The sequence below is a fragment of the Stenotrophomonas sp. AR029 genome, assembly GCF_047520695.2.
GTDB lineage: Bacteria > Pseudomonadota > Gammaproteobacteria > Xanthomonadales > Xanthomonadaceae > Stenotrophomonas > Stenotrophomonas sepilia.
In genome coordinates, this window is sequence record NZ_JAXBQQ020000001.1 from 853,353 (window position 1) to 908,573 (window position 55,221).

General features: G+C 63.9%; 50 protein-coding genes, 1 tRNA gene and 4 pseudogenes (2 of these 55 running past the window's edge). 27 read left to right on the forward strand and 28 right to left on the reverse strand.

What is annotated here, in order from left to right; translation table 11 throughout:
- Positions 1-210 carry the 3' end of a hypothetical protein gene (locus ACM0PB_RS04025; RefSeq protein ID WP_414604367.1) on the forward strand. Its footprint begins 1,077 nt before the window's first position, so only the last 210 of its 1,287 coding nucleotides appear in the window; the start codon falls outside the window, past its left edge; it ends in the stop codon at positions 208-210.
- A 928-nt stretch (positions 211-1,138) separates the two neighbouring features.
- Here ACM0PB_RS04025 and ACM0PB_RS04030 read toward each other — a convergent pair.
- Both ACM0PB_RS04030 and ACM0PB_RS04035 read right to left on the reverse strand, forming a co-directional pair.
- Positions 1,139-1,231: transfer RNA gene (locus ACM0PB_RS04030), tRNA-Ile, on the reverse strand.
- A gap of 51 nt (positions 1,232-1,282) precedes the next feature.
- A complete protein-coding gene (locus ACM0PB_RS04035) occupies positions 1,283-1,522 on the reverse strand; it encodes a hypothetical protein (protein ID WP_248858416.1) in 240 nt (79 codons plus the stop codon).
- Positions 1,523-1,679: 157 nt separating this feature from the next.
- On the opposite strand from ACM0PB_RS04035, the gene ACM0PB_RS04040 reads away from it, so the two are divergent.
- On the forward strand, positions 1,680-1,934 hold the full coding sequence (locus ACM0PB_RS04040) for a helix-turn-helix transcriptional regulator (RefSeq protein ID WP_414604368.1): 255 nt from the start codon (positions 1,680-1,682) through the stop codon (positions 1,932-1,934).
- A gap of 259 nt (positions 1,935-2,193) precedes the next feature.
- Here ACM0PB_RS04040 and ACM0PB_RS04045 read toward each other — a convergent pair whose 3' ends face one another.
- Entirely contained in the window at positions 2,194-2,334 is a 141-nt protein-coding gene (locus ACM0PB_RS04045) for a hypothetical protein (protein ID WP_414604369.1), read from the reverse strand.
- Between the two features lie 23 nt (positions 2,335-2,357).
- Between ACM0PB_RS04045 and ACM0PB_RS04050 the strand changes: the two are divergent.
- Positions 2,358-2,549, forward strand: a pseudogene (locus ACM0PB_RS04050) (hypothetical protein); the annotation flags it as partial.
- 157 nt (positions 2,550-2,706) lie between these two features.
- Positions 2,707-4,260, forward strand: coding sequence for an HNH endonuclease (locus tag ACM0PB_RS04055; RefSeq protein WP_414604370.1), 1,554 nt, complete (start codon positions 2,707-2,709; stop codon positions 4,258-4,260).
- A 166-nt stretch (positions 4,261-4,426) separates the two neighbouring features.
- On the opposite strand, the gene ACM0PB_RS04060 is transcribed toward ACM0PB_RS04055, so the two are convergent.
- Positions 4,427-5,431 carry a hypothetical protein gene (locus tag ACM0PB_RS04060; RefSeq protein ID WP_414604371.1) on the reverse strand — a complete coding sequence of 335 codons (1,005 nt, stop codon included), beginning with the start codon at positions 5,429-5,431 and terminating at the stop codon, positions 4,427-4,429.
- Between the two features lie 723 nt (positions 5,432-6,154).
- Here ACM0PB_RS04060 and ACM0PB_RS04065 point away from each other — a divergent pair.
- A complete protein-coding gene (locus ACM0PB_RS04065; protein WP_414604372.1) occupies positions 6,155-7,168 on the forward strand; it encodes a hypothetical protein in 1,014 nt (337 codons plus the stop codon).
- A gap of 69 nt (positions 7,169-7,237) precedes the next feature.
- On the opposite strand, the gene ACM0PB_RS04070 is transcribed toward ACM0PB_RS04065, so the two are convergent.
- Together ACM0PB_RS04070 and ACM0PB_RS04075 are read right to left on the reverse strand one after the other, a co-directional pair.
- Positions 7,238-7,633: an MbcA/ParS/Xre antitoxin family protein gene (locus tag ACM0PB_RS04070; RefSeq protein WP_414604373.1), complete on the reverse strand. Its 396-nt coding sequence runs from the start codon at positions 7,631-7,633 to the stop codon at positions 7,238-7,240.
- 260 nt (positions 7,634-7,893) lie between these two features.
- Positions 7,894-8,646, reverse strand: a complete 753-nt coding sequence (locus tag ACM0PB_RS04075) for a hypothetical protein (RefSeq protein WP_414604374.1) — start codon at positions 8,644-8,646, stop codon at positions 7,894-7,896.
- Positions 8,647-9,434: 788 nt separating this feature from the next.
- On the opposite strand from ACM0PB_RS04075, the gene ACM0PB_RS04080 reads away from it, so the two are divergent.
- The 3 genes from ACM0PB_RS04080 (at position 9,435) to ACM0PB_RS04090 (ending at position 13,635) form a co-directional block, all read left to right on the forward strand.
- The gene (locus ACM0PB_RS04080) at positions 9,435-10,736 is read left to right on the forward strand and encodes an RES family NAD+ phosphorylase (RefSeq protein ID WP_414604375.1); all 1,302 of its coding nucleotides are present in this window, start codon (positions 9,435-9,437) and stop codon (positions 10,734-10,736) included.
- Between the two features lie 619 nt (positions 10,737-11,355).
- The gene (locus tag ACM0PB_RS04085; RefSeq protein ID WP_414604376.1) at positions 11,356-12,531 is read left to right on the forward strand and encodes a Shedu immune nuclease family protein; all 1,176 of its coding nucleotides are present in this window, start codon (positions 11,356-11,358) and stop codon (positions 12,529-12,531) included.
- 324 nt (positions 12,532-12,855) lie between these two features.
- Positions 12,856-13,635 carry a hypothetical protein gene (locus ACM0PB_RS04090; protein WP_414604377.1) on the forward strand — a complete coding sequence of 260 codons (780 nt, stop codon included), beginning with the start codon at positions 12,856-12,858 and terminating at the stop codon, positions 13,633-13,635.
- 261 nt (positions 13,636-13,896) lie between these two features.
- Here ACM0PB_RS04090 and ACM0PB_RS04095 read toward each other — a convergent pair.
- Positions 13,897-14,802 (reverse strand): annotated as a pseudogene (locus ACM0PB_RS04095) (YifB family Mg chelatase-like AAA ATPase); the annotation flags it as partial.
- Between the two features lie 400 nt (positions 14,803-15,202).
- On the opposite strand from ACM0PB_RS04095, the gene ACM0PB_RS04100 reads away from it, so the two are divergent.
- A complete protein-coding gene (locus ACM0PB_RS04100) occupies positions 15,203-16,153 on the forward strand; it encodes an Abi family protein (RefSeq protein WP_414604378.1) in 951 nt (316 codons plus the stop codon).
- Positions 16,154-16,229: 76 nt separating this feature from the next.
- Here ACM0PB_RS04100 and ACM0PB_RS04105 read toward each other — a convergent pair whose 3' ends face one another.
- Both ACM0PB_RS04105 and ACM0PB_RS04110 read right to left on the reverse strand, forming a co-directional pair.
- Entirely contained in the window at positions 16,230-16,718 is a 489-nt protein-coding gene (locus tag ACM0PB_RS04105) for a cold-shock protein (RefSeq protein ID WP_414604379.1), read from the reverse strand.
- 45 nt (positions 16,719-16,763) lie between these two features.
- The gene (locus ACM0PB_RS04110; RefSeq protein ID WP_134955258.1) at positions 16,764-17,120 is read right to left on the reverse strand and encodes a hypothetical protein; all 357 of its coding nucleotides are present in this window, start codon (positions 17,118-17,120) and stop codon (positions 16,764-16,766) included.
- Between the two features lie 646 nt (positions 17,121-17,766).
- On the opposite strand from ACM0PB_RS04110, the pseudogene ACM0PB_RS04115 reads away from it, so the two are divergent.
- A pseudogene (locus ACM0PB_RS04115) lies at positions 17,767-17,949 on the forward strand (DUF998 domain-containing protein); the annotation flags it as partial.
- Positions 17,950-18,852: 903 nt separating this feature from the next.
- Here ACM0PB_RS04115 and arr read toward each other — a convergent pair.
- Together arr and ubiK are read right to left on the reverse strand one after the other, a co-directional pair.
- Positions 18,853-19,287 (reverse strand): NAD(+)--rifampin ADP-ribosyltransferase, encoded by a 435-nt coding sequence (gene arr, locus ACM0PB_RS04120; RefSeq protein ID WP_414604380.1) that lies wholly within the window; start codon positions 19,285-19,287, stop codon positions 18,853-18,855.
- 125 nt (positions 19,288-19,412) lie between these two features.
- Positions 19,413-19,664, reverse strand: coding sequence for a ubiquinone biosynthesis accessory factor UbiK (ubiK, locus tag ACM0PB_RS04125; protein ID WP_005419983.1), 252 nt, complete (start codon positions 19,662-19,664; stop codon positions 19,413-19,415).
- A gap of 155 nt (positions 19,665-19,819) precedes the next feature.
- Between ubiK and ACM0PB_RS04130 the strand changes: the two genes are divergently transcribed.
- Positions 19,820-20,158 carry a P-II family nitrogen regulator gene (locus ACM0PB_RS04130; RefSeq protein ID WP_005411374.1) on the forward strand — a complete coding sequence of 113 codons (339 nt, stop codon included), beginning with the start codon at positions 19,820-19,822 and terminating at the stop codon, positions 20,156-20,158.
- A gap of 168 nt (positions 20,159-20,326) precedes the next feature.
- Here ACM0PB_RS04130 and ACM0PB_RS04135 read toward each other — a convergent pair whose 3' ends face one another.
- Both ACM0PB_RS04135 and ACM0PB_RS04140 read right to left on the reverse strand, forming a co-directional pair.
- Entirely contained in the window at positions 20,327-20,974 is a 648-nt protein-coding gene (locus ACM0PB_RS04135; protein ID WP_242441370.1) for a VOC family protein, read from the reverse strand.
- Positions 20,975-21,091: 117 nt separating this feature from the next.
- Positions 21,092-21,751: an RIO1 family regulatory kinase/ATPase domain-containing protein gene (locus ACM0PB_RS04140; RefSeq protein ID WP_005419978.1), complete on the reverse strand. Its 660-nt coding sequence runs from the start codon at positions 21,749-21,751 to the stop codon at positions 21,092-21,094.
- A 437-nt stretch (positions 21,752-22,188) separates the two neighbouring features.
- Between ACM0PB_RS04140 and ACM0PB_RS04145 the strand changes: the two genes are divergently transcribed.
- Positions 22,189-23,094, forward strand: coding sequence for an aspartyl/asparaginyl beta-hydroxylase domain-containing protein (locus ACM0PB_RS04145; RefSeq protein ID WP_032954620.1), 906 nt, complete (start codon positions 22,189-22,191; stop codon positions 23,092-23,094).
- A 118-nt stretch (positions 23,095-23,212) separates the two neighbouring features.
- On the opposite strand, the gene speE is transcribed toward ACM0PB_RS04145, so the two are convergent.
- Complete coding sequence (speE, locus tag ACM0PB_RS04150) at positions 23,213-24,064, reverse strand: polyamine aminopropyltransferase (RefSeq protein WP_005419974.1); 852 nt, start codon at positions 24,062-24,064, stop codon at positions 23,213-23,215.
- A gap of 191 nt (positions 24,065-24,255) precedes the next feature.
- Between speE and speA the strand changes: the two genes are divergently transcribed.
- Entirely contained in the window at positions 24,256-26,145 is a 1,890-nt protein-coding gene (gene speA / locus ACM0PB_RS04155) for an arginine decarboxylase (RefSeq protein WP_061480252.1), read from the forward strand.
- Between the two features lie 44 nt (positions 26,146-26,189).
- Positions 26,190-26,510, forward strand: a complete 321-nt coding sequence (locus ACM0PB_RS04160) for a DUF6122 family protein (protein ID WP_005411369.1) — start codon at positions 26,190-26,192, stop codon at positions 26,508-26,510.
- Between the two features lie 162 nt (positions 26,511-26,672).
- On the opposite strand, the gene ACM0PB_RS04165 is transcribed toward ACM0PB_RS04160, so the two are convergent.
- The 3 genes from ACM0PB_RS04165 to ACM0PB_RS04175 are packed head-to-tail and all read right to left on the reverse strand — an operon-like array spanning position 26,673 to position 28,938.
- Positions 26,673-27,992, reverse strand: coding sequence for a sensor histidine kinase (locus tag ACM0PB_RS04165; protein ID WP_414604381.1), 1,320 nt, complete (start codon positions 27,990-27,992; stop codon positions 26,673-26,675).
- The gene (locus ACM0PB_RS04170) at positions 27,989-28,648 is read right to left on the reverse strand and encodes a response regulator transcription factor (protein WP_262090105.1); all 660 of its coding nucleotides are present in this window, start codon (positions 28,646-28,648) and stop codon (positions 27,989-27,991) included. Before ACM0PB_RS04170 ends, ACM0PB_RS04165 begins: the two co-directional genes overlap by 4 nt.
- The gene (locus ACM0PB_RS04175) at positions 28,648-28,938 is read right to left on the reverse strand and encodes a PepSY domain-containing protein (protein WP_049415131.1); all 291 of its coding nucleotides are present in this window, start codon (positions 28,936-28,938) and stop codon (positions 28,648-28,650) included. The genes ACM0PB_RS04170 and ACM0PB_RS04175 overlap by 1 nt, the downstream gene beginning before the upstream one ends.
- A gap of 145 nt (positions 28,939-29,083) precedes the next feature.
- Here ACM0PB_RS04175 and ACM0PB_RS04180 point away from each other — a divergent pair, with 145 nt between their 5' ends.
- Positions 29,084-29,518: a PepSY domain-containing protein gene (locus ACM0PB_RS04180; protein ID WP_065178854.1), complete on the forward strand. Its 435-nt coding sequence runs from the start codon at positions 29,084-29,086 to the stop codon at positions 29,516-29,518.
- Between the two features lie 204 nt (positions 29,519-29,722).
- On the opposite strand, the gene ACM0PB_RS04185 is transcribed toward ACM0PB_RS04180, so the two are convergent.
- From ACM0PB_RS04185 to ACM0PB_RS04195, 3 genes are all read right to left on the reverse strand, one after another.
- Positions 29,723-30,205, reverse strand: coding sequence for a hypothetical protein (locus ACM0PB_RS04185; RefSeq protein WP_019661543.1), 483 nt, complete (start codon positions 30,203-30,205; stop codon positions 29,723-29,725).
- 125 nt (positions 30,206-30,330) lie between these two features.
- The gene (locus ACM0PB_RS04190; RefSeq protein WP_139727875.1) at positions 30,331-31,539 is read right to left on the reverse strand and encodes an NAD(P)/FAD-dependent oxidoreductase; all 1,209 of its coding nucleotides are present in this window, start codon (positions 31,537-31,539) and stop codon (positions 30,331-30,333) included.
- Between the two features lie 12 nt (positions 31,540-31,551).
- A complete protein-coding gene (locus tag ACM0PB_RS04195; RefSeq protein ID WP_005419954.1) occupies positions 31,552-32,046 on the reverse strand; it encodes a lipocalin family protein in 495 nt (164 codons plus the stop codon).
- Positions 32,047-32,228: 182 nt separating this feature from the next.
- Between ACM0PB_RS04195 and ACM0PB_RS04200 the strand changes: the two genes are divergently transcribed.
- Both ACM0PB_RS04200 and ACM0PB_RS04205 read left to right on the forward strand, forming a co-directional pair.
- Complete coding sequence (locus tag ACM0PB_RS04200; RefSeq protein ID WP_005419952.1) at positions 32,229-32,477, forward strand: hypothetical protein; 249 nt, start codon at positions 32,229-32,231, stop codon at positions 32,475-32,477.
- 89 nt (positions 32,478-32,566) lie between these two features.
- Entirely contained in the window at positions 32,567-34,987 is a 2,421-nt protein-coding gene (locus ACM0PB_RS04205; protein ID WP_065186534.1) for a DUF3772 domain-containing protein, read from the forward strand.
- A 598-nt stretch (positions 34,988-35,585) separates the two neighbouring features.
- On the opposite strand, the gene ACM0PB_RS04210 is transcribed toward ACM0PB_RS04205, so the two are convergent.
- Both ACM0PB_RS04210 and ACM0PB_RS04215 read right to left on the reverse strand, forming a co-directional pair.
- Positions 35,586-37,691 (reverse strand): phosphoglycerol transferase I, encoded by a 2,106-nt coding sequence (locus tag ACM0PB_RS04210; RefSeq protein WP_065186533.1) that lies wholly within the window; start codon positions 37,689-37,691, stop codon positions 35,586-35,588.
- 244 nt (positions 37,692-37,935) lie between these two features.
- Positions 37,936-39,582: pseudogene (locus ACM0PB_RS04215) on the reverse strand (ABC1 kinase family protein); the annotation flags it as partial.
- A 207-nt stretch (positions 39,583-39,789) separates the two neighbouring features.
- Between ACM0PB_RS04215 and ACM0PB_RS04220 the strand changes: the two are divergent.
- Positions 39,790-40,716 (forward strand): DUF808 domain-containing protein, encoded by a 927-nt coding sequence (locus tag ACM0PB_RS04220; protein WP_138952235.1) that lies wholly within the window; start codon positions 39,790-39,792, stop codon positions 40,714-40,716.
- 65 nt (positions 40,717-40,781) lie between these two features.
- Here ACM0PB_RS04220 and ACM0PB_RS04225 read toward each other — a convergent pair whose 3' ends face one another.
- Positions 40,782-42,320, reverse strand: a complete 1,539-nt coding sequence (locus ACM0PB_RS04225; RefSeq protein WP_005419936.1) for a GGDEF domain-containing protein — start codon at positions 42,318-42,320, stop codon at positions 40,782-40,784.
- Between the two features lie 105 nt (positions 42,321-42,425).
- Here ACM0PB_RS04225 and ACM0PB_RS04230 point away from each other — a divergent pair, with 105 nt between their 5' ends.
- The 3 genes from ACM0PB_RS04230 to ACM0PB_RS04240 all read left to right on the forward strand — a co-directional run bounded on the left by ACM0PB_RS04230 (position 42,426) and on the right by ACM0PB_RS04240 (position 44,272).
- Positions 42,426-43,061 (forward strand): Rossmann-fold NAD(P)-binding domain-containing protein, encoded by a 636-nt coding sequence (locus ACM0PB_RS04230; protein ID WP_065186555.1) that lies wholly within the window; start codon positions 42,426-42,428, stop codon positions 43,059-43,061.
- Positions 43,061-43,768, forward strand: a complete 708-nt coding sequence (locus ACM0PB_RS04235) for a helix-turn-helix transcriptional regulator (protein ID WP_164230221.1) — start codon at positions 43,061-43,063, stop codon at positions 43,766-43,768. Before ACM0PB_RS04230 ends, ACM0PB_RS04235 begins: the two co-directional genes overlap by 1 nt.
- 117 nt (positions 43,769-43,885) lie before the next feature.
- Positions 43,886-44,272, forward strand: a complete 387-nt coding sequence (locus ACM0PB_RS04240) for a VOC family protein (protein WP_164230223.1) — start codon at positions 43,886-43,888, stop codon at positions 44,270-44,272.
- A gap of 169 nt (positions 44,273-44,441) precedes the next feature.
- Here the strand turns inward: ACM0PB_RS04240 and ACM0PB_RS04245 are convergent, their stop codons facing one another.
- From ACM0PB_RS04245 to pdhA, 4 genes are read right to left on the reverse strand one after another with little or no spacing between them, the layout of a single operon-like run.
- Complete coding sequence (locus ACM0PB_RS04245; protein ID WP_414604780.1) at positions 44,442-45,836, reverse strand: dihydrolipoamide acetyltransferase family protein; 1,395 nt, start codon at positions 45,834-45,836, stop codon at positions 44,442-44,444.
- A complete protein-coding gene (locus ACM0PB_RS04250) occupies positions 45,833-46,186 on the reverse strand; it encodes an SH3 domain-containing protein (RefSeq protein WP_005411349.1) in 354 nt (117 codons plus the stop codon). The genes ACM0PB_RS04245 and ACM0PB_RS04250 overlap by 4 nt, the downstream gene beginning before the upstream one ends.
- 1 nt (position 46,187) lies before the next feature.
- Positions 46,188-47,255, reverse strand: coding sequence for an alpha-ketoacid dehydrogenase subunit beta (locus ACM0PB_RS04255; RefSeq protein WP_005419896.1), 1,068 nt, complete (start codon positions 47,253-47,255; stop codon positions 46,188-46,190).
- Positions 47,248-48,330 carry a pyruvate dehydrogenase (acetyl-transferring) E1 component subunit alpha gene (gene pdhA, locus ACM0PB_RS04260; protein ID WP_065186527.1) on the reverse strand — a complete coding sequence of 361 codons (1,083 nt, stop codon included), beginning with the start codon at positions 48,328-48,330 and terminating at the stop codon, positions 47,248-47,250. The genes ACM0PB_RS04255 and pdhA overlap by 8 nt, the downstream gene beginning before the upstream one ends.
- Before the next feature lie 335 nt (positions 48,331-48,665).
- Here pdhA and ACM0PB_RS04265 point away from each other — a divergent pair, with 335 nt between their 5' ends.
- The 4 genes from ACM0PB_RS04265 (at position 48,666) to ACM0PB_RS04280 (ending at position 53,178) form a co-directional block, all read left to right on the forward strand.
- A complete protein-coding gene (locus tag ACM0PB_RS04265) occupies positions 48,666-49,541 on the forward strand; it encodes a tryptophan 2,3-dioxygenase (protein ID WP_005419892.1) in 876 nt (291 codons plus the stop codon).
- Positions 49,542-49,722: 181 nt separating this feature from the next.
- Positions 49,723-51,222 (forward strand): peptide MFS transporter, encoded by a 1,500-nt coding sequence (locus tag ACM0PB_RS04270; RefSeq protein WP_065178867.1) that lies wholly within the window; start codon positions 49,723-49,725, stop codon positions 51,220-51,222.
- Between the two features lie 19 nt (positions 51,223-51,241).
- On the forward strand, positions 51,242-51,841 hold the full coding sequence (locus ACM0PB_RS04275; protein ID WP_005419888.1) for a thioredoxin family protein: 600 nt from the start codon (positions 51,242-51,244) through the stop codon (positions 51,839-51,841).
- A gap of 197 nt (positions 51,842-52,038) precedes the next feature.
- Positions 52,039-53,178: a hypothetical protein gene (locus ACM0PB_RS04280; protein WP_164093396.1), complete on the forward strand. Its 1,140-nt coding sequence runs from the start codon at positions 52,039-52,041 to the stop codon at positions 53,176-53,178.
- A gap of 81 nt (positions 53,179-53,259) precedes the next feature.
- Here the strand turns inward: ACM0PB_RS04280 and ACM0PB_RS04285 are convergent, their stop codons facing one another.
- On the reverse strand, positions 53,260-53,751 hold the full coding sequence (locus tag ACM0PB_RS04285; RefSeq protein ID WP_005419884.1) for a MarR family winged helix-turn-helix transcriptional regulator: 492 nt from the start codon (positions 53,749-53,751) through the stop codon (positions 53,260-53,262).
- Between the two features lie 129 nt (positions 53,752-53,880).
- On the opposite strand from ACM0PB_RS04285, the gene hppD reads away from it, so the two are divergent.
- Together hppD and hmgA are read left to right on the forward strand one after the other, a co-directional pair.
- Complete coding sequence (gene hppD, locus ACM0PB_RS04290) at positions 53,881-54,993, forward strand: 4-hydroxyphenylpyruvate dioxygenase (RefSeq protein ID WP_196768686.1); 1,113 nt, start codon at positions 53,881-53,883, stop codon at positions 54,991-54,993.
- Between the two features lie 85 nt (positions 54,994-55,078).
- Positions 55,079-55,221: the start of a homogentisate 1,2-dioxygenase gene (gene hmgA, locus ACM0PB_RS04295; RefSeq protein ID WP_065186524.1), read on the forward strand. It continues 1,156 nt past the right edge of the window; 143 of the gene's 1,299 nt are visible here — the first part of the coding sequence; it begins with the start codon at positions 55,079-55,081; its stop codon lies beyond the right edge, outside the window.

Genomic DNA, 55,221 nt, shown 5'->3' on the forward strand with positions numbered 1-55,221 from the left:
AAGGCGAATAGAACTCCAACTACCTGTGCGAGCTGCTTGAACTTCGCAGCGACGCCTCGGCATGCCGAGTGGTGGAGGCGGCGCGTTGCTGACTTGGAGGAGTTCGCCAGGTTTCGAGGAACTCCGGCGCAGTCCAGGAGGATCGCCGCTGAGAGATTGGCACAGGCAGTGAAGATTCTCTCTGCTATTGGGGGAAGTGATGAACCGTGAGCGTCTTTTGACCGAGTTCGAGCTGCAGTTGGCGGCTTGGAGGGCGGGTGGCAGAAGGCCATCAGTTAGATCGGTCGCAGAAGGCTGTGGGATCTCGAGGCAGTCCGTCTATCGGTCCCATCAATGCGTGGTTGCAAAGATTGCTGAGCTCTCAGACCCGCAAAAGCGCGATAGGGACGTGGCCTTGAAGATCGATCTTCTTCGAGAGCGACTCAGGCGCGAAGTTGAGAAGGTCGGGATTCTTACCACGTTGTGTGGTGAGCTGGCAGCGGCCCTGCACGATGCCCGTGAGGAGCTGGCCTTTGCGCAGTCAACGGTTGAACGACTCCGAATGAAGAAGGGGCGAGGATGAGGTTCGGCAAGCCTGTAGCCACATTCTGAGGAGCGTTGTGCCGATGCCTGGTCAGTTCTCTGACTGGAATTCAGTAAGCGCAGCGCTCAAGACTTGGTGGGGCATTGTTGCGAGCAGCTCTGCGGGCGATCGCCCATCCAGAAGGGCATGGCCGGAGAGAAACCATTCAATCTCTGCCCAGCCAGTGGTTCGTCCATTGGCGTCGAGAAAATGGCCGGTGTGCCGAATCGATTCAAGGATCTCTGCGAGGTATTGGACCGGCTTGCCATCGCAACCGAACTGCCAAGGTGGAAAGTGCCAGCTGCCGCCCGAGCCAGGTAGATAGGCTGCCAGAAGTCTTCCTTCACGAAACCACCGAATAGCGGATGGTGCTTGGCCGCCTCGCTCGTTGCTAAGAGCTTGCTCGACCTGGGTTGCGGTCGGCCATTGGGTGGCGAGGACCGTTCGCCGCGCGATTGCGAGATGTTCCAGTGGGATCGGCCTACCAATGCGTCGCATAAAGGCTAGCTCCGGCTGAGTGACGGGCGCTCAAGGGGATTGGCACAGGTTGTTGAGACGACAAGTCCGTGCGATGGATGGTGCCCCCGGTCGGGCTCGAACCGACACAAGCCGCTTATCTGGCGCTGACGGGTTATAAAACCGCTGCTCTACCTATTGAGCTACAGGGGCATGTCAACGGACGATGCCTCCGTATTCGGTGGTGTGAAGAGAAGATCTCATTCATAGGGCACCTTCGCTGGCGAGAAGATCCTGGTTGAGCTCTGCAACCCGGACGACATCCAGGAACACGGTTTCGGCCAGATAGATCGACAACTGTCGGAGGAGGCTATCCCTAAATGCCTCAGCGCCTGAGTCGCGCTCCGCCACGCCCAGTCGGAAGTCGGTCACGGCCTGAACCTCCGGGCCGAATACTCCATCCCGGACCTCACGAACGGACCAACTCAAGATCACTTCGATCATCTTGTCTCCTAATCCGGCGGGATGCGCCCAATACCCCAGCGCAAAGCCGGCCAAGCATACGCGGTTAGCTCGACCGACCGGCCTGATACTACATGATTTTCGTGTAATCGGTAGGTGAGTCATACCGTACCTATCGCCCAAGCTTGGCGATGGTTCGATGGCCCGAAAAACGATCTACCAGGCCGAGTACAGAAGCCTGATCGAAGCCCTACGTCGACGACGTGAGGCACTTGCAAGAAGCCAGACGGAGGTCGCGAAGGCACTGGGCTGGTCCCAGCAGGCCCTGTCGGCGGTAGAAGCAGGAGCGCGCCGCCTCGACATCATTGAATTTGTTCAGCTATGCCGGGCGCTCGAAATCTCTAAGGAAGACGCATTTGCCCTCCTAACCGATCTCCAGTCCGATTCGGTCTGATGATCGCGGAATTTTGCCCCTGATCTGTTGCATCCGAGGATAGATAGGGGCACATCTGACGTCATCGTCGCACTCTCGGCGCCGGCCAGACCGAGCGGCTGACTTCAGCGCCAGATCCTCGGCCTCAGAGGGATCCAGTGACAGTTTCTTTCTCATCCAGTCGATCCACTGGGAGGCTGATGCTTGTTCAAGATCAAGGTGAATGAGTAGAGCTGACAGCATGGCCACATCGTGCCGTCTGCAGCCTTCGACCACGGGTTCAACGTAGGCATCGGTAAAGGCCCCGTACCAGGAGACCGTTGGTACGCATTCTCCGCTCCACATCCAGGTTGAAACCTGGGAGCCAGCTGGCGAAGGTAGCGTCGATGAGGTCCTGCTTGCTGTAGAAATGATGAAACAATGCGCCGCGGCTGACACCTGAGCCAGTTCGGGTACACCAAGGTCCGCTATCGCGGCTTGGCGAAGAACACCGCTCAGTTGCTGACCCGACCTGTGTGCTCTCGCGTCACTGGTCGGTATCTGCGCGCTCTACAGAACCCAGGTATCAGCCGACCCAGGATGCTTGCTAGCGCGACCACGACTTCTAGCGTCGGCTCTCGACCAAAGCTGGGATAATCTGTCTCGATCCGGCCGGCCGAAAGCTCCTCCAGGGATACGCACCGAATGAAACGGCTCTTTCATATCGCGTAAGCGGGGGTGAGAGTCGATGCCTGCTGTAGCATTGACTAACAAATTACCTGCGTACACCACTAGATAGCGAGGCCGAAAGAAGGTGACGACGAAAGATGACGATATTGAAGAGTTCGCAGCCGCCGCCTTGGTTCAAATGTCTCCTGAGCTGTTGCAATCATTCACCAAAAGTGCGGCTAAAAAGGGAGAGACCAAGAAGCTGCCCGTGAAGAAGGTGGGTAATCACCTCACCTACTCGCGTAAGGAACTCCTCGAGTTTGATGAGTACTTGCGCAAGCCATGGCCTTCTGACCCTGGAAAGCGCCCGCACATCCCTAAAGCGATTAAGGATGAGGTGAAAAGAGAGACCTTCCTCCAGTGCGCGGTCTGTCACTCTCACCAGGACACTTGCGAGATCGCGCACATTGAACCTGTGGCATTAGGCAAGTGCAACCATCCCCATAACCTTATTAATCTGTGCGCAAACCACCATACCAAGTTTGATAAGACGGGTGTCCTAGGGCCTGCTGCAGGTGTGCGGGAGTTCGTCGCTGGCTTTAAGAAGACGCTGCTGTATATCTCTCGTACGAAGTGGGGGTCACATGCGGACTCAATCTCGGAGTGCTTCGCCCTCGCGCAGCTGTGTCAGCGCTTGAAGAAGGAGATTGAAGCGATTGATGGCAAAGCGACCGAAGGTCAGTTGGACTCCTACAATAAACTCGCAGACGATGCGGTAGAGAGGTTGAGGGCGAGCACCGCTGAGGGCCAGCGGAAGCGCGGCAGTCAGAAAGACACCAGCACTCCTGAAGAACTTTGGGAGAAGCTCGAGCGATCTGTTCGGAGTTCCACGTTGAATGCTCGATTGACCTCTGCTGCGGCATTGGCGGATGACGAGGAATTCCGTGCGGCTGCAGGGTTTGTTGATTGCCCGCTCTGTGGGGGGCGCGGCACTCATGGCGAGTCAGATTGCCCAGTTTGCTACGGGGAACAGCAAGTCGATTCCGCATGGGCTGACAACATTGACCTTGAGCCTTACACGCTTGTCAAATGTCCGCTCTGCAAGGGAAAGGGTCTGTACGAGGGAGAAGACTGCCCGGTTTGCCATGGTGACCGGAAGATGGAGAGGCGCTTCGCGGACCCTGTGGACTTAGCAGATTTCGACGAAGTTGACTGTCCTTTGTGCAAAGGCAAAGGACAATGGAAGGGGGATGATTGTCCCGAGTGTCGCGGCGATTGCAGGATGCCTAAGCGCGTGGCGGATCGGGTTGATGTGAGTGCGCATGAAGAAGTTGAATGTCATGTCTGCAATGGCGATGGGCAATTGGGAAGTAATGATTGCCCTGCGTGCCGCGGCGAATGCAAGATGCCTAGACACATCGCTGATCGGATTGATCTGAGGGAGTATGACTGGGTTGACTGTCCGCTGTGCAAAGGCAAAGGGCGATGGCGGTCGGAAGAGTGCCTGGCGTGTCAAGGCGAATGCCAGATGCCGAGAGGCGATGCTGACCGGATCGAATTGAGGCGGTATGACGACGTGGATTGCCCCTCGTGCGACGGTAGTGGTCAAATCGACTACAGCGACGAGTACAGCGGCGATTGCGGGACCTGCGAAGGCAATGGCACTGTCCTCCGATATAGAGCGGAGGAGTTTGATTGAAAGTCTAGGTGACGGGCGAGCGTCAGTTCCACTTGCTGCGTAGCGAGTGTCAGATGTCGGCCGGAAGCGGACGTTGTGCTGGTAATGGATTGGCGCAACGTCCGTTGGTCGGCGCTTGGGGCTGTCACTAGCGGGTTTCAGCCTGGATCAGTCGCCGTAGCAAAGATCAATCATCGTGCCAGACGGGGGATATCAAGCGAACATAGACGATGCCAAAGCCAGGATGCATCTCTTCTGAGAGATCCGGTGTTCCGCCGCGATCAGGCGGGGCGCTGTTCACAAAATCTAGGAATTCATATCCTGTACAAGCCTTGTGCTCAAAAAAATGTCGTGCGTCGTATAAAGCGATGGAGGATTTAGACAAATGAGACAATTTATTCCCAGCGGCTGAAGCCTTGACGTCCGGCGGGGACTTGCCCAAATGGTCTCGCTTCGTCGCAACGTCCAACAAATGTTGTACAAGGCGCTCCCACTCGCTGCTTGGTGTAAGCTCGGCGCCAAGACTCCCTGTCAACATCTCATAGAGTGCTTGGCCCAGAGGGATTTCGGCGTCGTATTTGCCTGCGTAGTCAGACATCGCCTTGGGATTTGCTGGTGCAGTAGGTTGTGTTTTCTCAAGCCACCAGCCTGAGTTTGGCGCAGAGGAGCCTACTTTGATGCCGGCGTACCTGCTTCCCAAGCAGGTTCCATCAGTCGATGGCTTGATATCGAAAGAACCAGGAATCGGATTTAGACCAGTTAGCGTGAAGGGTGGTAGATGGACGTACAGATAGCGCTGAACATCTTCACCATCTTTCGCGATGATGAACCCCCCTAGTTCCATTTTGGGGTCCGCGACCTTAGCTTGAATCATCAAGGCCCGTTTAGTGCGAGATCCACCATCCTCGATATCAAATACTAGGAGTAAATCGCAAAGTTCGGGTTGATACGTTTTTTGATCCAGCTTGCCGGTCCATGAAGTCTTCGGTGCCTTATGCGAGAACACCCCAATCACATCCAGCTCGCCCGTACTCAGATGCTTCGACCACTCGCGCGTGAGCTCCTGGGGTAGCTGTAGTACCAGCCGCGCTACTTCGGCTACTTCCCCCGAGCCGTGCACTGGACTTGTAGCGCCACGACAGGCGCGGATGGCATTCTCAGCTGCAGCGGCAAGTTTGACTAGGGCTGTCATTGGTATCCGTTCCTTCGGATGTTTGGCCGGATGATATCAGCGACCGAGCGTACTACCAATGGAGTCGGTGCGAGGGGGGAGTGGCACCTATACGTGTGGTGCCGTGAATGCATGCCGCGTTCTGTCCAGCTGCTGTAGATATGATTTCACTCACAGCTCTATTGGCATCGTCGTTGGCTGTGCCGGCCCACAGTCATTGATGCATGTCCTCCCTTGGCCGTGTGCAGATATAGGGCACGTGTGAGCGGTCTGCGTACAACGGGTCACATGGAGATGGACCGCATTGGCAGCTTTGGCGAAGCGCTTGCTACGTAGAGAGCGCTACCTGGCGACGCTTCTGCTCTTGTCGATCTGACCGGACTGGATGTGCAAGACTTGTCCATTGCTACCGTAGTGGCGCAAGGCGTGTTAGCAGCTTGACCTACAGGCAACACAAGACTTGATCGAGAGTGGGGAGCAGGGTCAGGCTGGTCACTACAGGTCCGCTCCTTTCCGAGAGCGGCCTTCAGGCATGCATTGAGGAAATCCTGGTCGTCCCGCCACTTGTGTCGGAGACGTATCAGCTCACTTGTTAGGCGATTGAAACGGTTCTAAGCTCCAGTAAGATCGTCGGGAGCGGTCTGCAAGGCATTCGGTCCATTGCGGAGGCCTAATGCTCCCACTTCCCGGGCATCAGGCATTCGTTGTTTTACCGAGCAGGGGGCATTGATGGGCGGCGGCGGCATGGAACTCTTCGACTTGAAGGTTGAGCCATCTGATCTGCATCCGGTCTTCAAGCGCTTGCTTGATCCCAACTTGGCCGCTGAGCGTGCGGTACTCTCGGCCTGGGCCAGCGGGTTTCACGATCGAGATAAGAAGTTCGTAAAGGAGTTTCAGACCACCTTCGAGTCTAGCTTGTGGGAACTGTACCTACACGCTGTCTTGAAGGAGCTCCGGCTGGGGATAGACTTTACTCACCACGCACCGGACTTCCTCGTCACAAACCCTAGCTGCTTCACCATGGAGGCCACGATCGCAGCGCCTCCACTGGGTGGTGCGCCAGCCAGTGGCACCGGTGTCCCCGAGATCCCAGCCGACTTGAACGAGTTCAATCGGGAAGCAACGCTGCGAGCATGCAATGCCATCAGCTCCAAGCTAAAGCGCTACCGTCAGCATTACTCTACGCTGGACCACGTGAAAGATCGCCCTTTTGTTCTGGCGCTCGCTCCGTTTGATCGCCCTCTTGCCTTTTTGGAGTACGACCGGCCTATCCAGGCTGCTCTTTATGGACGTCACATTGATGAAGAGCGGACTATGGCGGAGGGCTTGTCAACGGTGATCGAGCGGGAGATTGTCGCTGTATCGAAGCGACCTGGCGTCGATGTTCCCGTTGGGCTCTTCTGCTCGGATGTCTGCAAAGAAATCTCGGCAGTTGTCTATAGCGCTGTCGCTGGCTTGGGAAAGGTGCGGGCTCTGGCCGACTCCCCGGGCCAGCTCTCTGTCTACACAACGCTTCATGCATCGACAAGCTCGTCGATGCCCGAAGTACGACGCGCGCGAAAGCGGGACTATAGCGAGCATCTGTTAGATGGATTGCACGTGTTGCACAATCCCTTTGCAACACATCCGCTGTCAGTTGACGCGTTCAAGCATCCAAGCGTGTCGCAAGACCGGAGAGAGCGCGACGGCAGCCTTCATCGAACTAGGGAGGAAGGTTTCCTGATGACTCGACAGATATTATCCATCCTAACTGTCTGACTTATGCGGCAGTCGTTTCGTGCAGTGGCTGACTGCCGAACATCGTAAGAACGTCGCGTCAGGCTCGATCTATGACGGCTGATACATCCCTTGGCCGTCCAGATACTCACGAACGATCTCCAAGTCGCCGAGCTCGCCGGTGCACATGAGCGCCAACGCTGGCTCACCCTTGAAGGGTGCCCCTGCATTTGGGCGGCGTATCCAGCCGTCTGCTTGCTGCTGGTCGGGAAAAAGCGTTTGTAGTGCGGCATAGATGCCGAGAACGAAGCTGATTCTCTGGAGCGTCTCAGGCCAGTCGCTGTCCGTCGCCCCTGCCTCCAGTTGGGAGCAAGCTACGTCGACGGGCCTTCCCAGGATTGCCGACTGCTCGTGGGCGGTCAGAGACCAAGCGCTGGCAATGCGTGTGAATGCGCGCAGAGCTGGCGCCGCAAGGCGGAGATCATCATTACCGAGCGACTTGCTCATGGCATCGGGCAACGGGGGCATAACAAGCATGCTACTCCCGTTCTGGACAGGATGACCGGGGCGGCCTCTGTATGGTCGGAAGGAGGGTGGCCGGCGAGTGACGGTCCCTTGGCCGGGCGCACTCAACCGTCTACCTATGGCCGATCAGTAAGTAGGCCCACTACAGCGGCGTGGCCTGGCATGGGAATGCGGATCCACTCAAAAAAAGGCCCCGAAATCGATGGATTTCGGGGCCCGGCCTTCTTGTGCGATGACTATGGCTATCTCCTTTGCGACATGGCCTGAATCATTTCTGCCACGACCGACTCATTTTCATCAAACAGCTTCTCGTACTCATCCGTGCCGGGCTTTGCCTCCCGAAGGCGTTTACGCACGCCTTCTGCCCTTTGCTTCAAGTCCGAAATGTCGGGGTTGTTCAGATGCGTTTCCAGTGACCTTCTTGTTATCCACCGGCGCATGTGCATTTCCTCGGTGTCACCGGCTTCAGCCATTCTTCGCTGTTCCCACCGCTCCAGAATGACGGGCGCATGCGGGTTGGCAGCCAATAAGAACTCTTGCCGGTGCAGACCGTGTTCGCCATTGCGGTCCACTATGTACGAAGCCACCATCGCACGTTTGCGGTCCGCTGCGATAGCAAAGCCAGCAAAGTTGTTGTAGGAAACGACGTCGATCAAGGTAAAGCCATCACTGGCGTTGATGATCACTAAGCCACCGGAGTCCGGGCCATAGCGGAGCTCTTGGGCAACTTCGAGCAAGAACAGCCGCCAGCGGCTCTCCGGCACCATACCTCCACTCTCATCGCTACTGAGAGTTCGTGTCGTAATAGACAGACGGCGAGCTGTGTCGGCAGAACTCCAGCCCAACAATGTTCGCCACCTCCGCATGGTGTCACCACGCGCTTCCTGCTTAACGCAGGTGTTCATAAATTTCCTTTTTGTCATGGCCGGGGATTCCGGTAGTGAGATAATTTCACTATAGGAAATTATTGTCAATGGGTGTTCTAGCATCTTCATACGAAATGCGTCCTGTCGACTGGAGCCTAGCCCGGCCCCAGGGGGGGGGGGGCGCTTGCCAAAGGCCTCCCGCTTGGGATCCCGGGGGGGCATAGACGCATCATCAAGGGCGCGCATGAGGCGCTATCGCAAGGCTGATTTGCCCCGGCTCCCGGGGGCGATCTGCGTAGGCTCTTCGCGGCGCCGCTGAGCTTCTCGGCGCTGCGGGATCGAATCCCGAGTATCGTGCAGGACCTTCCGCAGGTGATGGCCACTCGCCTGTCACCACGGCGAAGGACTGGAGTGCCGCGCTGGTGCGGCGTGGACAGGGTGGGCGATTGACCGGCCTTGCCGCTGGTGATGCTCGTTGCCCCCTCGGAGAACAACGCGCATCCGTAGCTCAGCTTGGCAACTGTCAACGGAGAGGCCAGGGATGCAGTGTTCGTTAGCCTCATCCCCGCCCAGCGTCATGGATCCGAAGCAAGGTCTGGTGGTCGCTTAAGGTCATGGGCCCAAGGAGTTCACCATGCGCTACAAGGCAAACGTCCCGCATGCCAACCTGCTTGGCACCAACCCTTGGATCGACTTCAAAGCTGATATGCCGGTAGCGCTAGACAAGGTGAAGTTACCCCTTAAGCCGCGTCAACTGTCGTCCTTTTGCAGCAGGATCGCATCTTGGCATGCGTTCACCGGAGACAGTTGGCGCGCGATGGTGATCCGTGCCACAGCTAGGGGCCGAAGATGCAATCACCGACGATCTCTATGCACTCCGGGCGGAGTTAGAATTACCTCAGTATCCAGGAGGGTCTATGCGCCAGTTGTCTTTCCAAGATCGTGGCCAGCCTTTGCTGGACATCATGACCTCAGCACCCGACTGGGCATGCTCATCTTGTCTGAAGGATGAATTCATAAGAGAGATCTGTACGTCCAATAGCCTGCAGTTTCGCTGCTGTGGATGCGGCATGCACGGGCAGAGTGGGGCCTCGATTTATGAGATCGCAGAGCGCATTCGTGGCGCCCTTCAGCAGCACTACGAGCTGGACATCGGGCTCTATCCAGGCTACGAGCTAAGCTTGTCGCAGATCGTCTCACGCGCTATCGGTTGTGAAAGTCAGGCTGTGAATGAAGCGGTTTCTTCTGTTCTAGAGGATGAGGAGTCTGGCGAAGAGTCCGGCGACTCGCTCGACGAAGAGTCCTTTTACTTTCCGGGGCAGAGCTACAGGAGGATGCAGAGTCCTTTCGACTCGGAGGATCATGAGCGCTGGTATGTGGTGAGTGATTGGGACCACGTTGCTCGCGATCTGGTTCACGGTCGTCGGTTCTTCAACGACAAAGCACGTGAATTCTTCACTCGTCTTCTGAATGAGGCTATGACGGCTACCACGCTCGAGGCGCCGGACGTCGCAGCTGTCATGCAAATCCTGCCGGAAGGAACGCCAATCTATCGTTCTCGGGTATCCCGCGATGAAAATCAGACGAGTCTGTTCCGAGATTGTCCTGCGAAGGAACTGGGTGCCGCCCCGCGAAGTATTGCGGCAAATAACCGAATGAGCGCTGCTGGGGTGCCGGTCTTCTACGGGTCTGCCGAGGTTGAGACCTGCATTGCCGAGGTACGACCGTCAATTGGCGATACTGTTGTTGCTGGCCAGTTCCGTACGTCTAGAACGCTGAAGCTGTTTGACTTCACGAAGCTAGACTATCGGCTTAGGCACGAGCCGCTTAGCCTATTGGATCCCAAGCACGAGCAGCGCTCTATGGACAGGACGTTGCTGTCATATTTGCATGAAGAGATTGCAAAGCCCATGCGCTCTAACGACACAGGGTACGTAGTGACTCAGGCCCTGACCGAGTTCATTCGATACGGAGGGATCGAGAACTTCGACGGAGTCGTTTTCCAGTCTGTCCAGCGACAGAACGGTTTGAATTACGCATTGTTTGATGAAGATGATCCGTCTGCTCTCCAGTCGCTGGATGGCCGATCGCGCTTCCCTGTTGACATCCTTGCAGGGGCTGTGACCGAGCACGTAGTGGACTCTCTGAGCTATTTGACGACGAATCCTGCATGTGGAGTTCAGTCTCCAAATGTGAAGTCTGCTTTTAGCTGGAAGTGACACATAACCAGGAAGACAGGATGGAATTGTCGCCTGCAGGTCAAATGGACCCTGCGCGTCCAAATACTGTCTCACTGAGGCCAAGTCGCAGACTCGTCCTGTGTACATTAGCGCCAGCGCCGGCAGGCAGCCAAAGGGGGAAGCCTGGTTAGCTCGACGAATCCGTCTGTCAGCCTGATCGTCATTGGGGAAAATTGCGTGTAGCGCACGATATATCCCAATTAGGTAGCTGACTCTCTCCAGTGTCTCGGTCTGTATGTCGCCGGAGACGTCGTCGATCTGAAAGGCCACTCCAACAGGTTGACCAAGTATGGCTGCTTGCTCCTCCTCGTCTAGAGACGTCCGCGATTCGGGCGAAAACACGCCGAGCAGGACCGCTAACCGAAAACTCATTGCTCATGATCCTATCCGTCACCGCATCTCTGGGGGGCTGCTGCAATAGTGCCTCGTCGGCGCGAAACTCATTGTTTCATAAGAGGAATTCGGGATGAAGATAAACTGGCTTCAGTCGCATGTATTTGATCGAGTTGCGCCGACTCAGAAATTTGTCAAGGGCTCGCAAGCTTAAATTAACGTCCGAGTATCGGTATGCTCGGATAACGCCGCCCCGGGGGAGCTTATGAGTGACGAAGAGTACGTAGCTAAAAAGCGCAGTGACAGGGTATATGTTTCCCGGCCATTCAAGATTGGGGTTAGCAAGGATACGGATGCTCGCTATGTTACTAGGGTCTTTGATGATGGACAGAGATCCTGCTTCGACTCGGTAGACGATGAGATCGTAATCAGGGCGACTCATGACGACAAGGTGCAGATCAAGGCTGTTGTTACAAGTGACGAGGAGGGGCTAAGGCATCTGACGTTGCAGAGCTTCCGCATCTATAAGGACGGCATACGGCCGAACGAGCAGTACGGCATTAATCTGCGCGGCCAGGAGATTGCTGAGTTTGTCGAGTTCGCACAGCTCGTCAGCTCCGTCCAGCTAAATAACACCGGAAAGCTGCGCTTGGATCGAGCGTCGCTCGCGCACGTCGATGTGGACATGGATTCAGCGGCAAGGGCTTGGATTGCTAGGCACCCAGATGCCCTGCGTGAGCTTGTAGCGAATGAGGCCACATCGCGAGACGTAGTGGCGGTCGCATACCGGCGCAAGCAGTTGGCGAAATTCGAGCGTCTTCTGCACGAGGACGCCTACTTCGATAAGGTGACCGCTGATCGCTTCAACGGACGCAAGGAGGCGACTTGGCAGGCCTTTTTCGAGCGTAATCGGTGGATCTTCGGGTACGGCCTTTTTCATCTGTCCGCTGATGGATTCAGCAATGAGAAGTTGGAGCAGGTGGTAGCAGGTTCGACCGTTGCTACTCCTGGAAAACGTATCGATGGTCTTCTGAGGACGCGAGGGCGGATTAGCGCTGCATGCCTGGTCGAGATCAAGCATCACCGGACTCCGCTGCTTGCCAAGGGCAGCTATCGGGCAGGGACGTGGCAACCGTCGCAAGAGCTCACGGGAGCCGTCTCTCAGATCCTGATGTCCGTAGATGGAATGGAGCGCCAGTTCCAGCGCTTGCTAGTGATGAAGGATGACGACGGAAACCCCACCGGAGAAGAGGCGGTTGTGGCGCGTCCTCGTTCGGTAATCGTGTGTGGCTCTTTATCGGAGTTCGTCAGAGAATTTGGTGTGAACGAGGATCAATTCCGTAGCTTTGAACTGTATAGACGTCATTTGTTCTCTCCCGACATTTTGACCTTCGACGAACTCTACGAACGCGCGAGGCTCATCGTGGAATCGGCGGACTAGGCGCTTAAGAGCTGCCAAGGCGAAGAAACGCAGTCTCGCCCGCCGTTGCGAGTCTGAGAGTAGGTGCCGTCGTTCGTGGTCGAACAGATCGGACCCTCTTCTGGCCGAAATCAAATAGAGGATCTCTCGACTGATCGAAACTCGAAAACGTTAGAAGTTCGAAGATGAGGCGCTTGTTGGTCGGCTGCCGCCGCCGTAACATGAATAGGAATTGAAGTGGCCCGGCCATTCGGCAAGTATGCAGAAAGTCGTGGGGTCACCGGTCCGCCACGTCAACTGAGAAGCCGGGGTGGCTTCAGCCGTCCGTAACAGAGGGAGGATAGCGTGGCTCATAGTGATTTGACGCTTGAGAAGAAGATTACTGCACTAAGGGAGGAGCGTTCTGACCTTCATCCGGACAAGAACGGTGGGGAATTTGTCTCTGCTGCCGCACAAAAGCGCTACCTGGAGATCGACGAGGAATTGGAGCAGCTTCGATCTCAAGGTCGAACCTCCGGCCAAGAGCTCATTGCGCTCTCGCAGTTGCCTGCGTTGATAGAGGCGCTGAATGGCTCAGTCCTAACTCACCGGACGTCAGCGAAAGACTTGGAGCGCGAATTCAAGCGCACCGCAGCACAGGAGATTTCGCGAAGGTACCGGACGCCAAAGATCAGCTCAGGTGTCGCTGCGACAATTGTCGCTTTCCTCTTTACACAAGCCCCTACGCTCGCGGAGCACCCCTTTTTGGGGCAGTTCTTCGCTTCACCCTGGGGAATGATTGTTCTTACCTATGTGTTCGCGACATCTCTTGCTTTGCTTGCATGGTCGTGGATTCGCGAACGCGCGGAAGCCGCGTTGATTGCGCGATTGGGTAGCAGGAGCATGCTCGCCGAAGTGGGTAGTCGCTTAGATGTGTTTCCAGCGGGACATCTGATTGATGAGATGGACCTTCGCTATATGTTCGATGGCCTAGTAAGAGGGCGTAGGTCAGTGCTTTCTCCAGTTTTGGATGAGGAAATGCTCGATGGCGCATTCGAGATGCAGCTCCAGCGATTGGTTGAGCGAAAGGTTCTTAAGGAGTCGGAAAAAAGGAGTGGTGTTGACCGAGTGTTTGAGAAGCTATAGGAGATTCGTTGGCTCCGGTAATTTCGGAGGCAAACTACGGCGTGCTCGATTGGACTGAGGAGTGTTATCAAACGCGAGGTGCTCGCGGTCGCGTTCAGGAAGGTGTAACAGAATCATCGGATTCCGGGGCAAATTCCAACTGCTGAGACTCTTTCGGGGTCTTGGCGTGTACTGCACTCTTGGTTCGTAGGCCGCACCTTTGCGTGCCTTACTCTGCGGTTACACCTATCAAGTTTACAGACAGCTTGACAACCTAACTTTCAGCTCATCCAGGAACAGCACGCCGTGATGGGCCAGCGAGATCTCGCCGGGGCAGGGCGGATTGCCCCCACCCACCAGCGCCGCCGCACTCGCGCTGTGGTGCGGCGCCCGGAACGGACGCTGTCGCCAGCGCCGCGGATCCAGCCCCTCACCGCTCACTGAGGCAATCGCGGCCAGCTGCAACGCCTCGGCTTCCTCGGTGTCCGGCAACAGGCTGGGCAGGCGTGAGGCCAACAGTGTCTTGCCGCAGCCAGGGCTACCGATCAGCAATAGATGGTGCCCACCGGCGGCCGCCACTTCCAACGCGCGCCGCGCATGCGCTTGCCCGCGCACGTCGGCCAGATCGGGCAGTGGCAACGGTGTCGTGTCCACGCGCTCCACGGACGGCAACAGGCGCGGATTGCCCAACCCGGCGCAGCACTCCAGCAGCGTGCGCGCCACACGTACATCGGCGTGCTCGGCCAACGCGGCCTCTGCGGCATTGCCCGGCGGCACCACCAGGATGCGCCCAGCGTCAGCCGCTGCAATCGCAGCGGGCAGCGCGCCCGCCACCGGCCGCAGCTCGCCGGTCAGGCCAAGCTCACCCAGGAACTCGTATTGCAGCAGCGACTGCGGATCGATCTGGCCACTGGCTGCCAGAATGCCCAACGCGATGGCCAGGTCGTAACGCCCGCCTTCCTTGGGCAGGTCAGCGGGCGCGAGGTTGAGCGTGATGCGTCGCTGCGGAAAGTCGAAGCGCGCGCAAAGAAGGGCGGCACGCACGCGCTCACGGGATTCACGCACGCTGGTCTCGGCCAGGCCGACAATCTGGGTGGCAGGCAGGCCACCGGAGAGATGCACTTCCACCCGCACCAGCGGGGCATCGACCCCGGCGCGGGCACGGCTGTGGACCAGCGCCAGGCTCATGTGTGGATTCCTACAGAAAGACGCTTGATGGTGCGGCAGGTGTTCCGCATGGGATATCGGGAATTGCTGGTGAAGCGGCTAGGGGGATTCCTGCAGACCGTTGGAGTGCGCCTGCGCGCTTCGTAGCGGCCGGTGTTCGCGATCGAGTGTCGGAACTCAACCGGTATGACGTGGAACAACGCCGGGGAATAGGCCGTTGCCGCTCGCCCGGGCCGGCCTTTCACCTCACTGGATCCGCGCCCGCGAGACTGCGGAAATCCAAGAAAATTCCCTATGAAGTGCTTTTCGTACAGGCATTTACATTTCACCGGAACTACACACATTTACTTGAAGGTGAGCAAAAGGGGCGCTAAAATTCACCCAACACACCCGCCAAGCCTCTGACGCGCTAGTTCGCGACATGCTCAAATTGGCGGGTTTTTTTTGCCTGCTGATTGGAGTCAGGATGACTCACTACCGCAAACCACCCCTGTCGATTCAGGAGCAGTTGGATCTCCTCCAGCAGCGCGGGCTGGCCATCGGCGACGCCGCCAATGCCAAACGCTATCTGCAGCGTGTTGGCTACTACCGCCTCATGGGCTATCTCTACACACAGCGTGTGCCCGGTAGCGACAGCTTCCGAGCTCAAGCGACATTCGAAGAAGCGGTCAGTCTCTATGAATTCGATAGGGCCCTTCGAGACCTGGTAATGGAGGCCGTTGGCCATATCGAGGTCGCAACGCGGACCGTGCTCACGTACAACTTTGCCCATGCCTATGGCGCCTTCGGCCACTTGGAGCCGCGCAATCTGGCATTCACCGGGCAGGAGTATGCGGATTGGTTCGGCGGCGTCGAAAGCGAAGTGACGCGCTCCAAGGAGGCGTTTATTCGGCACTACAAGGACAAGTACGCCTCACCCGCATTCCCCAGAGTACCGATCTGGATGGCGACAGAAGTCATGTCGCTCGGCTCGCTTTCTCGCTTCTACAAAGCGCTGCACTCCAGAGAACAGAAGGCTGTTGCGGGTGAGATGCTGCTGGCCGCGCCAGTCTTCGCAAACTGGCTGCATGTCACCAGCGTGGCGCGAAACGTCGTTGCACACCACAGTAGGTTATGGAACAAGGAGCTCGGTGTTTCGGCAGTTCGCCCACGGTCGGCAGGATGGTCTGAGCGCGAGGCGCCATACGCACCGAATCGTTGCTTCTTTCTGTTGCTCCTGCTTCGCAGACTTCTGGAAGCGACGACCGCTGATTTCAGGGATTGGCGTGAACGTGTCGATACCCATCTCTCGGCTGGCCTGACGACCGAAGTTCGAGTGAAGAGCCTCGGGGCTGCGGCAGGATGGCAGGGGCACCGCCTGTGGCGCGGGTGAGACCAGGAGTCGCCTTGGCTGTCGGGAGAGCTTTCGGTGGCTTCGTGTTATGGATGGCCGGTCGGGGGGATTCTCGTCAATCGCGGTGCGGCGCCCCAGGTAGACACCGCTGCTCATCAGGCATCGCCCCATTGAAGCGCCCAAACCGCGCCTCAACCCACGAAGGCCCCGCACTTTCCACCAACAACCTTCCCCGGCTCTGGTGCAGATCCAGCCACCGCTCGAAGCTGATGCGCAGACGTTCGATGTCCGGCGCCCGCCAGCGTGCATCGGCGGGCATGCGGATCAGCACGCGCGAGGGCGCGTTCTTCACCTCCATCACCAGCACGCCCTTGCATCGGATCTCGAAGGATGTCGCCCCGGCATGGCGCGTGTGCAGTTCAAAGCCCTCGAGTGCCTTCGCGGTCACGAAGCCGAGTGCATCACTGTGCAGCAGGCGGTAATCGGCCGGCTGCAGCTTCTGGTAGGCCCACACCTGATCGCCCGCGGGCTCGGGCCACTCCACCCACATCGCGCCGATCACCGCGATGCACGCCGCTGCAGCGGCAAGGCCGTGCTTCTTCATTCGTCACCCCGCACACAGGCAGAAAGGTCAGCGCCATAAGCGCGCTCAGTCCTTGGGGCGCATCCGCTCGTGGATGAAGGCGGTCAGCGCCAGATCGGCCATCACCAGTCCCTCCATCACCCGGTCGCCGACGTACTGCTCCGGCTCGCCGTTCTGGCGCGTGCGCTCGGCCGCCAGCAGGATCTCCTGCACGATGCGTTGGCCGGTGAGTGCGCAGTCGGCGTCGGACAACTGCATCTGCCGGCTGCGCAGGTGATGCCGCTCGGGCCAGGGCTGGCCGTCGGCCGCAGCGCCCGCACCGATGGCGTGCAGGATGGCGATAAGGCTGTTGGGGTCCTGAGCAGGCGCGGGTGACGGCGCTTCCTGGATCGGGCGCGGGGGAGGGGAGTGCGGTGTGGTCATGGCGGGCTCCGTGCAAGCAGGCAGAAGCCGCCACCGATAAAGGTGGCGGGCAGAGCGTGGCTCGAAAACCGGTTGCTAGACAAAGCCGGCGGGCACGAGGCCCCCACGCCCCGCCCGCCATAGCCGGCAGACGGATTGCCAGCCGGCACCACGCGCGGTGGTGCCGGCTGGCAAGCGCAAACTTACGTCTAGCAATCCGGGTTTTCGAGTCCCGACCACCGATGCACGGTGGCGCAGTAACGATTACCTGCTGTTGTTCGGAATGCCAACGGGTAGGGGTCAATGCCGCCAAAACCCGAGACGTTTTCGGCATTGTCGCATAGCGCGGAAAGGGGCGAGAGCCTTGGCGGGCTAGGCGTACAGGCACTTCTGGAACGGAGTCTTCAAATTCTTCCGCCAGAGCAGCCAAGCGCGGCAAATGCGACAGCACTCGCCCTTCGGGCATGCGTGATCGCTCATGCAACCGAACCGTTGCGACACCGGCTAGATGGTTTAAATGACTTCCTGCCTATTGAACCTACCGAGTGCCGCGCGCAATCTGACTACCGCTGTAGTCAATCAAGGCCGTCCTGCCCACAGCAGCAAGGTTCTGCAGCGTTCGAATGGATTCCAACCACTGGCGCAGGCCAAACAAGGACCACCGTACGTGTCACGCCGCAGCCGACTGCTTCTCTGCGCGGGTCTGGTCCCGCTTCCGTGGTTCCTGTTCTGGACCAGCGTTGCCGCCCTGTTCGCGCCGGGCTACAACCCGCTTGTACAGCACGCCAGCGAGCTGCTGCAGACCGAGCACTGGGGTGCTGTACTCGCTGGCCTTGAGATCGGAGTTGGCGCGGAGCTTGTCGGCTGCTGACCACAGGTCATTTTCGAGTTTTTTGAGCTGGTCGCGATTCATTCTATTGATCGTAAAGGGGTTTGACCTGTTCCTGTCTTGCCGCCAATTAATATGTTCTGACGCGCAGACTCAGTCATGGCGCCCCATGGAGTTTCGATAGGCGACTTGACGTTCGTAAACAAATCTTGAGTTGACAATCAAAGATGATACTAGCCGGAAGGCTGCTTGTGGCCGTCGGGCGTCCTACGACCCAGGGCGGCCATTGGTGCGGCCGCTGATCCTGCCACTGGGTCCATTTGTACGCTGCCCTGTTAGCCGGACCCTGCCGCCCTAAGATCGAGTTGTATCAAGGCGAAGCGCGCAGATCGGTGCTTTGTGGGCGAGTCGCATAACCGGACCCACGGGTCCGTCTACTTGGTAGTTGGGCGCCACTACAGCTATGACTGATCTTTGGGGTCCCATTTCGGCAACCGATTGGCATGCCTCACCCTGCATGGTCGGCCGCGCAGCGACCGAGGCTGATGTTGCGGCCGGCTCGGCCATCTTCTATGTACAGGGTGGTTCCACTCCAGCTCCAATGAGCCTTCCATGCTGCGCAGTTCAGATACTGGACGATGGCTCTGAGCAGCCTATCGTCATTGTCCAGGCAGAGCTCGCGCAGCAGGGCACCATCTTGGGTGTACGGCCATTTTCCGGGGGTAATGGCATTTGCATGTCTAAGGACGTTCGGTTGCTTCCTGCCGGCTTCGGGTCGCAGGTTGGCGCCTAACAGTTCAGTCAAGCCGAGCTTGCTTCGCGAGTCGGACTAATTCCAGAGTTGAACGTCCGCTTCTGTCCGAAAGCGGACATCGTTCGACGACATTGATCTTCCGTGAGCCAAGGCATGGGTCTCTCCTTCCATCAATTGATGATCTCCCCACTCCCCGAAGCAACAAACGCCCTCAATTGCCGAACGAACTCCGCGTCATAGGCTTCCCACTCCGTAACCTCCCCAACCACCCGCAAGGGCTGCGCACTCCGATACGACCGCGTCGGGTTCCCGGGAAACTTCTTGTTGGTCACATTCGGATCGTCTTCAAACGGCCCGGTCGGCGCCACCACATACACACGCGGTCGCCCTTCACCCTTGGCCATCTCCGCAGCCAGCCCGGCGCCCTTGGCAATCGTGGTGAAGTAGATGTGGTTCATCACCACGCTGTCGCGATAGTTGGAGCGGAAGCCCGCGCTCAGCAGCTCGCCCACCGCGAGGTCAGCGCGGTTGCCGTGATAGAACGGCCCGGCGACCTGGTGGCAGGTGTCATGCGAAACGGGTGTCCATTCGGTGTCCTGCGCCATCGGCACTGCCCCTGCGTGTCCTGCCGGATCGACAGGCCGGCGAGTCTAGGGCGCCCGGTGGGCCTTGCTGCAAGGCCCCATCCGGGAAATACTCTGTAGTGGGAGGCGCGGTGCGCCTCCTTTTTTCATTCTGCGGCGCCGCGCCCTTCCAGCTCGCGCACGGCGGTTTCCAGCGCGTCCAGCTTCTGGCGCGTCTTCAGCAGCACGGCGCGCTGCACTTCGAACTCCTCGCGGGTGACCAGGTCGAGCTTGGCCAGGCCGGCCTGCAGCGCGCTCTTGAAGGTGGCCTGCAGTTCCTCGCGCGATTCGCGCAGACCCGGCGGCACCAGGTCGCTGAGGCGACGGGCGAGGTCATCGATTTGATTCAGGTCGATCATGGGGTGCTCCGTGGGGGTGGGCCCGTGCATCCGGCGCGGGCAGGCCATTCGGGCACAAGGATACTGCTGGCACCCACTGCCCGGACAGGCCGCAGCGGCTTCGCACGGGCAGCGTTCAGGCGCTATCCTCCACGCCGGAAGACAGGAGATAGACGATGAAGATGGTCATGGCGGTGATCAAGCCGTTCAAGCTCGACGACGTGCGCGAAGCGCTGGCCGAGCGTGGGGTTACCGGGATCACGGTGACGGAAGTGAAGGGCTTTGGTCGCCAGAAGGGCCATACCGAGCTGTACCGCGGCGCGGAGTATGTGGTCGATTTCCTGCCGAAGGTGAAGCTGGAAGTGGCGGTGACCGATGACCAGGTGGAGGCGGTGGTTGAGGCGATCGTGAAGGCCGCCGGCACCGGCAAGATCGGTGACGGCAAGGTGTTCGTGTACGACTTGGGCAGCGTGGTGCGTATTCGTACCGGTGAACTGGACGCGGACGCGTTGTAAGTAGGGGTGGGGGCGGCCGACTGCAGCGCGGGGGGGGGGCTGGACCGCTGCGGAGTCTGGGCGACGGGATGCTTGACCCCTTTGTTGTTGAGTCGAGCAAGCTCGAGTCTACAGCCGGGATCGGGCGGCGCGAACACCCGTATGCGATGAAGAGCCCTCCCGGTGTGATCAGCCCGGCGGAATGAGGGGTGACGACCGCCACTCCGGCAGACCGAGCGCACGGCGGGTGCGCGTCACGGTGGCGGCGATCTCTGCCTCGAAGCCGCCATCAGGTTGCAGCAGCGGCATGAGTTCGGCACAGCGTTGCTTCAGCACATCGACCCATGGCGCTGGGTGGGTTTCCGTAGCGGCTAGTGCCAAGTGCCTGCGACCCTCGTCGTAAGCGCCCGCGAGCCCGGCAGTGATGCCCGCATAGATGTGTTCGCGGATGCCCGGATTGGGGTGACGGCTCATCAATGTACGCACGTGCCCCGGGGTGGGAAAGCGGTCACGCAGGGCCAGCACCTCGGCTGCGGCCTGCTTGGCCAGTGCCTGCGCGACCGAGGCAAAGCTCACGGCATCGGTGAAGCGCTCGAATCCGGCGACGCGGCCGCCCTCATCGAAGGACAGGTAATCCTGCTCGTCCCAGAGCCAGCAGGCGCCGACATTGAGATAGCTGCCTCTGTCCCATGCTGAAGGCTGGAATTCGACCACGCCGACCCACCAGCCCTGGTCGTCAAGCCAGGTGCGTGAACGGCCTTTCTGCACGCAGCCCAAGGGGCGCAGTATGGATCTTGCGGCTGCAGTCAGCAGGCGGGTGTGTTCAGGTGTCGGCATCCCCAGCGTCCTTGCGAGTGGCGTGCCGACGAGTATCGCAGAGCACATCGGGCGTGTGGTCCGGGGCAAATGCAGGGGCAAACAGCAGTCGCGCAAGCAATGCAGGGCGAACAGCGCTTACCGGCGCTTCGCCCACTTGTAGAACCGCTTCCAGCCCTGCCGCACCGCGGCCACCCAGCCCGGGTCGGCCACCAGTGCAGCCTGCGCGGCACTCGGGGCCTGGCCGGTTACGCGCTGGCGGATCTTCAGCAGGTTCTTCATGTCGCTGCGGCGCATCTGCCGGCTCAGTGGATTGCGGCGCAGCCAGCGCGGGGCGCGCCAGGCCGAGGTGAAATCCAGCAGCACCGGCACGCCGCCGCTGACCACCACGTTGGTGCCATGCAGGTCGTTGTGGGTGATGCCGGCGGCGTGCAGGCGGCTGAGCGCGTGCTGCAGCTGCTCGAACACTTCATTGCCCACGGCCTGCGCGGTGCTCAGGGTCTGGCCCGGGATGAACTCCATGCCCAGTGCCAGGCCACCGAGGGTGCCGAGCAGCGCGGGGGCATGCTTCCAGCCGCCGAGGCGCTGCAGCATGCGGGCTTCCCGGCGCACCATCAGTCGCGCGATCAGCGAAACGGGAGTGCCGCGGTAGCGGGAGTAGTCCTTGATGACCGCCTCGCGCCCGTCCAGGCAGGTGCGGTAGACGTCGGGGGCCAGGAAACGTTCGCCGCGCTTGAGCAGCAGCGGGGAGGCGGCGTCATCGCCGCAGGAGGAGGGGGGCAGGGCAGGAAGATGCATGTCGGGGTCTCGGACGACCCGGTGGGTGGCGCAAAGCGTCAAGCGAACCGGTGTTACAGGGAGTTACTAAGTTTTCGTTAATTTTAGTACTCGCCAGTTCGCTATTCCACGATTTGTCGGAGAAATGTCGGGGCCGTGGCTGGAACAGTTCGTCGCGCAGAATCGGACAATTCTGTCTCACTTATTCCAGTTGGCCTTTAGTATCAATCGCTTGCGCGCTCAGCCCTGCGCCTCGTCCACAACCGGCTGAACGCGGCGCACGGGCAACTTGACCCCGGCGCACGGCCTGCCGACCATAAGCTGTTAACCCGCGACATCGGCGGCCGCCCCCCCTCCGGCACGTCCCCGTCCCCTGCCGCGTTCCCCATCGGTGCTGGCCGCCTGGCCGTGCATCGCCCCGTTTCCCGTTCCGGCCGCGGCTGGAGGAAAGTGCTTTGATCATCAAAATCGTCATTGCAGCGCTGTTCGTAGCCTGCGTGCTGTACATCCACTTCCGTGGCAAGGTCCGCGCGCGCTGGTCGCGCCAGCTGCTGGACCACTCCAGTTTCATGGCCCCGATCAACGTGGTCATGTACATGTTCTCGAAGGTGCCGACCACGCCGTTCCTGGACCCGGGCAAGGAGTTCCCGCAGCTGGAGCCGCTGCGCCAGAACTGGCAGATGATCCGCGACGAGGCGCTGGCGCTGCGCGACGCGCAGAAGATCGCCGCCTCCAGCACGTTCAACGATGCCGGCTTCAATTCGTTCTTCCGCCGAGGCTGGAAGCGCTTCTACCTGAAGTGGTACGGCCCGTCGCACCCGTCGGCGAAGACGCTGTGCCCGAAGACCACGGCGCTGATCGAGTCGATCCCGGATGTGCGTGCGGCGATGTTCGCGCAGCTGCCGCCGGGCAGCGAGCTGCGCCCGCACCGCGACCCGTTCGCCGGCTCGCTGCGCCTGCACCTGGGCCTGAGCACGCCCAACGACGATGCCTGCTACATCGAAGTGGACGGCATCAAGAAGAGCTGGCGCGACGGCGAGTGGATGATGTTCGACGAGACCTACATCCACCATGCACACAACGAGACGCAGCAGGACCGCGTGATCCTGTTCTGCGACATCGCCCGCCCGCTGCGCTTCGGCCTGCCCGGGCTGTTCAACCGCGCGGTGGCGGCCACGCTGCTGGCCGGCGGCGCCTCGCCGAACCTGCCGGGCGACCCGACCGGTGGCGTCAACAAGGCATTCGGCAGCGTCTACAAGGTGCGCCTGAAGGCCAAGGCACTGCGCGAGCGCAGCGTGGTGGCCTACCAGCTGATCAAGTGGGGCCTGGTGGTGGCGGTGATCGCCGGTATCTGGGCGCTTTGATCGTTACATGAGGTTGCCGGCCAGCGGCCGGCACTACCGGAACATGAAAAAACCCGCGCTGTCGCCAGCGCGGGTTTTTCTTTTGCCTTGGTGGGTGCCGACCGTTGGTCGGCACGCCTTACTTCAATGCAGCCTGCACGAACGGCGGGGTCACCAGCACGCCGGTGTGCAGCGCGGCGGTGTAGTACAGGGTGTTGAAGGTCTTGGCGGCCGAGTCGGCCTGGCGGAAGTCGAAGCTGCTGTCGCCCTTGCGCGCCATGGTCACGCTCCACCAGCCGGTGGGGTAGCACGGCTGCGGGAACGGCAGGGTCTTGAACGAACCGAAGCCGGCCTTGCCCATCTCGGTGCGCATTTCGTTGATCAGCTCCAGCTGCATCAGCGGCGACTCGGACTGCTGCACCAGGATGCCGTCGTCCTTCAGGGCCTTGAAGCAGCTCTCGTAGAAGGCCTTGTTGAACAGGCCTTCGCCCGGGCCGACCGGGTCGGTCGAGTCCACGATCACCACGTCCACGCTGCCCGCCGGGCAGTTGGCCATGTAGGCCACGCCGTCGTCGAACAGCAGCTCGGCGCGGGCGTCGTCGTTGGAGTCGCACAGTTCCGGGAAGTGCTTGCGCGCCATCACGGTGACCTGCTCGTCGATATCGCACTGGGTCACGCTCTCAACGCTGGTGTGCTTGAGCACTTCGCGCAGGGTGCCGCAGTCGCCGCCACCGATGATCACCACGCGCTTGGGCGCGGCGTGGGTGAACAGCACCGGGTGGCTGATCATCTCGTGGTAGAAGAAGTTGTCCTTGCTGGTCAGCATGATGGCCCCGTCGATGGTCATCAGGTTGCCCCAGTCGGTGGTCTGGAAGATCTCGATCTTCTGGAACGGCGACTGCACCTCGTCCAGCTTGCCGGTGATGCGGTAGCCGATGGCCGAGCCGGTGCGCTCGAAGTGTTCGATGTACCAGTTGTTGCTGTCAGTCATTGGAAAACGGTCCTGTTCGGAGGGGTGGAGCCGGGCTGGCGGGCGGGGCCGCGTGGCACAGATGCCACATCCGGACGGATCGGCCCGTTCAGGTTGGAACCTGTCACGGGCGCGGGCGCGCATGATAACGAACCTGTGGGCACATAGGCGTTATCATGCCCCCCCTTTTATTGCCAACAAGGCCGACTGAAATGACCGATTGGTCCCTCGACCAAGCCCGCAAGACCTACTCGATCCCGCATTGGGCGGACGGTTACTTCGACGTGGATCAGGCCGGGCACATGGTGGTGAGACCGACCGGGGCGGACGGCCCGGTGGTGTCGCTGCCCAAGGTGGTCGATGCGGCGCGCGCGGCGGGCGCCAAGCTGCCGCTGCTGGTGCGCTTCCCGGACATCCTCGGCCAGCGGCTGGGCAAGCTGCAGGCGGCCTTCGCCCAGGCCCAGCAGGACTGGGAGTACAGCGGCGGCTACACCGCCGTGTACCCGATCAAGGTCAACCAGACCCGCGGCGTGGCCGGCACCCTGGCCAGCCACCACGGCGAGGGCTTCGGCCTGGAAGCGGGCAGCAAGCCCGAGCTGATGGCCGTGCTGGCGCTGTCGCGCCCGGGCGGGCTGATCGTCTGCAACGGCTACAAGGACCGCGAGTACATCCGCCTGGCCCTGATCGGCCGCAAGCTGGGCCTGCAGACCTTCATAGTCATCGAGAAGCCGTCCGAGCTGAAGCTGGTGCTGGAAGAGTCCAAGGCGCTGGACGTGAAGCCGGGCCTGGGCGTGCGCATGCGCCTGGCCTCGCTGGGCGCCGGCAAGTGGCAGAACAGCGGTGGCGACAAGGCCAAGTTCGGCCTGTCGCCGCGCCAGCTGCTGGACCTGTGGAAGTCGCTGCGTGACACCGAGTACGCCGACTGCCTGAACCTGCTGCACTTCCACATGGGCTCGCAGATCTCCAACGTGCGCGACATCGCCAACGGCATGCGCGAAGCCACCCGCTACTTCGTGGAGCTGTCGCGCCTGGGCGCGAAGATCACCCACGTCGACGTGGGCGGTGGCCTGGGCGTGGATTATGAAGGCACCCGTTCGCGCAGCTTCTGCTCGATCAACTACGGCCTGCATTCCTACGCCAGCAACATCGTGCAGCCGCTGGCCAATGCCTGCGAAGAGTTCGGCCTGACCCCACCGCGCATCGTCACCGAGTGCGGCCGTGCGATGACCGCACACCACGCGGTGCTGATCGCCAATGTGTCGGAAGTGGAAGAGGCGCAGGAAGGCCGCGTGCCGGACCAGCACGACGACGAGCCGGCGGCGATCCGCCACCTGCGCGAGATCCATGACGAGCTGGACGTGCGCCCGGCGGTGGAACTGTTCCAGGAAGCCCAGCATTTCCATGCCGAAGGCCTGGCCAGCTACGCGCTGGGCCAGATCGACCTGCCGCAGCGTGCGCGCATCGACGATCTGTTCTACGCCATCGCCCACGGCGTGCGTGCGCGCCTGAGCTATGACGAGAAGAGCCATCGCCCGGTGCTGGACGAACTGAACGAGCGCCTGGTCGACAAGTACTTCGTCAACTTCAGCGTGTTCGAATCGATCCCGGACGTGTGGGCGATCGACCAGGTGTTCCCGATCGTGCCGATCGAGCGCCTGGACGAGACCCCGGACCGCCGCGGCATCATCGCTGACATGACCTGCGACTCGGATGGCATGGTGGAAACCTATGTCGAGAACGAGAGCCTGGACAGCTCGCTGCCGCTGCACAAGATGAAGCCGGGCGAGAGCTACCGCATCGGCTTCTTCATGGTCGGCGCGTACCAGGAAATCCTGGGCGACATCCATAACCTGTTCGGCGATACCGACGCGGTGGAAGTGCTGGCCGATGCCGATGGCTATGCCATTACCCAGCAGCGCCGCGGCGACACCACCGACGTGATGCTGGATTACGTGGGTTACCGCTTGGACGAACTGCGGGCGACCTATGCGCAGCGCGTGGCTGCAGCGCAGCTGTCGCCGGAACGCGCGCAGGAACTGTCGGACGCGCTGGAAGCCGGCCTGACCGGTTATACCTACCTCTCCGACGAGCCGTTGGTCTGAGGTAAACGGGAATGCCGGGCATAGGCCCGGCGCTACCGGCCCCGATGAGCGCGCGCGCGATCTTCCACCTGTTCCTGCATGCCGCCGTGCCAGCGTTGCTGGCATGGTTGTTCTGGCGCAAGCGCTTCGCCTCGGCGTGGTTGTTGATGCTGCTGGGCTGGATCATCGACCTGGACCATCTGCTGGCCGACCCGATCTATGCACCGAACCGCTGCAGCATTGGTTTCCATCCGCTGCACACCGCACCGGCCATTGCGGTCTATGCCGGGCTGTGCGTGCCGAAGAAAACGCGGTTGTTCGGCATCGGTCTGATCATCCACATCGTGCTGGACGCAATTGATTGCTGGTGGATGCACCACCGTTGATGCTTGCTGCGTGTCGACCAAGGTCGACACCTACGGGAGCACGGCGACCGGCCGGATTGACGCTCGGTAGAGCCGGCCGCTGGCCGGCTTCCGCAGGGAATTCCCGGTGCCTACGTGGTTGCCGGCCAGCGGCCGGCACTACCCACCGTCAGGTTGGTCGCTTCACGCCACCGGCAACCACAACGTCGCGCGCAGGCCCGGCTGGACATTCTCCAGCGCCACGCGTCCGCCATAACTGGCGGCGATATCGCCCACGATCGCCAACCCCAATCCACTGCTGCCCACGCGCTCATCCAGCCGCACGCCACGCTGGGTGACCCGTTCCAGCGCGTCTGCAGCCAGGCCGGGGCCGTCGTCGCGGACCCCAATGCGCAACTGGCCGTCGTCGGCCTCCGCGCTGACCTGGACCTGCCGTTGTGCCCAGCGCCCGGCATTGTCCAGCAGGTTGCCCAGCATCTCCTCCAGATCCGCGCTGGCACCGGCGAACTGCAGCGTCGGGTCGATGCCCGCCGCCGTGAACGCGATGCCACGTTCGCCATGCACGCGTGCCATCAGCCGGCACATCGCCTGTGCGACGGCCGCCACGTCGGTGCGCTGGCGATGGTCGGCGGCCAGTCCTGCAGCCAGGTAACGGTCGACACTGGCCTGCATGCGCGCACTCTGCTCGCGCACGGTGGCCCGCCAGTCCGCGCCATCGCCGTCAGCTTCGGTGGCCAGCACGCTCAGCGGGGTTTTCATCGCATGCGCCAGATCCTGTGCACTGGTGCGCGCACGCGCGACCATGCGTTGCTGGTGGTCCAGCAGTGCATTGAGTTCTTCCCCCAGCGGTGCGACCTCCGCGCCCAGTTCCTGCGTGTCGATGCGCAGCACATCACCGCGGCGTACCCGTTCCAGCTGCGCACCGAGGCGATGCAGTGGGCGCAGGCCGAAGTGCACCTGGCTGGACAGCACCGCCAGCCACGCCGCAACCAGTACGCCCAGGGCGATGGCGGTGCGGTTGCGGAACGCGGCAACATCCGCATCCAGTGTGCTGCGATCGGTGGCGACCACGGCTACGAACGGTTCGCTGGCGCGTGGCAGGCGCACCTGCTGCACGCGTGCGCGCAGGGATTGCTGCAGCGGCCCGGCCAGGTTGCGGGTGGCGGGCCCGGCAACCGGCGCCGGCAGGGTTTCATCCCACAGCGAGCGCGACTGCAGCAACACGCGGCCATCGGCCCCGGCGATCTGCCAGTAGGCACCGGAGAACACGCGCTGGAAGCGTGCGTCATTGGGTTCCTGGCGCAGGCGCAGCTGTCCGTCCGCATCCACTTCGGCCTGCGCCAGCAGGGTCAGCATGTCCTGCTGCAGTTCGTGGTCGAGGCGGTCACGCGCACTGCGCTTGAACAGCTCGCCCAGCAGCGCGCTGGCCAGCAGCGAGACCAGCAGCAGGCCGACGCCGCCGGCCAGCAGCAGGCGCCGTCGCAGCGATGGTTGCCGGCTCACGGCGCGGCCAGCCGCCAGCCCTGGCCGCGCACGGTCTGGATCAGGTCGATGCCGAGCTTGCGGCGCACGCGTCCGAGCAGCACGTCCAGTGCGTTGGAGTCTGGGTCGTGGCCACCGTCGAACACCTGTTCGCCGAGGCGATCACGGCCGATCACCTGGCCGCTGTGATGGATGAAGTAGCTGAGCAGCCGGAACTCCTGCGGACTGAGCGGCAACGGCTTGCCGTCCAGCTCGAAACGACCGACGTTGACGTCCAGCTGCAGCGGGCCGCAGTGCAGGCGGGGGCTTGCGTGGCCGTGGCTGCGGCGGATCAAGGCGCGCAGCCGCAGCACCAGTTCGTCGGCCTGGAACGGTTTGGTCAGGTAGTCGTCGGCACCGGCATCGAAGCCAGCCAGCTTGTCGTGCCAGCGCCCGCGCGCGGTCAGCACCAGCACCGGAAAGCTGCGGCCATTGCCGCGCCAGCGCTCGATCACGCTCAGTCCATCCAGTCCGGGCAGGCCGAGGTCGACGATGGCGGCCTGCAGGTCCTCGATCTGGCCGATCTCCTCGGCCTGGCGACCGTCGGCGACCACCGCCACCACATAGCCGGCCTGTTCCAGCAGGGGCACCAGGCGCTGTGCCAGTGCGGCATCGTCTTCGGCCAACAGGATGCGCATCAGTCGTCGAGCTCCGTCTTCAGCAGCTTTCCGCTGCGCGCATCATAGTCCAGCTCCACCACCACGCCGTCGCCGCGCAGGATCTCTACTTCGTAGACGCCGTCGTCCAGCTCCACTTCCAGCAGCTGGCCGGGGTAGCGCTTGAGTGCATCGCGCACCACGCTTTCCAGCGGCACGTAGCGGCCCTGCTGCACGGCGCGACGCGCGACCTGCTGCGCCGGGTCCTGCAGGGGCGCGGCGGCGGTCGGGGCGTTGGCCAGGGCCAGCAGCAGGGGCAGGGTGGTGAGCATGCGGGTACGGAAGGAAAGAGGGGAACAGGCGCGAGTGTGGCGGGGATGACTAACAGCCGGCTAACAGCCACGGCTAAGGCGCTGTTAACCGAGGCATGCATCGTGGCGTTGCCGGGATGGTCCGGCCACGAACAGGAGAACCCCCATGTTGAAGTCGCTCACCCTCGCCACTGTTGCCCTGCTTGCCGTCGCGCCGGCCGTACAGGCCGCGCCGCTGGGCATGGCCCAGGTTGAACAGACCCTGCGCAAGGCCGGCTACACCCAGATCCACGAGATCGAACGCGATGATGGCCTGTGGGAGGCTGACGTGAGCCGCGCCGATGGCCGCTTCAGCGAGGTCTACGTGGACCCGAAGACCGGCGAGATCTTCGACGAGCACAGCGGCCGCGCGCTGCTGACTACCGAGCAGGTGCTGGCACGGGCGCAGTCGCATGGCCTGCGCGAGATCCATTCGCTGGAACGCGATGGTGCGACCTGGTCGCTGGAAGCCCGCAATGCCCGCAACCAGAAGGTAGAGGTGCGCCTGAGCGGCTATGACGGCCGCATCCTGCACAGCGAGCGCGATGGCTGGCTGGATTGATTCGCGTGCCGGTAGGTGCCGGCCGCTGGCCGGCTCACGGGGAGAAAGCGTGTCGACCAAGGTCGACACCTACCGGGCATAGGTACCGGTAGATGCCGGCCGCTGGCCGGCACACGGGGAGAAAGCGTGCCGACCAAGGTCGACATCTACCAAGCGTACGCAGCGATAGCGGCCACCTGGGTCGGCCCGGGCCCGGCGCGGAGCTTACCAGCCGTACGGCGGCGGGTAGTCCCAATAGCCCGGGCCGCGGCCGTAATAGCCGCCATACGGACCGAAGAAGCCCGGTCCCTTGCCTTCGCTCACGTGGATGTTGACGTTGACCCCGTGGGTCTTGCCCTCATCGGTGGTGTAGTTCTTGCTCAGGTTCAGCGTGGCCGCGTTGTAGTGGCTGTTGCCACCGTTCTTGGAATAGCCGATGCCGGTGGTGAAACTGCCGGACACCTTGACCTTGTCGTCGGTGACGTCGGCGATCTTCGCGTCGTCGTGCACGCGCGGGCCGCTCTTGTCACCGTAATAGGTGCCGGGCGGGTCCTGCTGCAGGGCCGGGTCGTTGAGATAGCGCATCGGCGCCTGCGGCAGCGTCAGGTCCAGGCCGGCAGCCTGCGGCGCGGTGGCGCCGGCGGCGGACTGGGCCAGCACGGTTCCCGGCAGGGCCAGGCACAGCAGCAGGGTCAGGGGGCGGATCATGACGGCGCTCCAGCGAACAGGTGGCCACGCAACACGCGGCGGTACAGGCCGACGCTAGCAGGGGTTGCTTGAATGATGCCTGTCGGCCCCGGATTGGGGTAGAGCCGGCCACGGCCGGCTGCAGGTCACAACCGCCCGAACCCGAACAGCCCTTCCAGCGCATGCCTGCGCCGCTCGATCCGGGCGCGCAGCAGTTGGGCGCCGATCATCGAATAGGTGATGCCGTTGCCGCCGTAGGCCATGGCGAAATGGACCCGCGGCCCCCACTGCGCGTGCGGGCCGAAGAAGGGCAGGCCGTCGGCGGTTTCGGCGAAGGTGCCGGCCCAGGAAAAGGCGGGCACCGGGTCCAGCCGCGGGAACCAGTGCAGCAGCTGATCCATCAGCTTTTCGGCCTTGCGCTGCACGCGCCGGTCGCGCCGCGCCGGGATATCGATGGCGTCATCCAGCCCACCCACCAGCAGGCGGCGGTCGCCGGTGGCGCGCAGGTACAGGTACGGGCGTGCGCTCTCCCACACCATCGTGCGCTGCAGCCGGCCCAGCGTGCCTGCATCGATCGGGTCGGTGATGAAGGCGTAGCTGCTGCGGTTGCGCGCGACCCGCTGTTCAAGCCAACGCTGGTTGGCGTAGCCCATGGCCAGGACCACGTGGCGGGCACGGACCGTGGCGCCGGCCTCGGTCATCGCCGTTGCGCCCTGCGCGCCAGGCTTGAGCGTGTGCAGCACGGTGCGGTCGTGCACATGGCCGCCGCGACGGCGCACGCGTTTAAGCAGGCCGTAGGTGAGGCAGTAGGGATCGACCCGCGCCGCCTGGCGGGTCAGCAGGGCGCCGCCGGCATCCACGTCGAAGCGTTCGCGCAGGGCTTCGCGGTCCAGCCAACGCGCGTCCAGTCCAATATCACGGCGTGCAGCTCCTTCGGCCATCAGGCGCGGCACGTCGCGCCGCCGGCTGGCCAGGTACAGGCTGTCCATCTGCCGGAAGTCCACCTCCTTCAGCCCGCGTGCCACTTCAGCCAGCGCCGGGATCGCGTCGGCACAGGCAAGGTAGGCCAGGGCGGCGGCATCCTTGCCATAGCGCTCGGCCAGTTCCAGCAGATGGGTATCGATCTCATACTGCAACAGCGCGGTGCTGGCCGCCGTGCTGCCCCAGCCGATGTCGCGCTGCTCGATCACCGCCACCTCGTGGCCGTGGGCGGACAGTTCGTCGGCGATCAGCGCACCGGTGATGCCGCCACCGACCACCAGCACGTCGCAGCGCAGATCCTGCTCCAGTGGGGGAAAGGCCTGCAGCAGTCCGTTGCGCACTGCCCACCAGGGGTAGCCACTTTTCAGGTCCATGCGTGGTCGTGCTCAGGCGGTGGGGTGGCCGGTATGCGGGGTCTGGATCAGTTCGGACAGATCGAAGCCCTGCAGGCGGGCCGCGGCCAGATAATGGTCCTGCACGGTCGCGTCCAGGCGTGGCTCGCGCGCCAGCAGCCACAGGTACTTGCGATCCGGGCTGCCGACCAGCGAGACGCTGTAGTCCGGGGCGACCTGGATCACCCAATAGTCGCCCTTGGCGAACGGCAGCCAGCGCAGGCCCTTGGGCAGGAAACTGACCTCCAGGCGCGCGCTGTCGTTGTCGACGGCGCAGGCCTCGCCGGTGGCCTCTTCGATCTCGCCGTCCATGCGGCAGCGGTTGGTGACGCCGACATTGCCGTTGTCGAGCAGGGTGTAGTGCGCCGACACATCGGTGCAGCCTTCCGGCTCGTGGCGCATCGGTAGGCGCGCGATCTCGTACCAGGTGCCCAGGTAGCGCGGCAGCTTGAGGTCGGCGACGGTCTTCAGCGGCGGGTGCTCGGTCATCGGTCATCGTGGCAGGGGCGGGCCTCCACGATGCCGATGGGCTCGCCATGGGCGGGTGAAGCCGGGGCGATGGCCGTGTCCAGAACGATCCGTCGCCGCTGCGACGTGCCTGTTGTCACCGGCATGGCGGTATCCTGCCGCCAGCGCCGTGTTTTCCTGATCCAACCAAGGTGGAGGTGCCGATGTACCAGGTGATCCTGTTGAAGAGTGAATCCGCGTTCGCACGCGAACAGTGGCCGCAGGTCGATGATCTGGTCGACTACGAGGGCGTCAGCTACAGCCTGCGAGCCGGCCCGCGCCAGCCACTGCCGACCGACCACGAGTGGCACCCGGTGGCGGTATATGCGCCCGATGAGATCACCGAGGAAGAGTTCCAGGACTGGTACGCGCTGCAGCAGCCGACCGTGGAAGAGCTGCGCCTCAAGTACTGATACTGCTGCGCGTCCCCCATCCGTCCTTTACCGCCTCTGCCGTATAGTCGCGCGCAGGCGCGGTGGTCCGCGCGAACCGGTGTGGCTGCGTGTCTTCTTTCCTGCGATCGATCCGTGCACGAGGGCCCTGGTGGGCCCTGCTGCTGTGCACTGCCTTCCTGCTGTCCGCGCCGGTGCTGGCGCAGGAGGAGGACCCCACGCCCAAGCAACAGCTGGCGGACATCGATTCGCGGTTGAAGGATGTCGAGCGCAAACGTGGCGATGCGGAAGCCACCGAGACGCTGGCGATGCTGTCCGAGAATGCCTCGCAGGCACGGCGTGACGCCGAGGCACTGGAAAAGGCACTGCAGCCCCAGCTGGATCGCATCAACGAGCAGCTGGCGCAGCTGGGGACGCCTGCCGAGGGCACCACGGAGCCGCCGGAGCTGGCAGCGCAGCGACGGGCCATAACCAGGCAGCGCGACGCCCTGGCCGCGTCGGTGGCCCAGGCCAAGGCCAGTGCCGTGCGTGCACAGCAGCTGGCGGCGGACATCGAGCAGCAGCGCACCGCACAACGTACGGAAGAACTGGGCCAGAAGGTCGCCTCGCCGCTGTCGCCTGCGTTGTGGAGCAAGGTGGCCGAGCGCCTGCCGATCGATATCGCGCGCGTTGCGCCGTTGGCCGAGCAGGGGCGTGACGCGCTGGTGGCCGGCATCCGCACCCATGGCTGGGGCACGCCGTTGCTGGGCCTGCTGGCCGCGCTGGTGATGATGTTCCCGCTGCGGTTGTGGCTGCGCAGGCTGGGGCGGCAGTTCGCCGCGTCCGAGCGCGCGCCTGATGGACGACTGCGCCGGTCTGGCCTGGCGATGTGGCTGCTGCTGGTGGGCACGCTGCTGCCCGGTTATGCCGTGGTGGTACTGATGGCGGCGCTGGATGCGATCGATGCCATCGCGCCGCGCTTGCAGGTCGTGGCCGACGGCCTGGAGACCGCCACCTTCCGTGCGGCGTTCATTGCCGCGCTCAGCGCCTGCCTGCTGGTGCCCAAGCGCCCGTCATGGCGGCTGTTGAACCTGGACGACACCGCCGCGCTGAAGCTGCGCAAATATGCCTGGGGTGCGGCGGCGCTGGCCTGGCTGAGCACGGTGCTGGTGGCCCTCGACCAGGCTACGCGCACCAGCGACGTCACCACGGTGGCGTTGGACGGCCTGATTGCCCTGACCTACCTCGGCCTGATCATGGCCATGCTGGTGACCCTGGCGCGCCTGCATCGCCGGCAGACCGCCGAGGCCGAGGCCAAGCTGGAAGCACAGGCCGATGGCGTGGGGGCAACCACGCCCGTGCGCCGCAGCAGCTGGCTGGTGCTGGCCCGGGTAGCGGGCAATATCGCGGTGGTGGCGGCCATCGTTGCCACGTTGCTGGGCTACCTGAATTTCGCCAAGTTCGTGAACCAGCAGCTGATCGGCGGCAGCATCGTCGTGCTGGCCGCAACCCTGCTGTTCAAGTTCGTCGATGACCTGAGCACCTGGATGCTCAACGCCGACAGCAAGGTCGGCCAGACCATCCTGCTCAGCACCGGCCTGAGCGTATCGCGGCTGGAACAGGCGGGCGTGCTGCTGTCGGCGGCGTTGCGCACCATCGTCGTACTGATCGCGCTGCTGGCGCTGGTGGCACCGTTCGGCAACATCGGCGCGGTGGTGGAGCGCTTCTCTTCGCTGTTCACCTCTGGATTCGACATTGGCGGAACCAAGCTGGAGCCGGTGCGCATCGTGCTGGCGGTGCTGGTGCTGCTGGCTGGCCTGGCCGTTACCCAGCTGGTACAGCGCTGGCTGACCGACACCTACCTGCCCAAGACCGAGCTGGATCTGGGCGCGCGCAATTCGGTGAGTACCGTTGCCCGCTATGTGGGCATCATCATCGCGGTGATCTGGGCGCTGTCGGCGATGGGCCTGCAGCTGAGCAAGCTGGCATTGCTGGTCAGCGCGCTGTCGGTGGGTATCGGTTTCGGCCTGCAGGTGATCACCCAGAACTTTGTTTCCGGCCTGATCCTGCTGGCCGAGCGGCCGGTGAAGATCGGCGACTGGGTGAAGCTGGGCGACCAGGAGGGCGACATCCGCCGCATCAGCCTGCGGTCGACCGAGATCCAGGTGGGCGACAAGTCGACGTTGATCGTGCCCAACTCCGAGCTGGTCACCAAGACCGTGCGCAACATGACGATGGGCAACAACCAGGGCCGCATCCAGATCCAGTTCGCGGTGCCGCCCAGCACGGATGTCGGCAATCTGCGGCAGGCGCTGCTGGATGCGTACACCGCGCACACCAACGTGCTGAAACAGCCGGCACCGACGGTCTACATCGACAGCATTGCCGGTGGCCAGATCACCATCAACAGCTTCGCTTACGTGGCCAGCCCGCGGCAGGTGTACGCCACCCGCAGCGACCTGTACTTCAGCCTGTTGCAGATCCTGGCCGAGCGGAACATTCCGCTGTCGACCCCGACCGACATCCACATCATCCGCGATCCGCAGGAGTAGGGGTTTCTTTGCAGGGCTGCGCCCTGCACCCGCTACAAGCCGGAGCTACGGCAACGGCAACGACAAAAGCTGGTTTCCTGTGGGATGGCGGGGTGGGTCCGGTTGCGGGGGCCGCTGCAGGTACCCCTCCGGGGCCCGGCCCAGCCGCTGGCGGCTGCGCGTTCGGGCGGTTGCGAAGCAGTGCTTCGCAAGCGAAGCGCCCTCACCCATGTAAGCTCGGTCGCCGCATCCATGCGGCTCACGCCCCCGCAACCGGACCCACCCCGCCTTCGACAGTTTTCCGCGATCTTTTGGAATTGCTTTTGGGGTCAGATCCGTTTTCCTCCGGAAAACGGATCTGACCCCAGATTGATTTCGATATCTCACAAAAGTGTCGACCAAGGTCTGCACCTACCGACAGCCGCAGGACTCTGTCAGAGGTGGGGCGGTGTCGGAGTGCGGGGTGTCAGCCGCATGGATGCGGCTGCCAAGCCTCCAGGGACGGATTTACGGCGTCCCCGCACTCCGACACCGCCCCGCCCAACCACGGAATGCACGCTGTTGCTGTTGCCGTTGCTCCGGTTTGTAGCGGGTGCAGGGCGCAGCCCTGCAAATAGGCCTACCCCCGCGGTCGGCTGCGCGAGGGCACCAGTGCGAACGTATCCACCGCCAGCTTCTCGGCGTGGTTCAACCACGCGCGGATCTCCAGATCGTCCACTTCGTGATCCAGCCCGAACGACACGTTGATCTTGCCGTTGGCATCGGGCTGCACCCACTGCTGGGCCAGTACCACCTTGCGCTGCGAGGACACCGCTTCGATCCAGAAACCGCGGTCCGGGCGCGTGCTCGCCACCAGTTGCAGCATGTACTGGCCGGCACGCGTACGGCGTCCCTTCTGGGTGATCATGTGTGCCTGGCGCACGCTTGGGCGCGGGCCCTGGAGCGTATCCAGCGGTGCATCCACCGCGATGCCACCGCGCAGGTCGTTGTCGCGGTACAGCTTGAAGCCGTTGTCGCGGTTGACGAGCAGGGCGCACCAGTCACCATCGGCCGAGCCGTCCTCGAACGCGGTGCAACGGTCGACGTAGGCCAGGGTGTTGTCCGGGTTGGCATCATCGAACTGGCGCGAGGTGTTTTCCAGGTACACCGACTTCAAGCCCCACTCCTTGTCGTACTCCAGCAGCACCGGCGGCTGCACGTGCTGCAGGCCAACGACCACCTGGTCATCGCCATCGATCTTCAGTTCGCGGGTCGGCTGGCCCAGCCACAGCGAACGGGCGAAGGCCAGGTACTGCGGGTAGTCGCGGCCATCATCGCGCCGCGCGGCCACGCTGGCACTGGGCGCGCGCTGCGGGTCGATCAGCGAGCGGCCAAAGCCCATCGTCTTCAGGTTCGGGTCCAGCAGGCTGAGCAGGGTCGCACCGGAATCCAGGGTGGTGCCAGCGTCGGCACTGAGCTGCTGCGGGGCAATGCCGTCGCCGAGGAACAGCAGCAGGTTCTCGCGCTTCTGCTTGGCCAGCACGTGGCTGAGGTCGTTGGGCATCGCCAGGTGGTCGGAGGCGATCACGATCAGCGTGTCCTTCCCATACGGGCTGGCCTGGATACGCTCGACCAGCTGTGAGATCAGGCGGTCGGTGCACTTGAGTGCATTGAGCAGGCCGATGTTGCCGTACCCGCTCCGGTAGCGCTCGCCCTTGCACGACACCGGCAGGTGGCCCGCCGGGTGGTGGGTGTCCATGGTCAGCGTGGTCAGCATGAACGGTGAACCGGCGCGTGAGAGCTGCTCGAAGCGCTGGTAGGCGGTGTCCAGCAGCACGTCGTCGTGCACGCCCCAGGCCGAGTAGTGGATGCGGCCGATCTTCTTCTGCTGCTTGAACCATGCCAGGTCATGCACTTCGTCAAAGCCATGGCTGGCCAGGAACTGGCCCTTGCCGGCGAACTGGCCGTTGGCGCCGCCCAGGTAATGGTTGGTGTAGCCCTGCTGCTTCAGGTAGTCGCCCAGGCACACCGCCTTGGGCAGGAAACTGCCCATGCGGTCCATGCTGTTCTCGTCGCCCTGCGAGGTGGTCAGCGGCACGCCACACATTGACGACACCAGGCCGGCGATGGTCCAACCGCTGCCTTCGGCCGAGGCCAGGCCACGTACGTCCAGCGACTCGGATGCCAGGCGGTTGAGGTTGGGCATCAGGCCGGGAAACACGGCCTCGTCCAGATAGGTGCGTTCCAGGCTCTCGCCGTAGATCCATACGATGTTGCGCGGGCGCTGCAACGGCTGCGTCGGCACCTGGTACTCGGGGGCGATGCGGGCGAAATCGACCGGGCGCAGCTGCTGGTAGAGGCGTTGGCCGTCACGGGCCAGCGGGCTGATCAGGATCGTGGCCACCCACACGGTCGCGAAACCGGCGAACAGCGCACCACCGTGGCCGGGCCGGCGCCAGCGTTTCACCCGCGTGGCAAACAGTGGCAGCAGCGAGACCAGCGCCAGCACGATGAAGCCGGCGATGTAGCCCTTGAAGTCGGAGACACCAGCGCCTTCCATGTCGGCGCCGAGGTGATAGAGCGTGGCGGCGTTGAGCCCATCACCGGACAGTTTGTCGATCAGCCACCACGTGCTGAGCATCAGCAACAGCAGCGAGAATGCACCGGCCTTCCACCACACCCACTTGTCGGACGCGAGGAACAGCCAGCACAGCAGCAACAACGACAGCAGCAGTATCCAGAGCATAGGCAGCTTCGGCAGTGACGGGGTGGTGGCGATGGACGTCGTACCGACGCGTGTCCATCCGACCGGCGCTGCTGCAAGCACATCCACATGACAGGCCGATGACCCGATAGTGCATGCACGAAGCTGACTGAAATGTTTGTTGAAAGGACGCGCGTGCAATCACGCCGCGAAGGTAAAACGAGCGTGAAAGGCTTCGTTGGATTGCATTAAAAACCGCATGAATACGCGGCTTTTCGCCAATGCATCAGCGGTGCCCGCGTTCCTCGCGCGCCCGCGCGCGACGATCGAACAGCAATGCACTGGTAACGATGCCCAGCCCCAGCACCACGCCGATCAGCAGCAGTATCAGTGCGATCAGGGGATAGCCGAACAGGTGCCAGCCGGTGTCGATCTTCATCATCATTGCCGCAGCCATGATCAACGCGGCGCTGATGATGCCGGCCGCCACGCGGTTGGCGATCTTCTGCAGGTTCTCCATCAATCGCGATTCTTCCAGCCCGGTCACCTTCATCTGCAGGCGGTTCTCGGCCAGCAGCGCCATGATGTCCGACAGCTTGCGCGGCCCATCGCGCAGCAGCTGCTGCAGCTCCATCGCCTCGCTGGCGATGTTGGCCGCCGACAGGGATTTCTTCAGGCGCGCGCGCATCACGTGCTGCAGCTGGCGCTCGACGATGCGGCGCGTGTCCAGCTCCGGTGCCAGCAGCCGGCACACGGTTTCCAGGTTGAGCAGGGCCTTGCCCAGCAGGCTCAGTTCCGGCGGCGTGCGCAGGCCGCAGGCGGTGGCGATGCGCACCATGTCCAGCACCACGCGGCCTTCCGAGAAGCTGCCACTGGCGGCGTAGCGCGCGATCAGCTGGCCGGTCTCACGCAGGTAGCGCTCTTCGTCGAAGGCCTCCAGCCGCGTGCTGATGCTGATCAGATCGTCGGCCACCTCTTCGCCGCGGCCATCGACGGCGGCGAACAGGATCTTCAGCAGCCGCTCGCGCAGGCGCGGCGGCATGTGCGCGACCATGCCCAGGTCGAAGATCGCCAGCCGGCCATCGGGCATCACCCGCAGGTTGCCCGGGTGCGGGTCGGCATGGATCTCGCCATGCACGAAGATCTGGTCCAGATAGCCGCGGATGAGCGCCGCTGCCAGCGGATCCATGTCCTGCTCGGTGCGGCGCACGCCAGAGATCGCATCCACGCGCACGCCGGTGGCGAGCTCCATGGTCAGCACGCGCTGGCTGCTGTAGTCCCAGATCGGCTGCGGCACCCACAGGCGGCGGAAGGGCCGCAGATGCCGTCCGAAGCGGGCCAGATTCTCGGCCTCGGCGTGGTAGTCCAGCTCCTGCATCAGGGTCTTGGCGAACTCGTTGAGCCAATCGCGCAGGCGCACGCGGCGGCCCACCTGGGTCAGGTGATCGGCGGCCAGCGCAAAGCTGCGCAGCGCTTCCAGGTCCGAGCGCAGCTGCGCGGCCACCTCAGGCTTCTGCACTTTCACCGCCACCTGGCGGCCATCATGCAGCACCGCGCGATGCACCTGCGCGATCGACGCACAGCCCAACGGCTCGGGATCGAACGAGGCAAACAGCTTGCTAACCCCCACGCCCAGCTCCTGCTCGATGATGGCGTGGATGCGCTCGACCGGGATCGGCGCCACCTTTTCCTGCATGCGTTCCAGGGCGGTGGCGAACTCCACCGGTACCATGTCCGGGCGGGTGGACAGCATCTGGCCCAGCTTGACGAAGGTCGGCCCCAAGGCCTCCAGGTCACTGACGAACTGCTCCGGGTTGCCATCGGCGGGCACGTCGGCCTGGTTGCTGGCGACGTCCAGGTTCATGCCCGAGAAAACGCCCGAATGGCGGTAGCGCATCAGCAGGCGCAGGATCTGGCTGCGCCGGTTCATGCCTTTGACCAGCGGGGGATTGCCATTGGCGGTGGGCGGATTGCTCAAGCGGAACTCCCATGCGGCAAGGACGGTAGTGCCGGGCGCTGGCCGGCAATGTCCGGATTCGGCAGTGTCGCCGGGGGAAGGTGGGCATGCGGTGAACCCCGCGGCTATCGCGGAGACCGGCGGATCGGTCAGAATCGGCGCATTCCCTCTCTTGGACGCCCCATGGCCGGTGCCAGCCTGTTCGCCCTGCTCGACGATATCGCCTCCCTGCTCGACGATGTCTCGGTGCTGACCAAGGTCGCCGCGAAGAAGACCGCCGGTGTGCTGGGCGACGATCTGGCGCTGAACGCGCAGCAGGTGACCGGGGTCAACGCCAACCGCGAGCTGCCAGTGGTGTGGGCGGTGGCCAAGGGCTCGCTGGTCAACAAGGTGATCCTGGTGCCGGCGGCCCTGGCGATCAGTGCGTTGGAAGCCTGGCTGCGCAGCCGCGGCTGGAACGTGCCGCTGATCGTGCCGCTGATGATGATCGGCGGTGCCTTCCTGTGCTTCGAAGGCGTGGAGAAGCTGGCGCACCGCTTCCTGCATTCCTCCGACGACGATGCCGAGCGCCAGGCCGAACGCCGCAAGGCGCTGGCTGACGCGCAGGTGGACATGGTCGCGTGGGAGAAGGACAAGGTGAAGGGCGCGATCCGCACCGACTTCATCCTTTCGGCCGAGATCATCGTGCTCACCCTGGGCGTGGTCGCCACTGCGTCGTTCACCAACCAGATCCTCACGCTGAGCGTGGTCGCACTGGCGATGACCGTGTTCGTCTACGGACTGGTGGCGGGCATCGTCAAGCTCGATGACGTTGGGCTGTACCTGTCGCGCAAGGGCGGTGCCATTGCCGCCTTCGGTCGCGGGCTGGTGGCGTCGGCGCCGTGGCTGATGAAGTTCCTGTCGGTGGCCGGCACCATCGCCATGTTCCTGGTCGGCGGCGGCATCCTGGTGCACAACGTGCCGGCCCTGCACCACGCGGTGCAGGCGCTGGGCGGCGAAGGGCAGTGGGGCTGGCTGATCAGTGCTGCGGCCAACATGGTGGTCGGCATCATCGCCGGCGCCATCGTGCTGGCAGCGGTGACCGGGTTGCAGAAGCTGCGCGGTAAATAAGCCCGTAGACCCTCGGGGTCAGATCCCTTTTCCCGTTGGAAAAGGGATCTGACCCCATTCCACGATCACCCCGCCTGCACCCGGTTCTTGCCCTGCCGCTTGGCCGCATACAGCGCGTCATCGGCACGCCGCAGCAGGGTTTCGGTATCGTCACCGGGCTGCCACTGCGCCAGCCCGGCGCTGAAATGCACCGGCACGCGCTGGTCCTGCACGGTCAGCACGCGATGGGCCAGCGAGCGCTGCAGGCGCTGCACGGTGGCCATGCTGTCGGCGCCCTGGGTTTCCGGCAGCACCAGCACGAACTCGTCGCCGCCCAGCCGTGCGATGCCGTCGGTGGCGCGAAGCAGCAGCTTGCACACGGCCACCAGGTGCTGCAGCAACGCATCGCCACCGGCATGCCCATGCGCGTCGTTGGTCTGGTGGAAATCATCCAGGTCGATCACGGCCACGCCCAGGGGTGAGTTGTTGCGTGCGGCGCGGGCCAGCTCGCGCTCCAGCAGTTCGTCCAGGCCACGGCGGTTCAGCGCCTGGGTCAGTGGATCGATGCGTGCCAGGTCACCAGCGGCGCGCAGTTCCTGCTCCAGCTCGGCAATGCGCTGCTCTGCGCGCTCCACTTCCTGCCGCGCATTGGCCAGGTGATCGCGGGCCTGTGCGGCCTGCTGCTGCACTTTGCCTGTATCGCGCATCACCTCCTGCAGCAGCTGGTTGAGGTCGGCGATGCTGCGCGCCTCGCGCAGCTGCAACGCGTAGCTGCCGATGCGGTCGTGGTATTCGCCGGTGCTGGTGGCCATGCCATCCATGCGCTCGATGAACTCGCCCATCAACCCGCGCATCGCCGCCTTCGAATCGTCGATGCCCTGGCGCAGCAGCCCCTGCTTGTAGATCACTTCGCGCAGTTCGGCCCGGGTGCGCTCGACCGCTTCCGCTTCCAACGGACCGTCCAGCAACTGGCGTACCGCCGCGATCTGGCCCTGCAGCCAGCTGCGGTCATCCAGCAGTTCGCTGACGTTCTCCAGCAGCAGCGCGAACAGCTCCAGCAGCAGCGCCTGCTGCTCCTGCCAGCTTTCGGCACGCACGCCGACCTGGTGGCCAAGTTCGCGCACGCCCTGTTCGATGGGTTCCAGGGCCGTGCCCGGCTGCCATTGGCGCAGGCGCAGGGCCAGCGCCTGCGCTTGCTCGCGCAGGTCCGGGTCGTGCTGCAGCAGGGCCACCACCGCACCGCCCAGCAGCAGCCGCAGCTGCTCGGACAGGCGCAGGCTTTCCGGCTGCCCGTCCGGCGAATGCTGCTCGATGGTGCGAATGTACTTGTCGATCAGCTGCCGCATCGCGCGCCCATAGCGCGGCCAATCGGCGCTGGCCTGTGCGGACTGCAGGCGGTCGCCCATGTCGCCCAGTTCGCCGGGCAGGGTGGCCATGCCGTTGGCGAACGCCGCCAGCAGCGGTTCCGGCGCATCGGCGCCTGCGAACAGCTGCTGCAGCGCCACGCCACCGCCGCCCTGCAGCACTACGCGGTCACCCCGCCCATCGTCCACCACCGCGCGCACGCGTGCCGGCGGCCCAAGGGCGGTACCGGGGGCAGGGCGGTGGTCGGGCTGGTCCGTCATGGAGCGAATCCTGGGGCTGGCAGGGACTGGTTCCAGCATATCGGCGCGGCCGCCGAGGGCTTGAACGGCTAGGATGGGCGACAGGATGCCGCAGTGGAGGTGGTGATGCGCGTGATGTTGCTGGGGGCGACCGGCCTGGTCGGTGGGCTGACCCTGCGCAGGCTGCTGGACGACCCGCGCTGCAGCGCCGTGGTTGCCCCGACCCGCCGCCCCCTGGCGTTGACTCACGGGAAGCTGGAGAACCCGGTGCTGGCATTCGACGCGTTGCCCACTTCGCCAGAATGGGCGCGCGTTGACGCGGTCATCTGCGCGCTGGGCAGCACCATCGCCCAGGCCGGCAGCCGCGAGGCCTTCCACCGTATCGACCACGACTATCCGCTGGCGTTCGCCCGCCTGGCGCAGGCGCAGGGTGCGCAGGCCTTTGTGCTGAACTCCGCAGCCGGCGCCAATCCACAGTCGTCGATCTTCTACAGCCGGGTGAAGGGCGAGCTGGAGCGTGACCTGCGCGCGCTGGGATTCAACTCGTTGACCCTGGTCCGCCCAGGGCTGATCGGGGGCGAGCGCAACGAGGTGCGTCGCGGCGAACGCCTGGCACTGACGGTGCTGGGTGCTTTGGGACCGGTGTTGCCGCGTGCGTGGCGGATCAATCCGGCCACCGAGATTGCCAGGGCGCTGGTCGAGGCTGCGTTGGCCCCGCAGCCGGGCGAGCACGTGGTGGCGTCGAGCACGCTGGTCGGCTGATGTCGCGAGCGCTGCGCCTGACCCAGCTGCTGCAGCTGCTGCGCCGTCATCGACGGCCGGTGGCCGGGCAGGCGCTGGCCGAAGCGCTGGGCATCAGCCTGCGCACGCTGTACCGCGATATCGAGACCCTGCGCGAGCAGGGCGCCGACCTGCGTGGCGAGGCCGGCGTCGGCTACCAGCTGGCACCCAGCGATACCTTGCCTCCCATGACCCTGCCACCGGCCGAGATCGACGCGCTGGTGCTGGGCCTGCGCTGGGTCGCCGCGCGCACCGAGCCGGCGCTGGCCGAGGCCGCACGTGATGCCCTGGCGCGTATCGCCCATGTGTTGCCTGCGGCACGCCGCGAGGCATTGCGTGACAGTGGCCTGCGCGTGGGACCTTCGCGTGCTGCGGCCAAGGTGCCGGCAGCACGCCTGCAGGCCGTGCGCGAAGCCGTGGGATCGCAGCAGCGCCTGAAGTTCGCTTACGAGGATGCGCACGGCCAGCGCAGCGCGCGCGTCGTCTGGCCGTTCGCGCTGGGCTACTTCGATGAGGTGCCGATGCTGGCGGCGTGGTGCGAGCACCGCGAGGATTTCCGCCATTTCCGGCTGGATCGCATCCGTCAGGTGCGTGTGCTGGAGGACCGCTACCGCGTGCCGCGCGCCACCCTGCGGCGGCGCTGGCAGAAGGCGCAGGGCATTGCACCCGACTGGCTGGATCGCTCATAACCACAGCAACAGCCGAGAGCGGGGGGTAGAGTCGACTCTACCGGTAGTCCCCTCTACTGACAGAATGTGTCAGCAGGCCCATACCACCATGAATGCTCCCAACAACGGAGCTTCCCCATGTTCACACCCAGCACCCTGCTGCAGTACGTGCACGACGTCGCCATCAGCGCAACCTTCTACAGTGGCATCCTCGGCAAACCACCGGTTGAACAGTCGCCCGGCTTTGCGCTGTTCCTGCTCGGTGATGGTGCCGCACTCGGCCTGTGGCAGCGCGATGACGTGCAGCCTCCGGTGTCCGCGCAGGCCGGTGCCGCCGAACTGGCGATGGTGGTCGCCAACCCCGACGCCGTGCAGCAGATGCACGATGCGTGGCGCGCGTTGGGCGTGCAGATCCTGCAGGCACCAACAACGCTGGAATTCGGCCACACCTTCGTCGGCGCCGATCCGGATGGTCATCGCCTGCGTGTGTACAGCCGTGCCGAGGGTATGGTCGCGCGCGATTGATCGCAGGCGATCTGTGGAGCCGAGCCCATGCTCGGCTTGCTTCTTGCCTTCATCCACGCATGACGTGGATATATTGCAAGGCAGCCGAGCAGGGCTCGGCTCTACAATAGAGCGGCACAAAAAAACGCCGGGCATTGCCCGGCGTTTCCTGTGTTTCAGAGGGGGCCGATCAGCTGGCCAGCGCCAGGTCGTCCATCATCGCGCGCAGGAAGCGGGCGGCTTCACCACCCGTAGCCGCGCGGTGGTCGAAGGTGACCGACAGCGGGATTACCTTGTGCGCTTCCACGCCGCCCATCACCGGGGTCATCTGGTGGCGGGCACGGCCGGCACCGACGATGGCCACGCACGGCGGCACCACGACCGGGGTCGCGTAGCGGCCGGCGAACATGCCGAAGTTGGACAGCGAGATGGTGTAGCCGCTCAGTTCCGAGGCGGCGATCGAACGCGATTCCACCTGCTCACGCAGGCGGTTGACGCCTTCGCGGATGCCGCGTGCATCGAGCATGTCGGCATTGCGCAGGGCCGGCACGAACAGGCCGTCGTCGGTGTCCACGGCGATGCCGATGTCCACCTGGGCGTGCAGGGTGCGGGTCAGCGCTTCACCGTCGAACCAGGCGTTCATGGCCGGCACCTTCTGTGCGGCAATGACGATGGCGCGAACCAGGCGGGCGGTGACGTCGTTGCCCGGCAGCCAGGCGTGGATGTCGGCGTCGTCGTTCAGCGTGGTCGGCACGACCTTGCTGTGCGCATCGGCCATGACGCGGGCCATGTTGCGGCGCACGCCCTTCAGCGGTTCCGGCTGGCCCTTGGCGACCACGCCCGGCGGCTGGGTGCGCATCGGCTTGCCGGCCGCAGACAGCGGGGTGCGGGCTTCGCTCTGCACCGGGGCAGGTACCTGCCCCGGGGCCGGCGCGGCATACGCGGCGGCAACCGGTGCCGGGGCGGCGCCGAGTTTGGCGGTGCCGTTGGCGGCGGCCTGCTTGACGTCGGCCATGGTCACCGCGCCATCGGTGCCGGTAGCGGCCACGCGGCTCAGGTCCACGCCCAGCTTGCGCGCCATCGCACGCACGGCCGGCACGGCCTTGACGCCACCGACGGCCAGCGCCTGCTCGGCGTGCACGGCATTGGAGCTCTGCATCGCGCCGACCACGGTACCGGCGTCATCGCGCTCGGCTGCGGCGGGCTTGGCGTCCTCGGCGGCAACCGGAGCGGCCGCAGCCGGCAGCGGCGGCGGGGTCGGTGCGGCAGCCGGCGCCGCCGGTGCGGCGTGACCATGGCTGTGGCCGGTGTCCTGGCCATCGGCGCGCTGCGGCAGGTTCGGGTCCAGTTCGAAGCTGGCCAGCACCGAACCGGTCGGGATGATGTCGCCGGCAGCGCCGGACAGCTTCAGCACCTTGCCGGAGAACGGCGAGGGCACTTCCACCACGGCCTTGGCGGTCTCCATCGACACCAGCGGCTCGTCCAGCTTGATCACATCGCCTTCCTTGACGAACCACTCGACGATGGTCGCGTCCGGCAGGCCTTCGCCCAGGTCGGGCAGGTTGAAGTTCTTGGTCTGGCTCATTTGCAGTTCTCTTCCAGCAGTTCCAGTTCGCGGGCCGGCAGCCAACCCGTCGCGCCATTGGCGCGCTCGGACCACCACCACCCGCCGTGTTCGTGATGAAGCTTCACCATCTCGCCGCTTTCCACATCCAGCTCGCGGGCGTCGTAGTCGCACAGGGCTTCGGCGCGACCCTCGTCCAGCAGCTGCAACCAGGCGATGGGCGCCCATCCAGCGCGCCCATCGTTGGTGCGTACCCAGGCAAACGCCGGCCATTCCTCGTCACGTACACCTACTTCGACGATCTGGCCGGTGTGGAACCGGAGCGGGTTGGGATACTGGCTGCGGTAAGCCCCCAGAAGGCGGGCCCGCATGTCAGCCGGCCGCCACCGCGCGCTTGGCCGCCGCCACGATCCGCTCAACGCTCGGCAGGTACTTCATTTCCAGGCGGAACAGCGGAATGTGGGTGTCGTAGCCAGTGACGCGCTCGACCGGGGCCAGCAGGTCGTAGATCGATTCCTCGGCCAGGCGCGCGGCGATCTCGGCGCCGAAGCCCGCGGTCTTCGGGGCCTCCTGCACGATCACGCAGCGGCCGGTCTTGGCCACCGATTCGGCGATGGTGGCGAAGTCCAGCGGGCGCAGCGTGGCCACGTCGATGACTTCGGCACTGATGCCTTCCCCGGCCAGCTTGTCGGCCGCTTCCAGGGCTTCCTTCACCTGCGCGCCCCAGGTCACCAGGGTCACGTCGGTGCCGTCGCGCAGCACGAAGCAGACGTCCAGCGGCAAGGCTTCGCCGTCGTTGACGACCACTTCCTTGTACTGGCGGTAGATGCGCTTGGGCTCCATGTAGATCACCGGATCCGGCTCGCGGATCGCGGCCAGCAGCAGGCCGTAGGCACGCTGCGGCGACGACGGCAGCACCACGCGCAGGCCCGGCACATTGGTGAAGATCGCCTCGTTGGCTTCGCTGTGGTGTTCCGGCGCGCGGATGCCACCGCCCCACGGCACGCGCAGCACCATCGGGCAGTGCAGGCGGCCACGCGTGCGGTAACGCAGGCGTGCGGCGTGGCAGACGATATGGTCGACCATCGGGTACATGAAGCCATCGAACTGGGCTTCGGCCACCGGCTTCATGCCTTGTGCGGCCAGGCCGATGGTCAGACCGGCGATGGTGGTTTCGTCCAGCGGGGTGTCGAGGATGCGGTCCGAGCCGAAGCGCTGCTGCAGGCCGGCAGTGGCGCGGAACACGCCGCCGTTGACGCCCACGTCCTCGCCCAGCACCAGCACCGACGGATCGTGTTCCAGCTCCCAGGCCAGCGCCTGGGTGATGGCTTCGATGAGGGTGATCGGGGTGGTGGTCATGCTGTCATCTCCGCGCGCGACTGCAGCGCTGTCGGCGGCGTTGGTGTGCGCGCCGGGCGCGCCGTTCTTGATCTCATCCATGGCGCTTCTCCAGGGCGATCGCCTGGGCACGCTGGGCCAGCAGGTCCGGCGGCGGATCGGCATACAGGAAGTCGAACATCGCCTCGACCGGCTGCACCGGCGTGTTGAGGTACAGGTTCACTTCCTCGTCCACGCGCGCGCCGCACTCGGCGGTCCAGGCGGCTTCTTCTTCCTCGCTCCACACCCCGGCGTTGATCAGGTACTTGCGCAGGCGCAGCATCGGCTCGCGCTGCCAGGCATCCTTCACTTCGGCATCGTCGCGGTAGCGGCGCGCGTCATCAGCGGTGGTGTGGTCGGACAGGCGGTAGGTCATCAGTTCCAGCACGGTGCCACCGTCGCCGGCCAGCGCACGTTCGCGCGCCTGTTCCATTGCCGCCAGCACCGCGATCAGGTCGTTGCCGTCCACCTGCAGGCAGTGCAGGCCGCCCGCCAGGCCCTTCTGCGCCAGCGTTTCGGCACCGGTCTGGGCCGAACGCGGCACCGAGATGGCCCAGCCGTTGTTGACGATGCACAGGATCAGCGGCAGCTTGTAGGCGCCGGCCGAGTTCAGTGCCGCGTAGAAGTCGGTCTTGGAGCTGCCACCGTCGCCGCACACGGCCACGGCGATCTGCGGTTCCTTGTTGAGCTTGAACTTCAGCGCGGCACCTGCCGCATGCAGGCACTGGGTGGAAATCGGCACGCAGAACGGGAAGTCCCTGGCCGCGTTGCCGCCGTAATCGTTGCCGCGTTCGTCGCCGCCCCAGTACATCAGCACGTCGTGCGGGCGCACGCCACGCATGAACATCGCGCCATACTCGCGGTACGAAGGCGCGAACACGTCGTCCTTCTGCATCGCCGCGCCGATACCCACGTGCGCGGCTTCATGGCCCAGGCAGGCGGCATAGGTGCCGAGCTTGCCGGTGCGCTGCAGCGCGATGGATTTGCTGTCGAACGTGCGTACGAACAGCATCTGCTTGAACAGCGGTACCAGGACCTTGGGGTCGCGCAGCGACACGGGCAGGTCGTCACGGACGAGCGTGCCGTCCGTGTCCAGGTACTGCAGGTATTCGATCTTGAATTCAGCGGCAACCGTCATTGCGTACTGCACCTTCGACAGAGAAGTTACAAATGATATGAATCGCCATGTTAAGGAACGCGTACGGAATAGCCTTCCTGCGCCGCAACACGGAGATTCCCCGTTTTACCCCTGCCGGCGGGTGGGGGGCCAATAACAACAACGTATTCAGTCGTTGCTGCAAAGCATCAGAATACGCCTCTGGGTGACTGCCGGTACAACGGCGCGGACGGTTCCACGCGCAGGCCGGTGGTCGGCCGATGCTCCACGGCCAGCCGCACGCCCCGGTATGGACCGGGCGGCTGCCAGCGCGGCGGCAACGCGCTACCCTTGCCGCCCCCGATCTGGTCCCGCCCATGTCCGTCGACAACAACCAACGCGATCTCGAAGCCGGCATCCACACCGACCTGCAGGGACGCCTGACCTACGGCGGCTACCTGCGGCTGGACCAGCTGCTCAGCGCGCAGCAGCCGCTGTCCAGCCCGCCGCACCATGACGAGATGCTCTTCATCATCCAGCACCAGACCTCGGAGCTGTGGCTGAAGCTGCTGGGCCATGAGCTGCGTGCCGCAATCGGCTTCCTGCAGCGCGATGAAGTCTGGCAGTGCCGCAAGGTGCTGGCGCGCAGCAAGCAGGTGCTGCGCCAGCTGACCGAGCAATGGTCGGTGCTGGAAACGCTGACCCCGTCCGAGTACATGGGCTTCCGCGACGTGCTGGGCCCGTCGTCGGGCTTCCAGTCGCTGCAGTACCGCTACATCGAATTCCTGCTGGGCAACAAGAACGCGCAGATGCTGCAGGTGTTCGAGCATGACCCGGCCGGGCAGGCGCAGCTGCGCACCGTGCTGGAGGCGCCCAGCCTGTACGAGGAATTCCTGAAGTACCTGGCCCGCTTCGGCCATGCCGTGCCGGCGGTCTACGAGGCCCACGACTGGACCCAGCCACACGTGGCCGACGACGCATTGCAGCCGGTCTTCGAGCGCATCTACCAGGACACCGACCGCTACTGGCGCGAGTATGCGCTGTGCGAGGACCTGGTGGACCTGGAGACGGCTTTCCAGCTGTGGCGATTCCGACACATGCGCACCGTGATGCGGGTGATCGGCTTCAAGCGTGGCACCGGCGGTTCGTCCGGCGTGGGCTTCCTGGCCAAGGCGCTGGAACTGACCTTCTTCCCCGAGCTGTTCCAGGTGCGCACCAGCCTGCAGGCCGCGCCCCCGGCAGCGCTGGGTTGATCCCCATTCAGCTTGGTTCCCGGCCCGCGGCTGGATCGTTTCAGATGCAAGTTCAGGGAGCAGGCTGCCACCTGCCTCAAACGGCGTGTATTTGACGTGAACGCCAGAAGTCGGTGATCCTCGCGCGTTGCTCCAACTGCACAGCGGACGTGCTCGTCATCCACCGAACCAGGAAATCCGCATGAGCGTAAACGCCACTGCGAACACCCCAGAGCCGGCACTGCCGGACTTCAAGACCACGCTGGGCCACCCGCGCCCGTTGTGGATGCTGTTCATGACCGAGTTCTGGGAACGCTTTGCGTTCTACGGCATCCGCTGGGCGTTGGTGCTCTACATCGTTGCCCAGTTCTACAACGGCAGCGCTGCCGGTGAAGGCGACGCCAGCCGCATCTATGGCGCCTACCTGGCCCTGGTGTACGCCGCGGCCATCTTCGGCGGCTACGTGGCCGACCGGGTACTGGGCTACCAGCGCTCGATCCTGACCGGCGCGATCATCATGGCCGCCGGCCTGTTCATGATCTCGCTTCCGCAGGAGCACATCTTCAAGCTCGGCCTGGCCACGATCATCGTCGGCAACGGTCTGTTCAAGCCCAACATCTCGACCATGGTCGGCAAGCTGTACGGCCTGAAGGACGAGCGCCGCGATTCGGGCTTCACCATCTTCTACATGGGCATCAACATCGGCGCGATGATCGCCCCGGTGCTGACCGAGTACCTGGCCCGCAAGGTGTTCGGTACCGATGCGATGCCGTCCTACAAGGTCGTGTTCATCGCCTCGGGCGTGGGCATGCTGATCTCGTTGGTGTGGTTCTACATCGGTCGTGCCGGCCTGAAGGGCATCGGCGCACCGCCGGCCGGCGCGGAAGGTTTCGGCCGCATCATCATGGTGCTGGCCGGTGCCGTGGTCGCCATCCCGGTCGCGTACTTCCTGCTGGCCACCGGCGCCACCGCGCTGGCCTGGATCCTCGGCGCGATGTTCACCGCGCTGGCCATCCTGCTGCTGGTCGAGGGCATCCGCGAAGGCAAGGTGCAGCGCGACCGCGTGATCGCCATGCTGATCATCTTCGCCTTCAACGTGATGTTCTGGATGTTCTTCGAGCAGGCCGGCAGCTCGTTCACCTTCCTGGCCGAGAACATCGTCAACCGCCAGTTCGGCAGCTGGACCTTCCCGACCGCGTGGTTCCAGTCGGTCAACTCGGTGGCGATCATCACCCTGGCCCCGGTCATCGCCTGGATCTGGGTGGCGATGGGCCGCGCCAATCCGTCCATCCCGCGCAAGTTCGGCCTGGGCCTGCTGTTCAACGGCGCCGCCTTCGCGCTGCTGATGTTCGCCCTGTCGCAGATGGTGGTGGACGGCAAGATCCCGTTCTGGACCCTGTTCATGGTCTACGTCATCCAGTCGGTGGGTGAGCTGTGCCTGTCGCCTATCGGCCTGTCGATGGTGACCAAGCTGGCCCCGGTGCGCTTGGTCGGCTTCGGCATGGGCGGCTGGTTCCTGTCCACCGGCATCGGCAACAACCTGTCGGGCATCTTCGCTGGTGTGGTCAGTGGTGAGGGCGGCATGACGGTCGAGTCGGCCCTGAAGGGGTATACCTTCGGGTTCTGGGCCCTGATCGGCTCCGGCGTGGTGCTGTTCCTGATCGCCCCGCTGATCAACAAGCTGATGCACGGCGTCAAGTAATGAAGCGAGGGTAGAAGGCATGCGCAGCAAGCTCGGTGGTGCAATGGTGGTGGTCTGTGCGGCGCTGATCGGCGCCTGTTCCCAACCGCAACCGCCTGCCACCGCCGAGCCCACGCAGCCCCTGGATACCCGGCCCACCGAGCCGCCGGTCGCTGACCCCAGCGAACCGGTGGCCTCGGGCAACACCCCGGTGGCGGCGGACATTGCCGCCATCGCCGGGCTCGGCGCGCAGTTCGACCCGGCCCGCGACCCCGCCGATGACCTGGCCACCGCCAAGGTGGAAGCCCAGCGCGGCAAGAAGCGCATCCTGCTCGAGATCGGCAACGCCGCCTGCGATCGCTGCCGGGCGCTGGACGAAATGGTCGAGGGCAACGGCGACCTGCGCCGCTTCCGCGACGCCCACTACGTGTGGGTGAAGGTCAACGCCAGCGACGAACAGCCCAACACCGCCTTCTTCGCCCAGTTCCCGGTGATGGAGCGCGACTACCCGCACCTGCTGGTACTGGACGCCGATGGCAGCCTGCTGGTCTCGCAGGCCACCGGCGAACTGCGCAGGGGCGAAGCCTTCCAGCCTGCGCGGGTGAGCGCGTTCCTCAAGCAGTGGGCACCTGACCGGTAGTGCCGGCCGCTGGCCGGCAGGGTGGGGAGGGGCCGGCCGCTGGCCGGCACTGACGTCGGGTCGCATCCACGCATGGCGTGGATCTACTGTGGGTGCGGTCACATTCCCGGAATCGGCATCTCAATATCGCAACGCGCTCGCCGTTACCGGCAAGGACTTCAGTCGACGCCCCGTCGACGCAACCTACCGGAACGCCCATGCACAGCGACCACGCCGAACGATTGCCCGAACCTGCCAGCCACCTGGCCGAGGGTGGGGCAGGCGAAGGCGTGACCCTGCCGGCGCAGGAAACCCTGTTGGACGACGCCGGCACCGGCGAGGACACCGTCGAACTGGCACCACCACGCCACCGCCTGCCGCAGATCGCGCTGCCCGACAACGTGGTGCTGAAGGGCGCGGTGCAGAATCTGGTCGAGCAGAAGGCGCGGCTTGATGCGCTGGCGGCCGAGGGCCAGCTGGCCGGGCTGCTGCCGCCGGAATGGCAGGGCCATGGCGCGCGCGCGATCGAGCTGTCCACCTTCATCCAGGGCGTGCTGCCGTTCCTGCAGACCGGGGAGCGTGGCGAAACTGCGCCTGCCCGCCTGCCGGTGCGGCACGTGCTGGGGGATGACAGCCGATGGGGCCTGGAGGATGTCGCCGAGCCGAAGTCGTTGGCGTGGTACCTGGCCAGTGATGAGCGCGCCACTGCGGGCAGCAAGGACGCGGCGGAGGCGTACCTGGTGGGTGCGCTGGGCCTGGCGTGGATGCAGGAAGGGCGCAGCCGCCCGGGCTTCCTGCGTGCGATGGGCCAGGACAGTCTGGCGGCGCGGGTGACCATGCTGGGTTATCCGCCCGCCAACGAACTGGCGCTGTACAACGTCACCGCGCATGGACAGCCGCAGATCTGGTGCGTGCATGGCCGCCGCCGCATGCGCCCGCTGGTGGCGCCGTGGCTGAGCGTGCCGCTGCTGACCGCTTACGGCGTGCCGGCCCCGGTGGCGTGGCCGTCCAGCTTCCCACCGGTGGAGGCCGTGGCCGAACTGCTGGCGACCGTCCGCCCGGGGCGCGCGCTGCCGGAAGTGGATCTGGGCAAGGTAGTGGCGAAGATCGCCGAGGATGCCGCGTCCGACGCCTGGCAACCGGTCAGCCTGCTGCAGCTCAATACATGGTCACCGCGCTGGCATTTCTTCCTGGGCACCTTCGTCGGCCTGCCGTCGCTGCTGCTGGTGGCTGCGGCGCTGGCGCTGCCCGGGGCCGTCGAAGCCGCCACGGTTGCCGCCTCGCTGGGCTTCGCCGGCGGCGCCATCGCAGCACTGGCCGTGCCGTGGATCCACGCACGGCGCAAGCACCTGAGCTGAAAAAAGGGGACGGAGGGGATTAAGTCGTTTCAGGCACACCTGTGCTCGTTACGACTTAATCCCCTCCGTCCCCTTTTTCTTTCAGACCCCTTCGCCCATCCGCTCCAGGCCTTCGCCGGCCAGGCGCAGGATCAGCTTTTCCAGCACCTGCTCTTCCTCCTCGCTCAGCACCGACATCAGCTTGCGGGTGATCTCGATCACCATCGGCGCGATGGTCTCGTACACCTCGAAACCGGCGGCCGACAGCGCCAGTACCGAGCGGCGGCGGTCGTCGCCATGCGTCTCGCGCTTGATGAAGCCGCGCTCCAGCAGGCGGGCCACGGCGCGGCTGACCGCCACCTTGTCCATCGCCGTGCGGTCGGAGACCTCGCTGGCCGAGGAGCCCGGGTACAGCGCCAGGATGGTGATCACCCGCCACTCGGGGATCGCCAGACCGTAACGATCGCCGTACAGCTTGGCGATGTTGCCGCTGACCCGGTTTGACAGCACGCTCAGCCGATACGGCAGGAACTGTTCCAGGTCGAGCAGGACGTGCGAGGCACGCAGGCGGGTCGAGGCGGGATCGGGGCTCATGTTGCGGTGCACCTTGCTGGTGGTTTCAAGTGTAACTATAAGGGGTAGGTCCAGACCCTGCATTCTCGCCGGGTCCCTACCTGCCCGCACCTGGTTTGTACCGATGCGGTACCGATTCGGAGCCACGCCATGAATACCGCAGTCCCGACCGCCTCGCACCCCAACCCCGGCATGCAGGTCACCACCTTCGAGAACCCGATGGGCATCGACGGTTTCGAGTTCGTCGAATTCGCCGCCCCGGCCGGCCGCGGCCAGGAGCTGCACGAGTACTTCCGGAAGATGGGCTTCAGCGCGGTGCTCAAGCACAAGCAGCGTCCGATTACCGTCTATCGCCAGGGCGACGTCAACTTCCTGGTCAATGAAGACCCCGATTCGTTCGCTTCGGACTTCGCCGAAAAGCACGGTCCGTGCGCCTGCGGCTTCGCCATCCGCTTCAAGAAGCCGGGCCAGGAGGTCTACCAGGCCGCGCTGGGCAACGGCGCCGAAGCCATCGCCTTCAAGCCGGACAGCAAGGCGGTCAGCGCGCCGGTCATCAAGGGCATCGGCGACTGCATGCTGTACCTGGTCGACCGCTACGGCGCGGCCGGCAGCGTCTACGACGGCGACTACGAGCCGATCGCCGGTGCCGACCTGCACCCGGTGGGCTTCGGCCTGACCTTCATCGACCACCTGACCCACAACCTGTACTTCGGCAACATGCAGCAGTGGTCGGACTACTACGAGCGCCTGTTCAACTTCCGCGAGATCCGCTACTTCGACATCAAGGGCCTGAAGACCGGCCTGGTGTCCAAGGCGATGACCGCGCCGGACGGCATCGTGCGCATCCCGCTGAACGAATCGTCCGACCCGAAGAGCCAGATCAACGAGTACCTGGACGCGTACAAGGGCGAGGGCATCCAGCATATCGCCTGCTTCACCGAGAACATCTATGAGACCGTTGAAGCGATGCGCGCGCAGGGCGTGGACTTCCTCGACACGCCGGAAACCTACTTCGACGTGATCGACCAGCGCGTGCCGAACCACGGTGAAGACGTACCGCGCCTGGCCAGGAACAAGATCCTGATCGATGCCGATCCGGAAACCCACCAGCGCAAGCTGCTGCAGATCTTCACCCAGAACTGCATCGGCCCGATCTTCTTCGAGATCATCCAGCGCAAGGGCAACGAGGGCTTCGGCGAAGGCAACTTCACCGCGCTGTTCGAGAGCATCGAGCGCGACCAGATCCGCCGCGGCGTGCTGTAAGGTCTGCAGGCAATGTCGGCTTCCGGTCGACATTGCCTGTCCGAATGGTAGTGCCGGCCGCTGGCCGGCCATCTCTGGAGTTCCCATGTCCCCCGCCATCATCGCCCGCGGCTACCAGTCCGGCTTTGGCAACGAGTTCGCCACCGAGGCCGTCGCCGGCGCGCTGCCGGTCGGGCAGAACTCGCCGCAGAAGGTGGCCCACGGCCTGTACGCCGAACAGTTGACCGG

Excerpts from the sequence above, each read along its gene's own strand:
- ACM0PB_RS04180 (WP_065178854.1), top strand. The coding sequence starts at position 29,084 with ATGTTGAAGTCGCTCACCCTCGCCACTGTTGCCCTGCTTGCCGTCGCG.
- ACM0PB_RS04225 (WP_005419936.1), bottom strand. The coding sequence starts at position 42,320 with ATGACGGACCAGCCCGACCACCGCCCTGCCCCCGGTACCGCCCTTGGG.
- ACM0PB_RS04185 (WP_019661543.1), bottom strand. The coding sequence starts at position 30,205 with ATGATCCGCCCCCTGACCCTGCTGCTGTGCCTGGCCCTGCCGGGAACC.
- ACM0PB_RS04070 (WP_414604373.1), bottom strand. The coding sequence starts at position 7,633 with ATGAGCAAGTCGCTCGGTAATGATGATCTCCGCCTTGCGGCGCCAGCT.
- speA (WP_061480252.1), top strand. The coding sequence starts at position 24,256 with ATGACCGATTGGTCCCTCGACCAAGCCCGCAAGACCTACTCGATCCCG.
- hppD (WP_196768686.1), top strand. The coding sequence starts at position 53,881 with ATGAATACCGCAGTCCCGACCGCCTCGCACCCCAACCCCGGCATGCAG.
- speE (WP_005419974.1), bottom strand. The coding sequence starts at position 24,064 with ATGACTGACAGCAACAACTGGTACATCGAACACTTCGAGCGCACCGGC.
- ACM0PB_RS04285 (WP_005419884.1), bottom strand. The coding sequence starts at position 53,751 with ATGAGCCCCGATCCCGCCTCGACCCGCCTGCGTGCCTCGCACGTCCTG.
- ACM0PB_RS04140 (WP_005419978.1), bottom strand. The coding sequence starts at position 21,751 with ATGCATCTTCCTGCCCTGCCCCCCTCCTCCTGCGGCGATGACGCCGCC.
- ACM0PB_RS04235 (WP_164230221.1), top strand. The coding sequence starts at position 43,061 with ATGTCGCGAGCGCTGCGCCTGACCCAGCTGCTGCAGCTGCTGCGCCGT.
- ACM0PB_RS04170 (WP_262090105.1), bottom strand. The coding sequence starts at position 28,648 with ATGCGCATCCTGTTGGCCGAAGACGATGCCGCACTGGCACAGCGCCTG.
- ACM0PB_RS04035 (WP_248858416.1), bottom strand. The coding sequence starts at position 1,522 with ATGATCGAAGTGATCTTGAGTTGGTCCGTTCGTGAGGTCCGGGATGGA.
- ACM0PB_RS04085 (WP_414604376.1), top strand. The coding sequence starts at position 11,356 with ATGAGTGACGAAGAGTACGTAGCTAAAAAGCGCAGTGACAGGGTATAT.
- ACM0PB_RS04060 (WP_414604371.1), bottom strand. The coding sequence starts at position 5,431 with ATGACAGCCCTAGTCAAACTTGCCGCTGCAGCTGAGAATGCCATCCGC.
- ACM0PB_RS04110 (WP_134955258.1), bottom strand. The coding sequence starts at position 17,120 with ATGACCACACCGCACTCCCCTCCCCCGCGCCCGATCCAGGAAGCGCCG.
- pdhA (WP_065186527.1), bottom strand. The coding sequence starts at position 48,330 with ATGACGGTTGCCGCTGAATTCAAGATCGAATACCTGCAGTACCTGGAC.
- ACM0PB_RS04240 (WP_164230223.1), top strand. The coding sequence starts at position 43,886 with ATGTTCACACCCAGCACCCTGCTGCAGTACGTGCACGACGTCGCCATC.
- ACM0PB_RS04270 (WP_065178867.1), top strand. The coding sequence starts at position 49,723 with ATGAGCGTAAACGCCACTGCGAACACCCCAGAGCCGGCACTGCCGGAC.
- ACM0PB_RS04080 (WP_414604375.1), top strand. The coding sequence starts at position 9,435 with ATGCGCCAGTTGTCTTTCCAAGATCGTGGCCAGCCTTTGCTGGACATC.
- ACM0PB_RS04255 (WP_005419896.1), bottom strand. The coding sequence starts at position 47,255 with ATGGATGAGATCAAGAACGGCGCGCCCGGCGCGCACACCAACGCCGCC.
- ACM0PB_RS04195 (WP_005419954.1), bottom strand. The coding sequence starts at position 32,046 with ATGACCGAGCACCCGCCGCTGAAGACCGTCGCCGACCTCAAGCTGCCG.
- ACM0PB_RS04265 (WP_005419892.1), top strand. The coding sequence starts at position 48,666 with ATGTCCGTCGACAACAACCAACGCGATCTCGAAGCCGGCATCCACACC.
- ACM0PB_RS04135 (WP_242441370.1), bottom strand. The coding sequence starts at position 20,974 with ATGCCGACACCTGAACACACCCGCCTGCTGACTGCAGCCGCAAGATCC.
- ACM0PB_RS04105 (WP_414604379.1), bottom strand. The coding sequence starts at position 16,718 with ATGAAGAAGCACGGCCTTGCCGCTGCAGCGGCGTGCATCGCGGTGATC.
- ACM0PB_RS04245 (WP_414604780.1), bottom strand. The coding sequence starts at position 45,836 with ATGAGCCAGACCAAGAACTTCAACCTGCCCGACCTGGGCGAAGGCCTG.
- ACM0PB_RS04075 (WP_414604374.1), bottom strand. The coding sequence starts at position 8,646 with ATGAAGATGCTAGAACACCCATTGACAATAATTTCCTATAGTGAAATT.
- ACM0PB_RS04220 (WP_138952235.1), top strand. The coding sequence starts at position 39,790 with ATGGCCGGTGCCAGCCTGTTCGCCCTGCTCGACGATATCGCCTCCCTG.
- ACM0PB_RS04100 (WP_414604378.1), top strand. The coding sequence starts at position 15,203 with ATGCTCAAATTGGCGGGTTTTTTTTGCCTGCTGATTGGAGTCAGGATG.
- ACM0PB_RS04230 (WP_065186555.1), top strand. The coding sequence starts at position 42,426 with ATGCGCGTGATGTTGCTGGGGGCGACCGGCCTGGTCGGTGGGCTGACC.
- ACM0PB_RS04280 (WP_164093396.1), top strand. The coding sequence starts at position 52,039 with ATGCACAGCGACCACGCCGAACGATTGCCCGAACCTGCCAGCCACCTG.
- arr (WP_414604380.1), bottom strand. The coding sequence starts at position 19,287 with ATGGCGCAGGACACCGAATGGACACCCGTTTCGCATGACACCTGCCAC.
- ACM0PB_RS04065 (WP_414604372.1), top strand. The coding sequence starts at position 6,155 with ATGGAACTCTTCGACTTGAAGGTTGAGCCATCTGATCTGCATCCGGTC.
- ACM0PB_RS04190 (WP_139727875.1), bottom strand. The coding sequence starts at position 31,539 with ATGGACCTGAAAAGTGGCTACCCCTGGTGGGCAGTGCGCAACGGACTG.
- ACM0PB_RS04200 (WP_005419952.1), top strand. The coding sequence starts at position 32,229 with ATGTACCAGGTGATCCTGTTGAAGAGTGAATCCGCGTTCGCACGCGAA.
- ACM0PB_RS04250 (WP_005411349.1), bottom strand. The coding sequence starts at position 46,186 with ATGCGGGCCCGCCTTCTGGGGGCTTACCGCAGCCAGTATCCCAACCCG.
- ACM0PB_RS04210 (WP_065186533.1), bottom strand. The coding sequence starts at position 37,691 with ATGCTCTGGATACTGCTGCTGTCGTTGTTGCTGCTGTGCTGGCTGTTC.
- ACM0PB_RS04040 (WP_414604368.1), top strand. The coding sequence starts at position 1,680 with ATGGCCCGAAAAACGATCTACCAGGCCGAGTACAGAAGCCTGATCGAA.
- ubiK (WP_005419983.1), bottom strand. The coding sequence starts at position 19,664 with ATGATCGACCTGAATCAAATCGATGACCTCGCCCGTCGCCTCAGCGAC.
- ACM0PB_RS04275 (WP_005419888.1), top strand. The coding sequence starts at position 51,242 with ATGCGCAGCAAGCTCGGTGGTGCAATGGTGGTGGTCTGTGCGGCGCTG.
- ACM0PB_RS04160 (WP_005411369.1), top strand. The coding sequence starts at position 26,190 with ATGAGCGCGCGCGCGATCTTCCACCTGTTCCTGCATGCCGCCGTGCCA.
- ACM0PB_RS04130 (WP_005411374.1), top strand. The coding sequence starts at position 19,820 with ATGAAGATGGTCATGGCGGTGATCAAGCCGTTCAAGCTCGACGACGTG.
- ACM0PB_RS04175 (WP_049415131.1), bottom strand. The coding sequence starts at position 28,938 with ATGCTCACCACCCTGCCCCTGCTGCTGGCCCTGGCCAACGCCCCGACC.